The sequence below is a fragment of the Neobacillus terrae genome (assembly GCF_011393025.1).
Classification (GTDB): Bacteria; Bacillota; Bacilli; order Bacillales; family Cytobacillaceae; genus Neobacillus_A; species Neobacillus_A terrae.
The window spans coordinates 346028-403698 of record NZ_JAAOEO010000003.1 but is presented as its reverse complement, the minus strand read 5'-3'; the positions used below and the strand labels follow the sequence as shown (position 1 = coordinate 403698).

The following is a 57671-nucleotide window of genomic DNA, read 5'->3' as shown; positions in this document are numbered from 1 at the left end:
AAGGGAAGAGCTGCGGCTTCCACAAAACTTAAGGAAACAGGTTTGCGCCCAACGATTCGTTCATCGACCAGATGGTATTCACTGTTTCCGCCTTGTCGTGCAATACTGCCAGCATAAAAAACTTCATCTCCCGGACGAAACAATGAACAGTCCGGTCCTGTCTCTTCGACGACTCCTGCTACATCCCAACCTAGAATTTTAGGAACTTCCTCAACTCTTTCCTTAGGAGCTCGTACCTTTGTATCAACAGGGTTGACCGATATGGCCGCAACTTTGACCAAAATGTCACGACCCGTTGCTTTTGGTTTTTCTACAACTACGTCTACCAGGCTTTGGGGATTGTCAATTGGAAGGTAACGAGTTAACCCTACCGCCTTCATTGTATTCATGATGAACCACATCCTTTCCTTATTAGTATACCCTTTATTAGTAATGGCTTAAAATAATTACTATTAGCCTATAAGTTTCTAAGCATCAGTGAAATTTAGTGTTAATATAGATGTGAATGAGGTGTTAATAGTATGGAAGATATAATCTTAGATTCACTGCTGGACGTCATTGGTGAATTATTTTCGGATGAAATTTCAATTGCTGTTTCTAATACAAAAGAATATATCTACTATCGGCCAAGTAAACGAATTGATTTGAAAATTAGCGCCGGAGATCCTATAAAGGAAGGAACGATTGCCCATAAAGCAATGGTGACGAAGCAAAAGGTCTCAGAGTTTATTAACAGAGATATCTTTGGTATTCCTTATCTTGGAATGGCCGTACCATTTTTATATAATGAAAATCTTAAGGGTTGCTTGGTGGCAATTTATCCAGCTTTAACCGATGGAAAATCAGTCGTTACCTTAAAAACAACGGACGGCTGGATTCCGATTCCTTTTTCAAAGGTCGTTTATTTAGAAGCTAAAGATAAAAAAACGTTTATTAATTCAGAAGAGTTATCAGGAACCCATAAATACTCTCTGCAGGAATTCGAATACTTGCTTCCGAAGGATTCATTTATTAGATGCCACCGTTCATTTATTGTAAATATTAATCATATTAAAGCGATTTATCCTGATACCCATTCGACCTTTATACTTGCGATGGATAATGATGAAAGGGTACCAGTCAGCCAATCATATGCCAGTTATTTTCGGAAGCTTCTAGGATTCTAGGATTGTTCTGCTTTAGGACCTAAATTAGCTGTCTTATCTGAATTTTGGGTATTGTAAACAATAATCCTTATCTTGATGATGTTTATGGGTAAAATGATTATAACTATTCATTAAGTGAGGGATTGATTATGGAAAATAAGTTAGATCGAATCAGGGAACCTCATCTAAAGGAACGGGTGGTTACCTCTGAAAAGGCAGGTTCCTGGATTCAAAGTGGAATGACTTTAGGGTTAAGCGGGTTTACACGCGCAGGCGATGTGAAAGCGGTACCATTAGCGCTTGTTAACCGCGTTAAACATGATAAATCCTTTAAAGTAAATGTCTATACCGGAGCTTCCTTAGGCTCGGATGTGGATAAGTTATTTGCTGAAGCAGGAATTTTAGGAAAAAGATTGCCTTTCCAAGCAGATGCGACCATGCGAAAAGGAATCAATAATGGAGAATTTTTATACGTGGATCAGCACTTGTCCCATACAGCAGAGCTTCTTCGTGCTGACGTTATGGATATAGATGTTGCTATTCTGGAAGCGATTTCAATAACTGAGGACGGAATGATTATTCCAACTACATCAATTGGAAATTCCTTAGCATTTGCCCAAAATGCCAAATCGATTATTATTGAAATTAATATGGCTCAATCTGCACATCTTGAGGGGCTGCATGATTTATATGAACCTGGGAAACAAGGGTCAAGGCTTCCAATCCCTCTTGTTAAACCGGATGATCGAATTGGAACTATCGGCATTCCGATTGATGTTGAAAAAGTGAAGGGAATTGTGTTTACGGACCAGCTTGATTCGCCATCGACGATTGTTCCTCCAGATGACGAAACGGTTATCATGGCACAACATTTAATAGAATTCCTTCGAAAAGAAGTAAACTTAGGCCGGTTAACGGAAAATTTAGCGCCATTACAATCGGGGATTGGTTCAGTAGCGAATGCAGTGCTGCATGGAATGTTAGATTCAGAGTTTCACGATTTAGAAGTTTATTCCGAGGTGTTACAAGATGCGGTCTTTGATCTTATAGACGCTGGGAAAGTACGTTTTGCTTCCTGTTGCTCCATCACGCTTTCTGAAGAGAAAATGCATCAGGTATTTTCCAACTTTGAAAAATACCGCAACAAGTTAATGATGCGTCCGCAAGAGATTTCCAATCATCCTGAAATCATCCGCCGCCTTGGGTTAATCTCGATTAATACTGCTTTAGAATTAGATATATACGGAAATGTTAACTCGACTCATGTTTTAGGCACAAAAATGATGAACGGTATTGGTGGTTCTGGTGATTTTGCAAGAAATGCACGCCTTGCTATCTTTGTTACTAAATCCATTGCGAAAGGCGGTAACATTTCAAGCATCGTTCCTTTCGTCTCCCATGTAGACCATACCGAACACGATGTAGATGTTATTGTCACCGAACAGGGTTACGCTGACTTAAGAGGATTGGCTCCAAGGGAAAGAGTAGAACTGATTATTGACAATTGCGCACACCCGATGTACCGCAACCAGCTGCGTGCCTATTACCAAGAAGCACAAACAAGGGGCGGGCAAACTCCTCATGTTTTAGAAAAAGCTTTCTCTTGGCATACGAATTTTGCTAAAAACGGAACAATGCTTGAAGCGGCAGTAGAAATCGTATAGTTGTTTTCATGCGTAACAATTTTTATGATATATCTTTAAAGATTTACGTCAAGTTTTGGTGGTTTTTAATTAATAACAAAAATAAAGAAGAGCCTTTGTACTCTTCTTTTTTATTGTTTTCAGCCTTATATGATTTTCTGAGACGATTCCAGAGGAAAAAAATGATTAAACCGCCGCTTTATAGATACGGCGAATCTTACAATAAGTAATTGAGTTCAAAATATTTCTCTAACAATTAATGCCTCCTTTTCAACAACTTCTAACCTTGTTTTATTTTCATCTTTAATACTCTGTACACTCATATATCCTAATACTTGAACACCATTCTTTCCAGCTCTCGCTTGCTGTTTCATACCCATTTTTACGTTATCTACTATGTCTCTCTTTCAAACACCAATTGTTGCAAGAATGCCCATCATCATCCTTCCTTGAGCAGTTATGGTGTCAAAATGCTCAGAACAGCTTTTGAAGTGAACATGTATAGGGAGATTATAAAAAAACAGTTCAACTGTAAGAAGAAAAGAGTAAAGAATTTCAATTTTACGAGTTTATTAGAGAATATCATGAAAGAGATAACCGTCATAACCTTAATGCAAGTATAAGTGGTGAAGAGGATATTATAGCTATATTGGACGGTCAGCAACGTTTGACTTCAATGTATATTGGTTTAAAGGGTAGTTATGCATACAAACTTCCAAGAATGCGTAGAGAAAACCCTTTAGCATACCCTAAACAACATCTTTATGTTGATTTATAAGCACCTTCAGAAGAATTTGATACCGTATATGATTTTAGGTTCTTAACAGAAGAAGTAGCTGCTGATGATAATACAAATAACTTGCTTACTGGTATAAGGTTTCCGATATTCTAGATATTAAGGATCAATATGAATTTAATCAGTATCTAATAGAAAATGGGCTAAGTTCGATTGAAAAAGAACAATGCAGATAATTGAGCAAAATTGGGATAATGTAAAAAAAGCAATTCGGTACTTGGGATTCCCACGGTGACTGACCGGATTTACCAGCAGGGAGTCGTCCAAAAGCTCTCGTCTATATTAGAGAAGCAGTTCAGCCCCTATAGCTTTGGGTTTCGCAGAAATAAGAATGCCCATCAGGTAATTGAGTAGGCAAAAGAGTATATCCAGGAAGGATATAACTTTGTCGTAGATATTGACCTTGAGAAATTCTTTGACCGGGTTCAACACGACAAGCTAATGTCCCTTGTGGCAAAGTCCATCGATGACAAACCCACACTCAAGTTGATACGCAGATTCCTCCAATCAGGAATTATGAGAAAGGACTGGTCATGCCAAATAGAGAAGGCCTCTACTGAGCAACATTATCCTTAACGAATTGGACAAAGAGCTCGAGAAAAGAGGCTTAAAGTTTGTATGGTATGGACGATGCCAATATCTATGTAAAAAGTCTAAAGGCAGGGGAAAGAGTCAAAGAAGGCATTACTGCCTTCCTCGAAAAGAAACTCAAGTTAAAAGTGAACGAGGAGAAAAGCGCTGTGGGAAAGCCGAATCCACGTATATTCCTTGGAGTAGGTTTCTATAGAAACCGTAATAAAGCATGAGTGTACGTGCCAAAGAAAACCAAGAAAAGATTGGAAGCCAAACTAAAGTAACTGACAAACCGAAACTGGGGAGGAGTAAGTTTGGAGTATCGCATTCGAAAAGTAAATGAACTCGTGCAAGGCTGGGGAAATTACTTTCAAATCGGGGACATAAAGAAATACGCTCAAAGAACGGATTCGCACATTAGAAGAAGATTGAGAGCGTGCCGATGGAAAGAATGGAAGAAAGTGAAGACAAAATACCGAAACCTGATGAAGTTAGGTATCTCAAAAGAAGAGGCATGGAAAAACGCCAATTCCCGAAAGGGATACTGGCGCCTTATTAGAAACCCTGTAATCAATACTGTGTTAATAATCAATATTGGCAAGACTTAGGTTTGAAAAGTCTATCAAATGTGATTTCATAAACTTTCGAACCGCCGTATACCGAACGGTACGTAAGTTGGTATGAGGTGTCGGGGGTTAACCATCCCCCCTCCTACTCGATTTTAAGTTTTTTTCTTAAGAATTAGCTTAATTTATATACTCGCAACCGAACCGCCATCTACCCGAAGGTTTACACCATTAATAAAGGAAGCCTGTTCAGAAGCAAGATAAACAACAGCCGACGCTGCTTCATCAACTGTTCCAGGCCGTTTTACTTCGACATGTGGACGATTTTCCTTTAAAAATTGTTGAGTAGCTTCTTCATAGGTTATATTCAGCTGCTTCGCATTATCTTTTAATAGATTTTCCAACATTGGTGTCATGATAAATGCCGGAGACACAGTATTCACTAGAATTCCCTGTGCGGCATACGCCTTTGATAAGCTCTTTGAAAAATTGATAATTGCTGCCTTTGAAGCATTATAATGAGGCATAAACGAATCAGGCTGAATCCCTGATTCGGATGAAATATTAATGATGCGTCCAAATCCGGCTTTTTTCATAAAAGGGATAACTTCTTTGGTTACGCGGACAGTCCCAAATACATTCACATCAAATATATGCTGCCAGGCCTCTATATCCAATGTTTCAAAATCATCAAATCCACTGGCTATTCCTGCATTATTTACGAGTATATCGATCGATTTGAAGCGGTCGATTGCAGAGGAGACCAGATGTTCCACATCAGATTGTTTCGTTAAATCCGCCTGAACGGCAAGAACATTGCCTCCCAGCTTTTCAATTTCCGCTGCTGCTTCTTTTAATGCTTCTTCACCACGGCCACAAATTACAACATTGGTGCCTTCCTTGGCAAACGCGACGGCAATTGCTTTTCCAATACCTTTACTGCCGCCTGTCACAAGTGCCGTTTTATCTTTTAATCCCAGGTTCACTTTAGATCCAATCCTCCTTCTATGGTCGTCTATTGTTGATTAATATATTAACAATAACTTCTAGTCATAAACTATGGCAGATTTTCTGCTCTAATACTCAATAAAGGAGGGAAACCACTAAGATGGCTTCCCTTTAAAATGTTCTGTCTTGTTTAGTATAAGGTATATTCTTATACTTGCTGAGCAAGGACAATTATCATCACGATGGCCATTTTTTGTTGAACAATTCAAGGAAGTAGAGATGGAATGAGATAAGTGAACTCCTTATACAATAGGAAGCCAGCCAGGGATGCCAGTATAGTACTCCCACATTTTATCAGAAATAGCCAGTTCTTTTTGATCCTTTTTAGATAATGTTGTACGGATTTTGTCTTCTTCACCGGCTTGTACTTTTTGTACCCACTGAGGTTCCATTATCAATTCCCTCCCTAAAGCAATTAAAGGTACACCTGTTTCAAATGCTTTCATCACTTCATCGGGTGTCCGCAGCATCCCAACACCCATAACAGGAACACGATCCCCGACAGGTTCATGGATCATAACAACTCGGGATGTCTGATCGTTATCATCACGGATTGATCCGTTCCAAAAGCCGCCGACAGAAATATGGAGATAATCCAGGTCCTGGTCCGCTAACTTGTCCACTAATTGCAACGTTTCTTCCATGGTGATGCCAGGATTCTCTCTTTCTTCAGGCGATAACCGATAGCCGATGATAAAAGGTTTTGTTGCATGGTCTGAAACCGCTTTTTTAACAGCGTCAACTACAGCAAGCGGGAAGGACATACGTTTTTCCAGCGTTCCACCCCACTTGTCAGTTCTGCGATTTGAGTGTGGAGAAAAGAATTGCTGAATCAAATACGTATTGGCACCATGGATTTCAACTCCATCATACCCAGCTTCGATTGCTCTTCTGGTTGCTTCACCAAATGCTTTAATAATTTCATCGATTTCGTCTGCTGTCATTTCCCGAGGTACCACGGCATCGTCCCGTTCCGCTGCTACCGCACTCGGAGCAATTGGTTGACGATCGAGCAATTCTTCAGGCGGGCACATTCTGCCCCCGTGAAAAATTTGTAAAATCGCCTTTGAACCTTTTTCCTGTATAGCTGTAGCCACACGTCTTAAACTAGGGATTAGGGAATCGGAATCTGCACCAAATTCACCCGGGAATCCTTTTCCATTCCTGGTGACGTATGTGCATGCGGTGATTACAGCTCCTACACCATCGGCCCGTTCTTGATAATACGCAACTTCTTCATCTGATACTTCACCATTTTCATGTGCCGCCGTATTGGTCATGGGTGCCATTGTAATACGGTTCTTTATTTCAACTCCAGAACGGAAGGTAAATGGTTTAAAAGCAGCTTCATATTTTGGATTCATCTTTTTTCTCCTTTTGTTACATCAAGTTTATTAAAAGGTTTTCCTATTTAGCAAATAGATAACATAGACTACAAAAATTTCTTTAACAGGCATTTTTTTATATTCTATACAAAAAAATTTATAGAGATACATTAAAAGCTTGCCATAAGGATCGGCCAGTTTTGACCTATTTTAGCTGAGTAATTTCTGCCAATATTTCATAGGAATGGAGGCGGGCCTTATGATCGAAAACCTGGGCGATTGCCATGATTTCATCGGCTTGACTTTCATCCAGAAACTTTTCCAGCTTTTCTTTTACGATTTGAGGACTGCCGACAATCGAAGTTCCTAATTGATTCTCAAGGGCAGCTATTTCATAGTCACTCGCTATATCTTTAATATTATCCACTGGCGGCTGCAATGGGACTTCCTTCCCGCGCATTAAATTCAGGAACTGCTGCTGCAAAGTTGTAGCGAGCCGCTCAGCTTCTTGATCTGTGTCGGCCGCAATGATGTTTAGCCCTACCATTGCATGCGGCTTGTCCAGTACTTTAGAAGGCTTAAACGAACGGCGGTACAGCTGGATAGCCGGCAGTGTGTTATGCGGCGAGAAATGGCTCGCAAATGCAAACGGCAGTCCAAGCTCTCCTGCCAGCTGGGCACTGTATCCGCTTGAACCTAACAGCCAAATAGGTATGTTTAATCCCTCACCCGGGATTGCTTTAACATGGCTATATCCTTGTGCCAGGGAAGGGTCAAAGTAATTCCGGAGCTCAGCCAGCTGCTCAGGGAAATCTTCTCCTGAACTTCTCAAGTCACGTCTTAATGCACGTGCGGTAAGCTGATCAGTGCCTGGTGCACGGCCCAAGCCAAGATCAATACGTCCTGGATATAATGATTCCAGAGTACCAAATTGCTCAGCAATAACAAGAGGTGCATGATTCGGCAGCATAATGCCGCCTGAACCTACCCGGATTTTTGATGTACCTGCTGCAACATGGGAAATGACTACCGATGTTGCAGAGCTGGCGATAAATGGCATATTATGATGCTCAGCGAGCCAATATCGGTTATACCCCAGCTTTTCAGCGAGCCGGGCCAGCTCCAAAGTATTGCGAAAAGAATCAGCCGGCGTACTTCCATCTCCAATTGGAGAGAGATCCAGCACCGAGAATGGAATATCCGTAATTTGTTTTGGCATATGCTCATCTTCTTTCCTTAAAAATTTCGTTTCAAACCTATAAAAGAATTTACAGGTTGTTCTCTTTTACTGCTTCAATCTAAATCACATTAATCTAACTGATTTAATATCTGCAGAAAATACATCCTTTATTAGACTAGACACTGTTTAATTTACTGCCGCCTGAGCCAAAATTTCATAAGAGCGCAGCCGTGCCTTATGATCAAAAATCTCTGTATGAGCCATAATTTCATCAGCTTTAGTCTTTTCTATTAACTCATGGAGCTGCTGCTTTACACCTGCAGGGTCCCCGATAATGGAAGTGAAAAGCTGTTCTTCAACCGCCCTGCGTTCATTATCGTTCCATAGCGCGTCCATATTATCAACAGGAGGCAAAATGGGCGAAGGCTGTCCGCGGGTTAACAAAAGAAATTTTTGATACATCGAAGTGGCAAGCCTTTGTGCCTCCTGTTTCTCATCAGCAGCCACCACTTGAACGGCTAACAGTACATAAGGATCCTCCAAAAATTGAGACGGACGAAAATAATCGCGGTACAGTTTTATGGCCTCCATCATGTTACCTGGAGCAAAGTGTCCCGCGAAAGAGAATGGTAACCCAAGTATTCCAGCCAATTGTGCACTATAAAACCCTGAACCTAACAGCCAAATTGGCACATTTGTTTTTTCGCCGGGAATGGCGTGAACGCTAAATGAACCATTCTTAGTGGCTGTTCCTGTACCATAAAGATATGCGATAAGCTCCTGAAGCCGGGCATCAAATTCAGGTTCACCAGCAACCCGCTGCCTCAATACATTTGCTGTATATTGGTCGGTGCCAGGTGCCCGCCCCAATCCAAGGTCGATCCGGCCAGGGAAGAAGGTTTCTAATGTTCCAAATTGCTCAGCCACGGAAAGAGGAGAATAATGGGAAAGAAGCATTGCGCCTGATCCAATACGCATTTTTTCCGTGACAGAGGCTACTCGTCCAATTACGATAGGGGATGCTGAACTCGCCATTCCTCCCCAATTATGATGTTCAGCAAGCCAAAAACGTTTATATCCCCACTGCTCTGTTTTCTTTGCTAGATCAAGCGTGTTTTGAAGGGATAGTTCGGCTGATCCTCCCTCGACAATTGGGGAGGGATCTAGTACTGAAAGTTCTATTTTCTTTGTCATAATTCTTCCTCCTTTTTTAATTTTTTAAAGCTGGCCTGAACCTTTATGGGTTGGAAAGTAGGGTAAAACAAATTCTCCAAGTTCCTGGATTACTTCCTCTGGAGGGCGCTTGGAAAAATACAGAACAAACGCCAAATGGTTGACACCAATCGCTTGAAATTGATGAAGTAGATCAACTAAACGGTTTCTTCCCACGGAATAGCCTAAGGGTATGGGGACAGGCATTTCATCGGGATTTTCCAATAAATTGATGAACAAGCTTTGAGAGAAGGGTTTAAAATCTCCTGGAGCATGAACTTCAGTTAAAGCACGATAATCCTGGATAAGCTGCGCCTGTTGAATAATGCTTCTTGGGTATTGAAGCCACCCATCCCCATTCCTGGCTATCCAATTGATAGACTGATTGCTAAATCCAGTCACCATGGTCGGAATCGAAGATACGGGCTTTGGGATTAACCTCATATCTGTACCATCGATCAGCCCGGCGTGGCTGTGGATTGTCGGCTGATCCTCTTTTAACAGCCGGTCGAGAATTTCGAAATTTTCTTTAAATAACGGACCGCTTTCTTGCTTAGATATCCCTAAAGCTGTAAAGTCTTTTTCCCTGTCCCCTGAAGCCACTCCCATAATCAATCGACCTGGAAACAATTGATCGATTGATGCAGCTTCCTTGGCTACCCTGACGGGGTGGCGCAAAGGGAGAACTACACTTCCTGTCACTAACGCAATTTGCTTCGTATAGGCAGCAAGATACGTCAAATAAATCCATAAATCGTACTTTTGGCCGTTATCATCAATATTCAAATTCTGCATCGTAATATCACGGAGCCATAATGAAGCAAAGCCATATTCCTCAATTTTACGGGCAAGCTCCAACTGATTCTCCATAATCGGATTTTTAGACATCCTGGCAGTCGGGAGGATAAATCCGAGTGTCATTTTGTCTTTCTGGTACATGCTGTTATAGGCACGATGATTTTGAAAACTCACTCTTGGTCCTCCTTAAAAGGTTATATTTTTAGGCCTATATACTTTTCAAACTGTTTAATGGTTTCCTCATTGCGTCGATAATAAGTCCATTGTCCAATTCGTTTCATTTCCACCAGCCCGCTCTGCAATAGGAGAGACAAATACTGGGAGGTAGTGGACTGTGATAGTCCTACTTTGCTGCGAATATCACTAACACAAACCCCGCCATCAAAGTCTTTTTCTTTGATGACATGGGCCTGCGGGGAAAAATTATTATCAGGTTCTTTCAACATTTGCAGAATATTTACTCGTATTTGATTTGATAGAGCCTTGAAAATTTCAACTGCCTGTTCGTCATTTATCATATTTGATTCCAGATTCAACGGTGCCCGCCCCTTTCTGATCTTATTAAAATCTATTTTGCTTGGAATGCGTATAAACTAATCGAACAAAAGGATATTGATAATTTGCGATATCTCTATATTATTTCCCTTTATACCCAAAATCAAATTTTATGCTTTAGACAGGGCTAGGAAACGGCTTTAAAGGAACTACACAAATTAGCTTAGAGAACAGGTGGCGGAGAGATGAGGATTATTTTGCCCATCTTTTAAATGGTTTGGGTTGGTATACTGCTTTGAAAAATCAAGACTTTAAAAGGATAAGTGAAGAAACTTCTGATGAAGATGATGTTATAGGTGACGATACAATGTCTATGGATTCTGTTGCTTCGTTTTGGGATCCTTCTAAACAATGTTTTGAAGCAGTCTTTATTGAGTCAAAGAGACGAGCTATTAAACCCTCTCAGGATGATATTGTAAAATGGATTAACAAGTGTTGAAGTGCACAGGAATTTTTAGAGGAAAGTGATGAGATTCAACATAAATTATATGATGAAACAGGGCAGGAAGACATGCAATGGATTGTGATGCCTGGAAAGATATTAGAACAGAAAGGCTAATTGACATATTATCACTGCAATAAAACTGTGGGTCCTCCTCGTCGTATTCAAATAGGTGACCATACTAGGGCACTTTGGATGCAACATATCTTGGATCAACTGAGGTTAATAAGAAGTCAGCTCGGAGGAGTAGTTGAAAAATATAGAATATATTATTGTTAACTACTTTATAAAGGTGAGGTTAGTGAGTTAGTAGATAATCTGAAATACTGAAAATTACAACAACATTTATGCAACACTAGTGAGTTATGATAGATAATTTTTTTGTTTACCGTTTGTATAGGTACGGTGAACCGTATCATAAGTAAATGAGGTTTTTATTCTATACAAAGAAATAAATGACACCTAGACTGCACTATGTCTAGGTGTCATTTATTTTGTCATGAGATGTATCCGAGGTATAAAGAAACGGTGTTAGGAAATTTTGTCCTTGAAAAGAGCTTCACTCAAGATAGGTTCATTGTTTTGGTCACTTGATTCGAATTTATAAAAATCTTGTTTATCCAAGAATACGGTGGCTAAGGTACCTCCAACCAGACCCCAGAATGGCGCTCCGATATGGAGAATAGAGATCCCAGAGATTGTGATTATAAAGGAAAAGAGGGCGCCTGATTTGAATGGACCAGAGAAACTCATTTTCAAAGAGTCAACCAGTACACTAATCATGGCGACGCCACCTAGTAATTGAATTAATGAGGCAGGAATGACATGTGGAATTTGCGAAGCTATTGGAGAGAATAGAGCTAATAGACAGGATAATACTCCTAATACAATAGCAGCGACATACCTATGTTCAAGTTTGCCTGATTCTTTGTTAACAAGTAAGCCCGTCATGGGACCTGCAATACAGGCTGGGTGGCCCCCAAAAAAAGCATTTATAATGGTACCGATTCCGCTCCAATTGGTCATGGCATTGATCGGTGGACGATAGCCATGGGTTTCTAACATAGCAATCCCTTGGGCATTTTGAATAGCAATAACCGTTAAGAGTAATGGAATGACAAGTTCCCCTACAACGGAAAAACTAAATGATGGGATGATAAAATGGGGAATGCCCATTGTTATATGGAGAGGCTGTACAGAAACGTTTGGCAAAAATTTAAGACAAAGAATTGCTGCAATGATCGCCCCTAATATAGGCGGAAACTTTTTTGAAAATCGTAAGAAAAAAGAAAGAGCAAGAAAGACAAGTAACGGGATTCCGTTGAGTAAAGGATTTTTTACAACCGAGCCGATCATTTCAGTTCCGAAAGGGAGTAAGACGCCTGACACCATCCCCATCATAACTGGCATAGGCAAAACCTTCATCAATTTTGTAACAAGGCCAGATAATCCTAAAAGAAAAATAAGGATCCCGGTTATAATATAGGCACCAACCACTTGGTTGAAAGAATAATGGGTTAAGCTTGAGCCCACAAGAATGGCTCCAGGTATTGAAAAGGCATAGCCTATGGGTTGCCCATAATATAAGGAGACGATGAGCGTTAGGAGTCCCCCCATTCCATAAATGGCGAAAATCCATGAGCTGGTTATGCTGCCAGACAAATGACCTTTTGCAGCAGCTTGTAAAACAATTAATAATGGTCCTGCTGAACCAAAAAGCCAGGCCACAAATCCATTCGATATATTCCCAACCGATAAAAGCTTTGGAAATTGTATGGTATTTTTTTTGAACAACAAAGTCACACTCCTTCAACTAATGAATTACACTACATCTTAGTGTATACTCAATTTATCAATACTTAAAATATCTGTTTTATCTTTTTACTATATCTTTTGGGTATGATGGAGGTTTCATCTTGGATATTCGACAGTTAAAATACTTTGTCACTATAGCAGAAGAAGGTAAGATCACGACCGCTGCAAAGAAATTAAATATTGCTCAACCCCCTTTGAGCAGACAACTCAAACAAATGGAAGAAGAGCTAGGCGTCATTTTATTTGATCGAGATAACAAAAGTCTTAATTTAACCTTGGAGGGGGAAAGATTACTTCTTCGAGCAAAAGAACTTTTAAATAAACTTGATGAAACAATGGTTGAAGTTCAAGAATTGAGGAAAGACGCCAGTGGGATTTTATCTGTTGGATCCAATCTTTATTGTGCATCTTTAATTCTTTCTAAGGTGGTAGATATTCGTGAGAAAAATCCTGGTCTTACTTTCAAAGTATGGGAAGGCGAAACGATTCATCTCATAAAAATGTTATCTAAACGTCAGATTGAGATTGCGATAACAAATAGTCCAATAACAGAAAAAAGTATCTCTCAAATGACATTGGAAAGTGACCCATATGTGCTTGTTTTGCCTGAAAAATGGACGTGGAGTGGATCAGAACAATGCAGGTTAGAGGAAATCATCGATTTGCCATTGATTCTTCTGCGACCAAACTATGGTTTAGGTGCGTATGGACAAATTGTCAATGAATTTCAACGGTTAGATTTAGAACCAAATATACTGTGCGAATGTCAGGATTTAATTATGTTACTTGGTCTCGTTTCATCGGGGTTTGGTGCAACGATCTTACCGCTCTCGTTATTATCCCTCCATTCATTGAGAGGATTGAGAGTCATTCAGTTAAAGGATCAGACCTTAATATCTGAACCCAAAGTTATTTGGAGGAAGAATAGTTACTTATCAAAAGCAGCAAAAGAATTTTTAAAACTTTTTTAGACACCAAAATTATTTACTCAAAAGTAAAAGACTTCAACGTTGAAAAATGGCAAATAAAATGAAACAGGTATTAGTTTAGACTGTGGTAAAGTAGATCTTTAAATGAAAAATAAAATATATTCATGGTTTTATAACCTCATTTAGATTCGTTACGGAGAACCGTACCATAAGTAAATGAAGGTTTTTGGTCATTAAATTCAAACAAAGAAACAAAGGGGGAAAGTCCTTTGTTTTTTTGTTTTCAAGCCTTTAATTATTACTTTCCTCTCTAGTGGAATTTTATTGAATATCAAAAGAGAAGCCGTGGTATTGAAAAGAATTGTTTCACCCTGATTAAAAACTTATCCCTAAAATTCATTTAAGGTAAAGAGGATAACAGCTGCAAATAATGAAGCAAAATCTGAAGGCGAAGCGATGGACCTTAACCATGGATTGCCGTTTGCGCCTTCACCAATAAACGTATGGAGCGGTTCTTATCAAGATTGCGGAAGTGCGGACTTAGTTGTCATCATTGCGGGGTTAACACAAAAGCTGGTGAAACTTGATTGGAATTAGTTGGAAAAAATATGAAAATATTTAAACAAATTGTAAAAAGCATTATGGAAAGTGGATTTAATGGAATATTCTTAGTGGCAACAAATCCAGTAGATATCTTAACGTATGTAACGTGGAAAGAATCAGGACTGCCAAAAGAACGTGTAATAGGGTTTAGGGACGGTATTAGACTCTGCACGGCTAAGGTTTGCACTAGGGAAGTATTTCAATGTTGATACAAGAAATGTTCATGCAGCTATTATTGGTGAACATGGAGATACAGAACTCCCTGTTTGGAGCCATGCAATGATTGGAATGAACATCTCGATACTGTTTTGGAAAGCAAGGGAGATTTTAAAAAAGAATGTTTAGAAGAAATGTTCGTAAACGTCCGTGATGCTGCCTATCAGATCATTGAGCGAAAAGGGGCAACGTACTATGGAATAGGAATGTCCCTTGTTCGGATTACAAAAGCAATCCTTAATAATGAAAACAGCATCCTAACAGTATCTGCCTATCTAAATGGAGAATATGGACAAAAGGATGTGTATATTGGAGGACCAGCTGTAATTAACCGTGTCGGCATCCGGGAAGTAATCGAAATTGAGTTGAATGAAAAGGAAAAAGAACAATTTAACCATTCCGTATCAGTGCTAAAAGAAACAATGAACCCGGTAATTTAAAAATTTGTACTGGCGGCTTCACTCAATTTAATATAAATGCTAATTTGAAAATGAGGTTAGAAATAACCTCATTTTCAGATTGGCCGGGATAACCGTACCATAATTAAATGTGTCTTTTTAACATTGACTAGGTAACAATTATAAGGTAAATACTACGTATTATGGTAACATAACAGTATATAAGGAAAGAGGAAGTGAACGTAATTGATAAATATAACGATTCCACAACCAAGTGTTACAATTACAAAACAGAATAATCCTGAGCTCAGTGATATTTATGGGTTTACTGATTTTCATCTTATCCCTAGGGATAAGGGAGGGATTTTTATGTTTTATAACAATAACAAGGAGCTCTTGTTTGTCGGTAAAGCTAGGAAGTTAAGACAAAGAATCAAAAAACACTTTGAGGATAATGTGTCTCCAATGAAAATGCACAGAGATGAGGTTGCTAAAATTTCTGTTTGTATAATTGAAGATCCTGTACATAGAGAAATTTATGAAACGTATATTATTAATGAACTAAAAGCAAAGTACAATATAGATAAAGTGTTTTTTAAGTAAACATAATCAATTAAAAGCAATAAGTGCAGTCAGTCCAGACTTCACTTATTGCTTTTTTCTTTTTAGAGTATTCGACTTAAGGTTTATAGCTTTTTAAAACCCGTAATAACTTTGAAGTAAATAGGAAGTCCATTTACAATGTGGATGATTTTGAATATTTTCTATTAATCCTTTCACAATAGCAGGACTTAAAGTCGGTTCAAGCAGCTGCTGCTTTAGAAGTTGTAAGGATTCTTTTTCAATTGACTCTTCCATTTCTTCTATCTTTTTTTGAATGTTTTCGAGAATCTTCTCCTTAGAGTCTTCTTCAGTCATCGGCTGCTTTATTACTTGAATCAGTTCCTCTGAAATAAACGGCAGTTTTGTGTGGCGCGCTAATAGATTTGTTTTTTCCACAAGTGATTCTGACAAGAGATTGAGATTTAACGGAACATTATAGAATAGAAACAAATGGGAATATGTATTTATAAAGCCTTTAATACAGTACATCAAATCATATTTAGTCTGTTTGATCTCTTCCCCATAAAAGCGTTCAATCATCGATAAGATAATTTTCTCTGTCTGCCGGTCGTAGTAATGCATTTTTTTTATTAGTTCTTCATTAAAAGTTTGCGTTTGCTCTTTCATAAGAATTTTCGCAAAATCAGAATGCTGGTGAAAGGAATGAAAGGCTGCATAATAAAATTCATATAAAAGATTTTCATTGTTTGTTTTTCTGACTATGTAGTCAATATCGGAAGTGAATTGCATCATGTGATGATCAATCAATGCTAAAATCAATTCGTCCTTGGACTTGAAAGATAAGTAAAAAGCACCTTTGGATATACCGCAGTATTCTGTTATTTGTTGAACGGTTGTAGCTTCGAACCCTTGTTTGGCGAAAAGTTCTAAAGCTTTTTCCATAATTAATTGTTTTTTTATCATTCTATTTTTTCGCTCCTAAGGTAATTTGTTGACAATTGACCATTTGGTCACTATTATAAGTAAATGAGCTTGATAAGTCAATTTAGGGTAGGTGTAGTAGTGAAAGGTTTAGTCAATTTTGTCCTAAGGAATAAACTAGCCGTATGGCTGCTGACCATTATCATTACAGTGTCTGGTATTTATTCTGGTACACGTATGAACATGGAGACAATTCCAAATATATCTATACCATACTTAATGGTCATGGATGTATATCCTGGTGCCACTCCTGAAAAAGTAATGAAAGATGTGTCCATGCCGATTGAGAAAGCGGTAGAAGGACTTGAAGATGTAAAAGCTGTTTACTCAAATTCATATTCTAACATGTCCAGTCTGCAAGTTGAATATGAGTACGGTATTGATATGGCTGAGGCAAAGAGAGCCTTAGAATCGGCGTTAGATTCAGTAAAGTTACCCGAAGGAACACAAGAGCCGAAGGTGACAGCGATTAACATGAATATGATGCCGGTTGTGGCTCTCAGTGTAAGTAGTGCAAAGGAAGATATTGTTGGATTAACCTCAACAGTTGAGGACACCCTTCTTCCAAAAATCGAAAAAATTGACGGTGTGGCGTCTGCCAAGACTACTGGCCAGCATATTGAAGAAGTAGACCTTACGTATAACAAAGCAAAGTTAACTGAGTTTGGATTAACCGAAGATAAAGTGAAGCAAATGATTCAGGCAAGTAATATGGCTGTTTCATTAGGACTTTATCAGTTTAAACAAGGTGAACAAGCTGCCGCTGTTGACGGCAAGTTCATGACAGCAGAGGAATTAAAGAATATGTTAATTCCTGTTACTCCATCAATAGCCCATCCATCCCCATTTGTAAAGCTAAGTGATATTGCGGCGATTGATGTAGTGGGTAAAGTTAAATCGTTATCACGCACAAATGGTAAAGAGGCTATTGCTATTCAAATTGTTAAAGAGCAGCAAGCCAACACAGTTGATGTGGTCAATAATGTAAAAAAGGTAATCAAGGAACAAAAGACAAAAATAGATGGACTGACCATTGATGTAACACTTGACCAGGGTAAACCAATTGAAGAATCCGTTAGAACTATGGTGGAAAAAGCTTTATTCGGTGGCTTGATTGCAGTGTTAATCATTTTGCTATTTCTTCGTGATTTTAAATCTACGATTATTTCGATTGTGTCTATTCCAGTTTCCATTTTCATGGCCTTACTGATATTAAACTGGATGGATATTACGCTTAATATTATGACCCTTGGTGCTATTACGGTGGCAATTGGCCGTGTTATCGATGACTCGATAGTCGTCGTAGAGAACATTTACCGTCGTCTTCATTTAAGGGAAGAAAAGCTAAATGGACGTGCCCTTGTTCGCGAAGCGACGATTGAAATGTTCAAACCAATCCTTTCATCGACGTTAGTAACGGTGGCAGTATTTGCACCACTTATTTTCGTTGGCGGCATGGTCGGGGAGCTGTTTACCCCGTTCGCCTTAACAATGACCTTTGCGCTCGGCGCTTCATTACTGGTGGCAATAACGGTTGTTCCGGCTCTTTCTCACTTCTTATTTAAGAAAAAGTTATATGGTGAAAAAACAGAAAAAAGTCATAAAGAGGCAGGAAAGCTAGCTAACTGGTACAAAGGGGTTCTGAATAAGGCATTAAATCATAAAGTAATCACATCCATCATTGCTATCGTTTTATTAGCAGGAAGTTTGGCGTTAACACCATTAATTGGTTTTAGCTTTATGGGCAGCGAAGAAGATAAAGTGATGTATTTAACGTATACGCCAAAAGCAGGCGAGCTGCCTAAAGAAACAATGGCAAACGTTAAAGAGGTCGAGGAGAAGATGCTCAAACGGGATGATATTGACATCGTTCAAATGTCACTCACCGAAAAGGGCGATGAGATGGCTGCGATGATGGGTGGCGGAGGTGGAGGTGCCTTAATGTACCTCATCTTTGACCCTGACATGGAAGATTTCCCTAAAGTTCGTGATAGAATTGAAGACTATGTTAAAAATCTTGGCCAGTCAGGAGAGTGGAAGTCGCAGAACTTCTCTCCAACTTCGATGAATTCAAACGAAGTCAGCTATACCTTCTACAGTGATAACCTAGATAAACTAAATAAGTCGGTTAAGATGGTAGAAAACGTGTTGAATAAGAGAAAAGATTTAAAAGACGTTACTTCTAGTGCTGAAGATGCTTATGTAGAGTATACCTTTAATGTGGCACAGAACGACTTAATCAAGTATGGGTTAACGACAGGCCAGATTGTCATGATGTTAAACCCTAATAAAACACAGGACGTTCTAACCACAATTCAAAAGGATGGAGACACATTAGATGTCATTGTGCAGCAGGAACAATCTAAAAGACCGGAATCAATTAAGGATATTCTGGCTAGACCCGTTCCAACCGCGCTTGGTACAACAAAGCCTCTTTCTGAACTTGTAACCGTGAAGAAAGGTACAACACTAAATACGCTGGCCCGTAGTAAAGGTGAATACTACGCCAGTGTTTCAGGAACGATCCTTGGTAAGGATGTTTCAAAAGTAACTTCAAAAGTCGATAAAGAAGTTAATAAGTTGGATTTACCGAAAGGAGTTACTGTAGGAACGGCCGGTGTACAGGCGGATATGACAGAAACCTTTACACAACTTGGGATGGCAATGCTTGCGGCCATTGCAATCGTGTACTTCATCCTTGTTGTAACCTTCCGTGAAGGTGTTGCACCATTTGCAATTCTATTCTCGCTGCCATTTGCGGTAATTGGTTCATTTGTTGGTTTATTAATAGCAAATGAAACAATTTCTGTATCTGTCATGATGGGTCTATTAATGTTAATCGGAATAGTTGTAACGAATGCCATTGTATTGGTAGACCGTATTATCCATATGGAACGTGATGGTATGGCTATGCGTGAGGCGGTACTGGAAGCTGGTGCAACGCGTTTACGCCCCATACTGATGACAGCAATCGCAACAATCGGTGCGTTAATCCCATTAGCACTTGGCTCAGGCGGTGGGGGATTAATCTCGAAAGGTCTTGGTATTACTGTCATCGGTGGTTTAACAAGCTCTACGTTATTAACGTTAATTGTTGTACCGATAGTTTTTGAAGTATTATCTAAGCTATTCAAGAAAAATCGCAGAGAAGAAGAAGAAAATTAATTCATTGGCCCTGCAAGTTGATTCGTCAGCTTGTAGGGCTTTTTTTGGCTAATCAGATTTTATACCCATAACTTCTGAACGTACAACGGACAGAAAAAGGAAGGCTTCGGCAGCAACATCATCTCACGAAGGAAAAGCACCTGCTTTTCCGAGGAAGTCCTAGTCAGGCGAAAGGCACAGGACAAGGAAAGCTGCGTCAGCTTTGCCTCGCACGAAGAAAAAGCATAGCTTTTTCGAGGATGTGCCGTTTTGAGCGTGATAAGCAAAACTAAGGCATCCGCAAAGGACTTCGCGAATGCTAAGTTTTTTTAATTTATGAAAGTACCGCATTATTAATTAAAGAAAAAGGAATAGGGGGGTGGGTTAATTGAATAATGAGAAGCAGGCAATAAGGACAGTATGCTAACGTGGTAGGGTGAATAATACCGAAAACAAACAAAGGGGGATTAGGCCCCCTTTGTTTTTCTGATTAAAGTTTCACATTAGCTGTTACCTTTTTTCTTAAACGTGGTAAAAAAGGTTTTCTCGGTGGCCGAATAGAAATTAATCCTCTTTGTTTTCTTAAATGATAGTCTAATATACCCTCGCCCAAACAAACGAAAGAAAACATGGATAAGGTAATAAATAAAGAGCTAAATAAAGGTATCCATGGAAATGCATCAAAGTCGATTAAAACATCGAATAAAAACATTGGCCAAACAAGTGCTGTATTATCGATTGAATATGAAGGATGTTCTCCTTGGGCCAAAGACTGAGATATAAAAATTCCGAAGATCCCTAATTGTCCGAGTAAAAATAACATACTGCCTAAATGCTGAACAAAATAGGCGACCCACTGAGGATAGCAGCCCGGCCAATAATATCTTTTCCACAGTCCATATGGCTTAGAGCCTGATATAATTCCTGCCTCGTAATAGGTTGTTTTTTGAATAAGGCTGACACCTTTGTAAACAACGTCACCAACTTTTCCAAGTTCAAATATTATTAAAAAACTAACCATCCAAATTGCCCGATGAGGGGAAAATATAAAAAAGGGAATGGTAGAAACGATAATGATGTAAAAAAATACAGGTATTCTTGAAAATAAATAATTCCATGCCTGTAATAACAGCCTGAAAAAGGTCAAATGTGCTGCCGCAATTCCAAGAGGAACGGCTAATAAGAAGGTAGAAAGAGAAATGGCGAAAACGGTTGTTAATGTCCCGCGGGTTCCCATGATTAAGGCACTGTATATATCTCTTCCATGTTTGTCTGAACCTAGCAGAAAGTCTTTATTTGGTGTATAGGGAGGGAGAATAAAATCAAGATTGCTCTCTGGCCCTACAACATAACTATGGGGAGTAACGTTCTTATCAACATGTGGCAAATAAGGGCCAAAAACAAAAAAGATGGCGAGCATACTGCACCCTATTATACCAATCCATAAAGAAGGTATCTTTTGCATTAAAAATCCCCTCCTCTTTTTGGATCCAGGACATAATTTAGAATTTGGTTTATCCATTGTGCAAGAAGCAATAGAACCATTAATAATAGGCTAAAGCCTATAACGGCAGGTGCATCAATCGGCAAAGGTTCGCCTGCCATGATTGAATATCTAATGTGTATAGCAGTGATTAAACGCCATCCAATGCCGTGATATAAGGTTAAAAATTCCACAACAAACATACCGGAAAATAACATTAATATAATAGGCATAAAATGCTGAAGTAATTTGGGATAGCAGTTTCCAAGAATATGTTTCCAAAGTACTACTCGTTCAGGAACACCTTTTGCTTTTGCTGTTTTAATATAATCCATTTCCTCTTCCTCTTCTAATGCCTGGAAGGTGTATCTTGCGATAACAAATGCAGGATACATGGATAAAAAAATGATTGGAAAAAAGAAACTATACCAAACATCATTACCGTACATATGTATTTTTGGAAAGCCATGGTTCATTGCCATAGATAAAAAAGTCTGACATAGAAAAATCAGAAAAAAGTCTGGTACTGCCTGGCCCATCCAAGTAGTACCTCTTCCAAAAAATTGTCCTAACTTATAGGCTTGAAACCGGTAGTCAAAAACACCTTTACATATCCCGAAAAATATACTGAGAACCATTGCAGGAAGCAAAACGATAATACTTCTCTTAAAGTAAAATAACAGCTCAGATTCCACAGGCTGTTCAAAATTAGTGGTCCCAAGGCTTTTTTTCGTTTTAACCTCCTCAAAATAATCATCAATATTTTTTTTATAGTTTTCCCAGGTGAAATGATAGGACATAATATCCTTCACACCAACCCGGTGTGATACTGTATCCCGTGGCAGTAAAACGATTAATATAACAATTGTTGCCATACAAACCCAAAGTAACAGACTGCTTAATAAACGTAAAAAAAGATTCAATTCATTTTCCTCCCCTATGAAAGCAAGGCGGAGTTCCTTATATTAATAATATTACAAATTATTCAATTATTTCAATATATTTTCAAATATATATGGATGTATACTAGGATATGATCTTACACATTATTAGGTCGATTGTGTAAAATAGTAATTTGTTGATTAAAAAATCAAATGTAGTTCCATTCATTTTGGCAATGTAAACCTTTGAGGGGAAGAACAATATGAATAAAACAATAGTAGAAAACTAAATTTAAAAAAATATAAAAAAGCTGCTGTTTTAAATTTACCGGAAGGCAAAGATTACTTTGCTAATCTAAAAGATTATGATACTAATCTAAACTTAATCAGTTCATACGATTTAATCTTTGTCTTTGTTTTAGATATGGATTCTTTAAAGAAAATCATATTTAATGTTATCAATAATAATCTTCTAAATAAGAACGGCTATATCTATGCCGCTTATCCTAAGAAAGGAAACAAAGAATATTCATCCTATATTCACCGTGATGATTTATTAAAGGGTTAGAGGCTGAAGAAACCGGTTATGTTGGGACAAGCAATATCAAGTTTGTCCGTATGGTCGGGTTAAATGAAACATTTACTATTGTTGGTTTAAAAGAGGATTCTCAAAATAGAAATAAGACTGTTAACAAGGCAAGTCAATGTGTGGATGAGTATATTGAGCTAATTCCTGAGGTAGAAAAGGACTTGCAGGATACACCTGAATTACTTAATTTCTATCAATCACTTACTCAGGGGTATCGTAAAGATTGGGCTCGTTATATCTATAGTGCGAAACAAGACTCGACAAAGGCAAATAGGCGCGAGAAAATGAAAATGATACTTGGAGCGGGATATAAAAGCCGAGATTTATATAACAAAGACAAATAATTTAATTTCTATAGAGGCCTATTTTACCTTCTATATTATAGGCCTCTAATTAATTATATAAGAAAACCTTCAGGTTATCTTTTTCGTCAAGAGTGGCAAGCAGAACGTTTTTTACCTCAGTATGATATAAACTTTCTAACCTGGATATAACCCAGCTTTCGTCTTTCTTAATTTGTTTTAATTCCTTAGAGTTAATTTTACCTTCCTTAATAACAATACACGGCAAATTGAAGGGTTCTGTCTCCATATTGAAGGATGCAGGTGTTAGTGGCTGGTATTTTGGATTTAAAAAAAATGAAATTTTACCATCCGCTTCCCAAATTGCCAGGGATACTTTCTTTACATCATCAACTTTTTCTTCCCGCAGTTCTTCTAAAAGAACATCAATTGATATTCTTGCTTTTTTTAATCCTTTATAAATAATTTCTCCATCCTTCACAATGGTGATCGGCGCAGGGTTAATTAGTTTTCTAAACCATGGCCATTTAAGGATCATAAAAGTGCCCCCAAGATACAACACCACCAATACAATGGTTGATATAACGGAACCTTTAAGTCCAATATGTTGATCTGATAATGGATGGGCAATAATATTTCCTATTACCAGGGCAATAACAAAATCGAGAAGTCTTAATTGGGAGATAGCCCGCTGCCCCAAAATTTTTGCAACTAATATTAAAAATAGAAAAGCTACTAAAGCCCGAAGAACCCACTCAAATGCGGTAAGCGTATCCTGGCTTTGAAAAAAATCCATATAGGACACATCCTTTAACCCAATAAGCTATCAATTAGTTTAACACCAATGTTATTTTTATAACCCTCAATCGCCGGAAAGCAGTCCTTTGAGCTAATAAAAAAACGAGACATATTGTGCCTCGTTTAAAAAGTTATGTTTAATAATTACGGAAGGATATTGCCTGCCGCACGATAAATACTATACCACTCTTCTCTTGTAAGGCGTACTTCACTTGCTTTTACGCAGTCCTTAAGCCTGTCAATATTCATTGTGCCAATCACGGGCTGCATTTGAGCAGGGTGGCGTAAAAGCCAGGCAATGGCGATAGTAGTGTTGCTGACGTCATATTTTGCTGCAATTTCATCGATCTGTTTATTCAATTCAGGAAACTTCTCATTACCAAGGAATACACCTTCAAAGAATCCATATTGGAAAGGGGACCATGGCTGAATAGTGATATCGTTTAGCCTGCAAAAATCAAGGATACTGCCATCCCGGTTTATGGCTGAATCATTTTCCATATTTACATTGATTCCATTAGAAATCATATTGGCATTAGTAATACTTAATTGCAGCTGGTTTGCAACCATAGGCTGCTTTACAAATTTCTTTAGCAGCTGAATTTGCATTGGATTTTGATTAGAAACTCCAAAATGACGTACTTTACCTGAAGTTTCAAGGATATCAAAGGCTTCAGCAACTTCTTCGGGTTCCACAAGAGTATCCGGACGGTGCAAAAGCAAAACATCAAGATAATCAGTTTTCAAACGCTGAAGAATTCCATCTACAGACTCTAAGATATGTTCTTTTGAAAAGTCAAACATTCCCTTGCGAATGCCACATTTTGATTGGAGAATAATTTTCTCGCGAATGTCTGCGTTCATATGGATGGCATCTGCGAAAATCCCCTCACATTCTCCTCCACCATAAATATCCGCATGGTCGAAGAAGTTAGCACCTTCTTCTAAAGCTGTTTGGACGAAGCGCTCAGCCTGTGGTTTGTCCAGCGAGTTAATTCGCATACAGCCAACAGCTACTACTGGAACCTCTAAAGAACTACTTCCCAGTTTCATTTTTCTCATGGACCATTTCCTCCAATGTTTAGAATGGGTTGACTTAGTGGAATGGTAAAAAGATTTATTGATTCTTTCACATCCAGCTAAATACCTGAATCATTGAAACACTTAGATATCGTACCTATTTTGACACACTAGTATGATAACTATCAATATTTATGCTAGGAGGTAAATCTTACAGTGAGAACATGATGAAAAAACGTTAATATCTACCCAGTTATATCCTCAAGGAGCCACTTATAAGTTGTGATAAAAATAGGTCATAGAGTTCGGAAAAATCTTTACTATTATTTTAGATAAATAAAAACATATATTTAGGAGTGAGAAAGTGTTTTCCTTTTTAAAACAAAAAGCTGTAAATCTTTCTCCAGGATATTTTGCACTCGTGATGGCAACGGGGGCATTATCAATAGGAACCTTTCAGCTTGGGATGGAATCATTTCCAAAGATATTATTGTATATTAATTTAATTGCCTATCTTTCATTATGGATACTTACTCTTATTCGTCTTTTTGGCTATTTTCCCAGGGTATTAGAGGATCTAACAAGCCATACAAAGGGACCAGGTTTTTTTACGTTAGTAGCAGGGACCTGTGTGCTTGGCAGCCAACTAATTATTGTTGATAGGAACTATTCTGCAGCGATTTATTTATTGGTCCTCGCTGTGCTTTTATGGCAAATTGTTATGTATACTTTTTTTGCGGCCGTTACTGTAAGAAAGGATAAGCCGGCCATTGCAGAAGGAATTAATGGGACATGGCTGATTGCGGTGGTGGCAACACAGTCCATTTCGGTACTTGGCACGCTCATATCATCCCATGTGGAAGCAGGACGGGGAGTAATCCTGTTTGTTACTTTATGTATGTACTTTCTTGGATGTATGTTATATATCAACATGATTACTCTTATCTTTTATCGTTTTATTTTTTTAAAACTTGAATACTCTGAGCTTACGCCACCTTATTGGATTAATATGGGGGCAGTGGCCATTACCACACTGGCTGGTTCAACACTCATCTTAAATTCGCGGCTTTGGCCCTTACTTGTAGAAGTTACGCCATTTTTAAAAGGGTTTACTTTATTCTTCTGGATAATGGGTACATGGTGGATCCCATTATTATTTATACTTATGATTTGGCGTTATCTTTATCATCGTTATCCGCTTTCTTACGATTCGCAGCTTTGGGGAATGGTTTTCCCACTTTCGATGTACACAGCCGGCACCTTTCAGCTATCGAAAGCCTTAAAGGTTTCTTTTTTAATAGTAATTCCCCATATTATGGTTTATATCGCGATGGCAGCATGGATATGGGTATTCCTTGGATTGATCAAACATTTATTTGATAGTTTAAGAAAGTATTCAAAATCAATGGCTAAAGAGAAGTCATAAAAAGGAGACCCTTAAAAGGTCTCCTTTGTTGCTATGCTTTTACCTCACTTAATAAGGCAATCTAGATATAAAAGAAGCTTGCAGAGTTACTTTTTCTGCAAGCAGTATACTTATTATTATCTAATTAACAGAATGTGTCTTTAGAAGAGGGAACTTTCAATCCAAATAATGGGCGTATAAATAAAGCTGCGAATGTTCCAAGCATCGCCATAATGGCCCAAACCCATCCGTGAAGACTAAAGGAAGAGATTCCGCTGAAATAGGCTCCTATGTTACAGCCGAATGCAAGTCGGGATCCATATCCCATCAATAATCCTCCAAGAATGGCCGCTCCAGCTACACCTAGCTTAATTTTTTTAGGTTTAAAAGTGCCCTGGAAGGAAGCTGAAATAAAGGCTCCCAAGATGATTCCAAAGTTCATGACACTTGTAGAATCAGCTAAGACTGTATTTTTAAGAGCCTGTCCATTAGGTCCAGCAAAATAACCCCAGCTGGAAACATCGACACCTGCTGCATTAAGGAACTTTCCACCCCATAGAGCAAAGGCTGAAGTTATTCCCCATGGATTTCCGCGAACAGTAAGAACTAAAGCATTGAGTACTGCCAATACAATCGCAGCAGTAAATAATGGCCATGAACCACGTAAAACCTTTTTCCATCCTGTTGTTGTCGGAAGTGGTTTCATCATTGGCGGATTTTTCTTTTTAGCAATTTTAACAGTAACCCAGTAAATGGCGATAAACACTACCATTTGAAGGAGCCAGGCACCAAAATATCCAAGACCTGTTGTTTCAGCTAAAGAAATAGCTGGGAGAGTCGGAGTGTTATTCCAAAACGGAAGGTGATAAGCTCCAAGGGTTGAACCTGCAATAAAGGCGATAAGAGTTAAAATCATGGAAGATGAACCTCCGCCCAAGCTATACAAGGTTCCTGAGGCGCATCCATTACCAAGCTGCATGCCTATTCCAAAAAGAAAGGCACCGAATATTACGCTGACACCAACAGGGGAAACGTAGCCTTTTGGAGCAATTCCGGTAAAGCTAAAGCCGGTACTTAATATAATTGCAAATAATGTAGTTGAGACAGCAAACATAAGCATATGTGCCTGAAGCCCTTGAACATTCCCAACGGAAACAAGTCTGCGGAAAGCTGATGTAAAACCAAAGCGGGCATAAAGCAATGTTGCTCCCAAAAGTAAACCTATAAGGAATAGGCTGCCTTGTGTCCAATTGGATGAATGGACAATAGCAAATAATAGAATAAGAGATATAATAATCCCGACAACAACCAATCCCTTTTGCATTGGGCTTAAGTTAGATACAATAGTGGTCGATTGGGATTTGTGATGTAATGGTTTAGTAGTGCTAACTACTGTTTGTGCCAATTTATTTACCCCCATAACCGATAGATTTAGTATGAATTTATGACTTAACAATAGTAATACAATTTTAATTGAAAGTAAAGGAGTAAGATCCTTCCAAATCTTAGGTTGCAAAAACGGGGTAAAAAGTTCGAATGCTTTTTCCATCAGGGCTTTTAATTAGTTCAAGCGTGTAAGTGACACCGTTAATTAATGAGTTAACAGGTGCATTAGGCATAGCTCGAACAGTTCCCATTGCTAAAAGTCCCTCAGGGCTCAGGCCAACAAAGAATGCACATTTTTTCTTGAAGATTTTAATAAAACGTCTTTTGGCAAAATCGTAAGCCTTTAAATGGAAGCTAATTGTCACTACTATTGGTGCGACAGGATTTTGTTCCTGTTGATTGGCACAGCTTATATCAAGTTGGTCTTTATGATGTATAACATTACTAACTTCAAGCCAGTATTTATACCAAAAATGATGACCTACCAGCTTTCTTCCTTTTTGTTCCCCAATAAAGACATGCTCGAAGCCGGATAAATCCTTGCCGCTTTCCCAATCAAATTGCCGAAACCATAGTTCGTATAGATATGTATACCACTCGGAGGGGGTTAATTCAATTTGGTTATTCTCCTCAATAAACTTTTTAGCAATTACCATTGGAGGGGAGCTTATAGCCATTGATAAAAAGTCTTCAATTTCATTAGCTTCACTCTCTGTATTCTTTTCTTTACTTGTTTGATTCAGTGAAAAGTTATCCAGGAGCTTTTCGAACAAAAGATAGCTGCTTCTTTTTTTATCCGGTATATGTATATCCCTTAAAATAAAATGTTGAGAATTACCGCTTTCCATATCTACAACAACGAATCCTTGTGAAATATCACCTTTTTCATTAGGTAAGATTGGCCGAATACCATTGCCTCTCATATCTGCGTCCCAAATAGCCTGGTAGATATTCATATCAGATTCTCCTAAACCATGCGCTGAACGTAATAAAAATCAAGCCGATTTACTTTATGTAATTGCTAAAAACAATTAGTCTAACGGTAATCCTTTTTATTGTGGCTGATATGAACCCTTTCATTCAGGCGAGTAATAATGTTATAGATTGTCCTGTATTTAATTTGGAGTTAAATTGAATGGTGATAATCTATAGCAAGCCTAAACAGTATTATAAGCTCCTAATTCGGGTAGTATATCTTCGAGTATTATGTTTAAGGGACTAATCGGCGTTATTCATATAAATGAACTGCAGTCATGCCTGGGATCAATATAAATTGGAAGTAGGAAGGGAGTTTTGTTAGTAATGAAGTATGTACAATCACAAATGCAAAAGCTTGTTAAGGATAATAAAGAATTACAAAAGAGACTAAAAGAGATAATGAAAGAACATGATCTGGAGAAAAGCTTTGCTCTAAAAGCGCTGTATCATGCAGAGGTGGCTGCAGGCGGAAAATTTCAGTCAGCCTATCAAGGACTTGACTTGCCTAAAGGGTAAGTCATTTTTTTTAGTTATTTTTTGTGTTAGCTAACTTATAGTTCACGCACCTTTCAATGAACTTTAGCATCCCTAATTATGGATGAGGCAGAATCATTAGATTTCGGTGTATTTGCAACTAAATTCCATCAGAAGGTATAATTACGAGGAGTTATTGGAGTAGATATTGCCCAGTGCTATTAGGTTTTAATATAAACATTTAGGTTTTTTCGTTATGATCGGTGTCTTCGAGAAGGGATGACAAGATGAAAAGAGAAGTTACTTTAAAGGTAAAAGGTAAGTTTGTAAATAAATATAAAAATGGTTATCCGCTTATTATGAAGGAAGCAATTATAAACATAAATGATGCTTCTGAAGAGGGGAACATTGTCCGGCTTGTGGATGAAATGAATCATTTTATAGCAAAGGGATACTATGGTAAACAAAATAAAGGTTATGGATGGGTTCTCAGCAGAAAAGAAAAGGAACAAATCGACCAAAGTTTTTTTACTAATAAAATTAAAGATGCGATTAAGATTAGGGAGCCGTTTTTTCAAAGCGAGGATACCAATGCGTTCCGAATTGTGAATGGCGAAGGTGATGGTTTGGGTGGGTTAACCATTGAATATTTTGATGGCTACTATTTAATCAACTGGTACAGCAAAGGTATTTACGAGTTCCGAGACTATATTGTAAATGCGTTAAAAGAGTTAACTGAATTTAAAGCGATATATCAAAAGAAGAGATTCGATGTCAGTGGAAAGTATATCGAAGATGATGATTTTGTAACAGGAGAAAGAGGAGCTTTCCCGATTATTGTAAAAGAAAATGGTGTGAATTTTGCTGTTTATTTAAATGAAAGTGCCATGGTCGGTGTATTTTTAGATCAAAGGGATGTAAGAAAAAGAATCCGGGATGCTTATGCAAACGGAAAGAATGTTCTAAATACCTTTTCGTATACTGGTGCTTTTTCGGTGTTTGCTGCCTTGGGGGGCGCTGCAAAAACAACAAGCGTGGACTTAGCAAACCGAAGTCTAAGCAAAACCATAGAGCAGTTTAGCTTGAATGGGATCGATTATGAATCACAGGATATAAAAGTCCAGGATGTCTTCCATTACTTTAAATATGCCGTAAAACATCAGCTGAAATTTGATATGGTCATACTTGATCCGCCAAGCTTTGCCAGGTCTAAAAAGATGGTATTTAGCGCGGAAAAGGACTATAAGAATCTTTTAATGGAAGCCATTGCTATTACTGAAGATCAAGGGATTATAGTAGCTTCCACCAATTCAAGTGCTTTTAACATGAGTAAATTTAAAAGCTTTATTGACCAGGCATTTAAGGAAACTAATAAAAGTTATAAGATAATAGAAGAATTTTCTCTGCCGAAAGATTTTAAAACCATTAAAGAATTTCCGGAAGGCAGCTATCTGAAGGTTGTTTTTATAAAGAAAATGCAATAAGGGAAAAGTTACCCACAATTGAATAGAGTTCCTCCCTTGGAAATAAAGAAAAAAAGAAAGTCTTACTAGGGTGCAAGTGATAAATCTAAGAGTGTAACAGGACAAGCTTTTGCAATCGATGGCGGTTACACAACACAATAATCTTAAACTCGATCTATAATTTATGGTAAATCGCCACATTTAAAAACCCCGGCATAGTTTTATGCCGGGGTTTTTGTTTACTAAGTAATAAATTTAGCTTCCTGCACGCAAATTTGGATTAGTTACATAAGCAGCAAGTGTTTCTGCGCTTTCCTGCAGTCTTTCTTCAGTTAATGTCATCATTCCTTGTAAAAGGAATGAGGGCAGGAAATGCATACCGCATAGGTTTGCTGTTGCTTGGAATGGCCGGGTTAACTCACTCATGGAATAATGGTTGTAACCGCCTGCCTGGTAAGCCTCAGCTGGACCACCAGAAGAAATAGCAAGCATAAACTCTTTTCCTTGCAGTCTGGTTCCTTTTGATCCGTAAGCAAAACCGTATGTTAAAACTACATCCTGCCACTGCTTTAATAAAGCAGGGGAGCTGTACCAATAGAAGGGGAATTGCAGAACAATACGATCATTTTCCAATAATAGCTGCTGCTCTTTTTCTGCATCGATTTCAAATGTTGGGTAATGTGCATATAGATTATGGACTGTTACATCTTCTTCTTGTTGAAGACGGTTCAGCCACGTTTTATTTACTTTTGAGCGCTCCAGGTTTGGATGAGCAACGATGACTAAGGTTTTCATAAAAAATCACCTTTCTGGTTGATTTGAGTTATAATTTGTTTGTACATACAATTAAATATGATTTTAAATAAAACATTTGTTTCAAATATGCATTTTTGAGAAAGAAATAGCTCTCTTTTGTATTTTTAAAATTAAGCTTCCATCAAGGAAGGCTGAAGAACGTAATCAACATATCCTTTAGCATTTTCTGCAAGTTCTGTATCTGAGATATGCATAACACCATTCAGCACGAATAATGGCATAAATTGAGTACCAATAAGATTGCTAGTTTGCTGTAAAGGAGTGGTTAAGGTCTCCATGGTAAAATGATTGTACCCAGTTGACTGGTAAGAATCTTGTGGGCCAAAGGTAGAAATCGCAAGGCCTAGTTCCTTCCCGTGAAGCTTGTCACCGCCTTCTCCATATGCCCATCCGTAGGAAAGAACTTCATCCTGCCATTGTTTCAGCAAAGGCGGTGTGCTGTACCAGTAGAATGGGAATTGAAGAATAATACGGTCATGTGATGCTAACAGGCTTTGTTCGTGTTCTACGTTAATTTTTCCATCTGGATATGCTTGATAAAGAGTATGAAGTGTAATCTCTTCATGCTTTTGCAATTCCTCCATCCAGGCACGATTAATTCGCGATTGATCAAGATTAGGGTGAGTGATGATGACGAGTGTTTTCATAGTTAAGTCTCCTTTTGAATTTCTTTAATAGTTTTCGATTCGTTTTCTGTTCCATACATCTAATTTCTGGCCAAAGTTATTAGTTATCCAATTTTTACTTTTCTTCAAAGATAATTTCTGGTTCTGTTTGATTTTCATACATGCTAAAAAACGTATTTGCAATATTTTCAGGGGAGAAATAGGTACCTGCATTAACAAATCCTTGAATTGTTAATGTGCCAACATAAATACCTTGCGGATTCAACTCCTGATGCAAGCTGTATGCTAGACTGCGTAATCCTGCTTTTCCAATAGATAATGAAGAAAAATTAGCATATGGATAAAGTGCCAGCCCGCCGCCTGTTAAAAGGATAGTTCCATTTTCCATATGAGGGACAACTTTTTTAACACTTGTTAGTGCTCCAGCAACGTTAATGTTAAAATCATTAATTAAAGCATCTGCACTTAATTCTGTTGGTTTGCCTGGCTTTCCTGAAAACGCATTGTATAAGAGAACATCAACTTTTCCATAAGTTTCAAAAACAGCATCCATTGCTGCCTTTAAGGACACTGCTGAGGATACATCTCCAACAAATCCTTTTGCCTCAATTCCATCACTCTGCAGTTCTTCTTCATATTGCTGCAATGCTGTTAAACGACGGGCAATGAGAGCTACTTTAAAACCTTCCTTGCCAAATTTCCTGGCAGTGCTCAGGCTAATGCCTGATCCTGCACCCACAATAAGCATTACTTTTTCTGACATGAATAGTTCCTCCTGCTTTCAACGTTTGTATATACAAATGAAAAAACAAAAAAAATCAAATTAATTTTAAAGATTATTGCCCTCCCAATATTATTGTTTGTACAAGCAACTATAAAGGGGAAATCCTTTTAATGAATACATTTTTAATATTCATTAAAGGATAACGTACTACTGTTTTTCAAGTTTAGAGCCTGCCTCATTGACTAATTTATTTAGTGCTTTTCCTTCTTCTTCACCTAAAACATCCGAGTAAGCCCGATATAGAATTTTCCAGCCATCCTTTATATCTTTAAGGATAGCTTCTCCATTTTCAGTTGGAAAATTTAAAGACCTCTTACCCTCTGTTTTACGCTCAATCAAACCTTTTTCGACGAGCTTATCAACAAATCGAGTAATAGTAGAAGGCTTCAAATGCAGAGCGTCTGCTAACTCTGACTGTGAGATGCCTGGCTTATCAATAACCAGCATCATTAAAAATGCATGAGTAGGAGATAAACCTGTTTTTTTAAAGGAATCTTCAGCCATTTTTGTAATGGCACGAGAAAGTTTATTGACTGTGAAATACAGGCAATTGTCAAAAAAGTCATCTATCATAATTAAAACCCCTTACGTTTTGCTTGTACATACAAATTACATCAATCCATACTTTTTGTCAAACAGGCATTAACATTAACTTACAAAACAATCTTATCTAAAAAGGCATAAAAAGGCACGAATCGGTTTTGAAGAAAAAAGTAATTCTAATTATTAATTGATTTTTCTAAAATATCGCTATAATATGATTGTATGTACAAACAACAAACAAAATGAAAGGATGAATTAACTATAAAGATAAAATAAACAGAACTATCATAAAAGGAGGAAGCAAAAATCACGGAACATGAAGCCGAATCATAGAGTTGAAAAATGAGCAGGGTAGGTTAAAAGAAGGATGGTGATTAAAATAAGTTCTATTCCGTTTAACAAATTAATGTATTTGTATATGGGAACTTCAAATCTCGAATCTGATTTTTATTACTATAAATCTGTGCTTGGGGGCAAATTGCATTGGGCATTCGACCGATTTGGTGCAAAGGTCGCAGCATTTGAAATAGGAGAAGGACCACTAATATTAATCGCAGATCACCTTACTCCACCGACATGCATGCCAATTTATGAAGTTAAGGATCTAGATGCAACAGTAAAGGAATTAAGAAATAGAGGCTGGAAGGAAGAAAGTGGACCAATTGGTATACCGAATGGACCTTGTTACACATTTAAGGACATAACTGGTAATTCCTTTGGTATATTCGAAAACAGAAGGCCTACCGTTGCAGAGGATTCTTACAGGGATAAAGATAATGAATATCGGATTATTAATTAACCGCGAATTTTCATAAAAAAGTTTTTTTATAATAAATTGTATGTACAAGCAATTGAAAAGGAGAAGGACATAGTGTCTCAATTTAGAAAAATTGCCCTCATTACCGGTGGAAACAAAGGTATTGGGTTTGAATTAAGCAAGCAATTAGCAGAGAAAAACTTTCAAGTATTATTGGGCAGCAGAGACCGAGATAAAGGACAAAAAACTGTTTCATCCTTGCAGAAACAGGGATATGAGGTTAGCTTTGTTGAGCTTGATGTCGACAATACCGAAAGCATTCAGAAAGCGGTGGAGTGCGTTCAACAAACATACGGCCGCCTGGATGTGTTAATTAATAATGCTGGTGTCTATTTGGATGAGGGCATAAAGCTAATAGAAGAAGACCCTGCTATTTTAGAAAAAACAATGAGAACGAACCTCTTGGGACCTTATCATCTCATACGATCTTTTCTTCCACTAATGAAGAAAAATAATTACGGAAGGATTGTCAATATTTCTTCGGGCTATGGGCAAATGGATGAAATGGATTACACAGGAGCAGGATCCTATAAATTATCAAAGCTTGCCCTAAATGGTCTTACTCGAATAATAGCTTCTGAGGTTTCTGGAAATATCAAGGTCAACGCTGTCTGCCCAGGATGGGTACGTACGGATATGGGTGGACCTAATGCTCCAAGAAGTGCTGAAGAGTCATCCCGTTCCATATTATGGCTTGCGGAATTGGAGGAAGATGGTCCAAGCGGCGGGTTTTTTCGAAATGGACAGCGAATCAGTTGGTAACACAACATTTCACGAAAAAAGGACGAAATGGAAAGGAGAAGTAGGCTGTGGAGAATATGGAAGGAAAAGTATGTTTAGTTACTGGAGCCAGTCAAGGTATAGGAAAAGCAACGGCCATTGCTTTAGCAAGGATGGGGGCGACTGTAGTCATGGTCTCTTTAGATCAAGTACGCGGAGAAGCCGCATTAAAAGAAATTAAATCAATATCTGGAAACGAGAACATTGATTTAATGCTTGCAGATTTATCATCCCAACAATCAATTCGTCAATTAGCGGATAGTTTTAAACAAAAATACTCTCGTTTACATGTTCTTGTAAATAACGCAGGGGTCATGAAGTGGAAGCAGGAATTCACTACAGATAGAATTGAAAGCACATTTGCTATTAATCATCTTGCTTCTTTTTTGCTGACCAATTTACTTCTTGATCTGCTGAAGGCAAGTACTCCGGCACGAATCGTAAACGTTAGTTCAAGTGCCCAGGGTATGGGGAAAATTGAATTTGATGATTTAGATGGCCGGAAGAAATACAGCGGCATAAAAGCCTATAATCAGTCAAAACTGGCCAATGTATTGTTTACTTATGAACTGGATCGAATCCTGCAAGGTACGGGGGTGACCGTAAACTGTTTACATCCCGGTGTGGTCAGGACGAATTTTGGAAATACTGGATCATTATTTTTTAAAATTTCAGGGGCTTTAATGAAACCTTTCATGCTGCCACCTGACAAAGGAGCGGAAACCTCTATATTTTTAGCTTCATCGCCACAAATGGATGGTATAAGTGGAAAATATTTTGTTAAGAAAAAAGCGGCAAATTCTTCTCCTATTTCGTACGACGAGATAACCGCAAAGAAGCTTTGGGAAGTAAGTACAAAAATGACCAAACTGGCTTAAAAGAAATGATTTTAGAAACAGCTTAAAAAACGATTGAATCTAAGGAGGAGAAATATGAGATACAAATTACTTGGAAACAGCGGTTTAAGAGTTTCAGAACTTGCTTTAGGAACCATGACTTTTGGGGAAGACTGGGGTCCTTATGGTGCATCTAAAGAAGAAAGCAGAAAAGTATTTGAAGCTTATGTTGAAGCTGGAGGAAATTTCATTGATACAGCAAATATTTACTTGAACGGAACAAGCGAGAAATTTGTAGGTGAATTTATCGCATCCCGTCGGGAAGAAATGGTCCTTGCTACAAAATACTCTTTAAATTTCCTAAATCCTAAGGACCCTAATGCGGGTGGAGCCCATCGGAAGAATCTTGTCCAATCCGTGGAAGCGAGCTTAAAACGGCTGAATACAGATTATATAGATGTTCTATGGCTCCATTTTTGGGATATCTTGACTCCTGTTGAGGAAGTAATGAGGGCAATGGATGACCTAGTACGTTCGGGTAAGGTTTTATATGTTGGGATATCAGATGCACCTGCATGGGTTGTGTCAGAAGCAAATGCCATTGCAAAGCTTCGTGGCTGGTCGCCGTTTATTGGTTTGCAGATACAGTACAGCTTGATTGAACGGACGGTTGAAAGAGAATTGCTTCCAATGGCTAAGCAATCTGATATTGGAGTTACGGTTTGGTCACCTTTAGGACAGGGACTCCTTTCTGGAAAATACACGAAAAATAGCAATGATCAAAAACGATTGCATATTCCAAACCCTATGCACAACCAATTCCTTAATGAAAGAAACCTTCAAATTGCAAGAGAAGTCGACAAGATTGCAGAGGAGATGGGTCGAAGCTCTGCACAGGTTGCCCTAAACTGGGTTAGACAACAGCAGGACCGCGGTGTGATTATTCCAATTATTGGGGCTAGAACAGAGACTCAATTAAAAGATAATCTGGGCTGCCTGGAATTTGAACTTAGTCAGGACCATATTCAAAGGCTAAACGACATTAGTAAGGTTCCGTTAGGATTTCCACATGATTTCTTGGCTGCCGGACAACAACAAATGTATGCAAATATTGATAATCACAGAAAATAATAGCTAAGGGGAAAAATATGAAGAATAAAATTTGTTTAATTACTGGGGGAAATTCAGGAATTGGGAAAGCGACCGCTCTTGAATTAGCAAAAATGGGTGCAACTGTTGTGATCCTGTGCCGCAGCAACGAGAAAGGACAGGAGGCCCGGCAAGATATTATTGCACAAAGCGGAAACCACAATGTACATTTACTGATTGCAGACCTGTCCTCCCAACGGATAGTTCGTCAGGCTGCAGATCAGTTTAAGGAAAAGTTTGATAAACTGGATGTTTTAATCAATAACGCAGCAGTATTTCTTCCTAAAAGATCGGAGACAGAAGACGGCATTGAAACCACTTTTGCGACAAACTATTTATCTCACTTTTTATTAACCCATCTTTTGCTTGATTCATTAGAAGCGAGTGGAGACGGCCGAATCATTAATGTGGCATCCAAACATAATGGAATTAAAATGAATTTTGATGATTTAATGACAGAAAATAATTATACGTTTTTTAAAGCTGTTGGTCCTACTAAGCTGGCCCTGGTCCTTTTTACAAAAGAATTGGCCAAAAAGCTAGAAGGCAGACCAATTACTGTAAACAGTCTCCATCCTGGCATTATTAAGACGAACATTATGCATCAATTGCCGTGGATTTTAAGGAGCATTTTTAAATTAACGTCTGCAAGTACGGAAAAAGGAGCAAAAACTCCGGTTTATCTTGCTTCATCTCCTGAAGTAAAAGGGTTAGCGGTAAGTTCTTCTCTAATTGTAAACCAGCAAAAACAATGGCAGAAGCTGATGATGAGAGCTCTGCAAAAAAATTATGGGGTATAAGCGCCTGTTAAGGCCAGACGTATTACAATAACTAAATTCTTAGGTGTACAAACAATTATAAAAGGAGAAAGATATGAGATACAAATTACTCGGAAAAAGTGGTTTAAGAGTGTCTGAATTAGCTTTGGGAACGATGACATTTGGAGAAGATTGGGGATTTGGTGCTTCTAAGGAAGAAAGTCAAAAGATTTTCAATGCCTTTACGGAAGCAGGCGGGAACTTTATTGATACGGCGGTTAACTACACAAATGGTACAAGTGAAGCCTATTTAGGAGAATTTATTCAATCGAAACGAGAACAGTATGTTGTGGCAACGAAATATTCTTTAAACACTCGCCGGCATGATCCAAACGGCGGTGGGAATCATAGAAAAAACCTGGTTCAATCGGTTGAAGCAAGCTTGAAAAGACTTCGAACGGATTATATTGACCTTTTATGGCTCCATGCATGGGACTTTCTTACGCCTGTTGAAGAAGTAATGCGTGCCTTAGATGATTTGGTCCGTGCGGGAAAAGCATTATATGTAGGAATTTCAGATACACCAGCTTGGATTGTATCTCAAGCAAATACGCTGGCTTCATTAAGAGGATGGACTCCATTTATTGGGCTTCAGGTTGAATACAACTTGATGCAGCGGGCGCCAGAACGGGATCTTTTGCCAATGGCAAATGCCTTTGATATCGGTGTAACTGCCTGGGCGCCGATGGCAGGTGGAGCTTTAACCGGTAAATACAAAAATAATAACTCAGATCCGAAAAGACTTTCACCTAATAGTGCAAGGCTAAAAGATAAAAATATTTTAATAGCGGAAGCAGTTGTAGAAATTGCAAACGAAATTGGGCATAGTCCTGCCCAGGTGGCAATCAACTGGGTCCGTCAGCAAAGTGGCGTTATGATTCCCATTGTTGGCGCGCGTAAAGAATCTCAGATGAAGGATAATTTGGAAAGTGTTCAGTTTAATTTGGAACAAGAACATCTTGAACAATTAAATGAAGTAAGCAAAATCGAATTGGGTTTTCCACATGAGTTCCTAGCATCTGAGCCTGTGCTAAAAGCACTGCATGGGGAAACACTTTCATTAATTGATAACCATAGAAGATAAGTATAAAAGGTCACGAGGATATGGAAAACTCTCGTGGCTTTATTTTTTTAATAGAATGCCATGTAAAGGTATTCAAAGGATGATCCGAATGGAGATTTAATCCCTAATTCCCTTATCATACGCAGCACTAGCTTATTAAATTTTAATGAATGATTAAAATGGATTACATAATAATAAAGAGACCAGTCTGACAAGTCCATCCAAAAGAATTCAAATTATATAAATTAATTATGTCTATGATATCCTTATATATGGAAATTACCAAGTCCGATAGTATCCAAAAGTAGTTTTTATCTTAAAAGTACATGATAAATCTGACAGGTTAAAAAGGGAGTGAGCTAATGATCCGATTTGAAAAAGTATCCAAACAATATCAAGAAGGTACTACCGCGATTAAGTCCCTAAACATGGTTATCAAGGAGGGGGAATTTTTTGTCATTATTGGGCCCAGCGGCTGTGGGAAAACGACGTTACTTAAAATGATCAACCGTTTAATCGAATTGTCTGACGGTACAATTTTTGTCTATGACAAAAAAATTAGTGAGTACGACATACACGAGTTGCGCTGGAACATGGGATATGTCCTCCAGCAAATTGCTCTTTTTCCCCATATGACCATAGAAGAAAATATTGCGATCGTTCCTGAGTTGCGAAAGTGGGATGATCAGAAGATTCGGCTCCGAATCGATGAATTGATGGAAATGGTGGGTTTACCACCAGCAAAATATCGAGGCCGGAAACCAAAAGAACTATCTGGCGGCCAACAGCAGAGAATCGGCGTGATACGTGCACTTGCCGCCGACCCAGATATTCTGTTAATGGACGAACCATTTAGTGCACTTGATCCCATTAGCAGGGAAAAATTACAGGATGACATTATTGATCTGCAGCGAAGAATTAACAAAACGATTGTTTTTGTTACACATGATATGCAGGAGGCCATCAAGCTTGGTGATCGAATATGTATCATGAACGATGGAGAAATCGTTCAAGTGGGAACACCAAAAGAAATCATCGAGAGCCCTATCAATGATTTTGTACGAGATTTTGTGGGAATGCATGCAGTGTCTGCAAAGGAGGATGTTCAACTTGAAAACATTATCGATCAAATCCGGACCAGCCATACAACGTCTTCACCTTCCTTTACTATTCCTGCATCTTCCTTTTTAAGGGAGGCGCTTATGATGCTAACAGAGCATGAGCAATTGTCAGTGGAAAAAGAAGGTCAAATCATCGGTACAATAACAAGAAAAACAGCTTTAAAGTATATGGCAGATTCCTTGCAAGAAAGAGGTCCTAATAATGGATAATTTTGCAAATGTTTTTAAGGGAAGACAATCACAATTGTTGAGTGCTTTGCTAGAGCATATTCAAATATCACTCATTGCCCTCTTTTTTTCTATACTCATCGCCATTCCACTTGGAATTTATTTGACAAAAAAACAAAAGATTGCAGAAGGAATCATTGGAATTACTGCAATCCTTCAAACGATTCCTTCACTAGCCCTTTTAGGTCTATTAATCCCGTTGTTTGGCATTGGAAAAGTTCCCGCCATCATCGCCCTTGTGATTTATGCGCTGCTGCCGATTCTTAGAAATACATATACTGGAATAAAAGGAGTAGATACCTCACTCATTGAGGCTGCAAGAGCGATGGGGATGAACAAAAGACAAAGGCTTTTAAAAGTAGAGCTTCCCCTTGCTACCCCTGTAATCATGGCTGGAATACGAACGGCAATGGTTTTAATAGTAGGAACAGCGACATTGGCAGCACTAATTGGGGCAGGAGGGTTAGGAGATATAATTCTTCTTGGAATTGACCGAAATAATTCATCCCTCATTATTCTTGGCGCCATTCCGGCAGCCATTCTTGCCATTCTTTTTGATTTTTTCCTTCGACAATTTGAACGAATATCATTCAAAAAATCATTGACTACTTTTGTAGTACTTGCAGCGGCAACGATACTGATCATGGCCATTCCGTCCATCACAAGCCCAGAGCAGAAAAAAATCGTGATTGGGGGAAAACTCGGCTCTGAGCCAGAAATCTTGATTAATATGTATAAACTGTTGATCGAAAAAGATACGAACTTTCAGGTTGAACTTAAGCCTGGACTTGGAAAAACTTCGTTTGTTTTTAATGCATTAAAGTCAGGCAGTATTGATGTGTACCCTGAATTTACTGGAACAGCCATTTCCGAATTTTTAAAAGAAACCGCAGTTAGCACGGACAGGGGAGAGGTATACGACCAAGCGCGAACTGGTATGCTCAAAAAGTATGATATGGAAATGCTGAAACCGATGATTTACAACAATACGTACGCACTGGCCGTACCAAAACAACTAGCTGAAAAGGAACATTTAAAAACGATTTCCGATTTGAAAAAAATTCAGGAAAATACGAAGGCGGGTTTTACCTTGGAGTTTGCCGATCGTGAGGATGGTTATCGTGGGATTCAAAAACTTTATGATATAAAATTCGCTAATGTAAAAACGATGGAACCGAAACTTCGCTATAATGCAATTAAAACCGGGGATATCAACTTAGTCGATGCTTATTCAACAGACAGTGAGTTAAGGCAATATAACCTCTTTGTTTTAGAGGATGACAAGCATCTATTTCCTCCCTATCAAGGGGCACCATTATTAAGAAAGGAAACCGTTCAAAAAAATCCAGAGGTCAAATCAGCTTTAAATAAGCTTTCTGGAAAAATAACGGACGATCAAATGAGAGAGATGAATTATGAAGTAAATGTAAACGGAAAGAGTGCTGAAGAAGTTGCTAAGCAATTTTTACAAAAAGAAGGATTGATTAAATAAAAAGAGTTTCTGATCCCTAAATTAACAAAATGAGCTAGTGCAGAAAAATGAATATTAAAAAAGACCCTGAGTTATTTACGATGTATACAACACTCTCTGAAGAATCTGTAGATGTAATAAATGCCCATATTAGTGAATTAATCGGACGAATAATACCGATTATTGAAGAGGGAATAACAAATCAAGAATTTAATATGACAGATGCCGCAGCGACTGCAAATGGGATTTTTATGGCAACGGCTCGATTCCATCATCCAGCTCATGCAATAGAATGGTCATCGCCCTCCATTAATCAGGAATTTGATATTGTCTGGAACTTAATTCTTTCAGGAATCTTGGATAAATAACATTAAAGCCGTTCTTCCTAACAAGAAGACCGGCTTTTGATCCTTATAACTAAAGCAGCCTCATAGGAGATGAAAAAATGAAAGCATTGTTATTGCATGATAAAGGTCAATGGAAAGAAATGAAGGTTGAAGATATACAAACACCCAGCCCTGAAAATGGGGAGATATTAGTTGAGGTTCATGCTGTGGGTCTAAATCCTGTAGATTATAAAACGGCAACTGGTGGAAATCCAAATTGGTCCTATCCGCATATTATCGGCTTAGACGTTGCTGGAACTGTTGCAGAAACAGGTGAAGGCGTTACGCAATGGAAAAAGGGAGACAGAGTGGTGTATCACGGAGATCTTACTAAAAAAGGCGGTTTTGCTGAATATACCTTGACTACTGCACATACAGTTTCACGTATTCCGGAAAATGTTTCGTTTGACGATGCGGCTGCTATTCCTACAGCAGGGTATACCGCTTACCAGTCCTTATTCTGTAAGCTGCCGTTTGAACAAATTGAAACAATATTAATTCACGGCGGAGCTGGTGGTGTTGGAGGATTTGGCGTTCAATTAGCGAAACTTGCGGGTAAAACTGTCATCTCTACAGCATCTCGCCATAATCATGAGTATGTAAAATCTCTTGGTGCAGATTATGTGATTGATTACCATGAGGAGGACGTTACATCAAGAGTTATGGATATTACTAATGGGCGCGGTGTAAATGCAGTGGTTGATGCGGTGAGCAGAGAAAGTGCAACAGAATCTTTAGACATGTTAGCTTTTATGGGTCACATTGTTTTTATTTCGGGTGCACCTGATTTTACAAAAGTAAAGCCTTTTACAAAATCAGTATCTTACCATGAAATTGCTCTTGGGGCAGCACACCAGTCTGGAGATGTAAAAGCACAAAAGGATCTCGCATTAATAGGAGATCAAATGCTAACACTTATGTCTGAGGGCAAACTCTCTTCCATGCTAAAAGAGACCATTACACTAAATGAAGTTCCAGAAGCATTAACTCGCCTCTCTGAGCGCCATGTAAAAGGTAAAATTGTGGCCAAGATAAAATAAAGTCTGGCACAAGTACTTAGAACTTATTTTTAAGAGAGTTTTTTTAATACTTTAATGGGCAATTTATTTTTTTGTTCAGTGGACTTTTCTATATAAGTTTAAGTAAGAAAGACCAGTAAGCCTGGTCTTTCTTCTTAAACATAAGTAATCCGTTTCTTATTAATGCCTCTTTTTCAAAGCATACTTCCACATAGCCAAGTCGTGGCTAACTTCCGCATACCCTATTCAAATGAAAATGTCATTTTGTATTAAGCTTTTCCCCCAAAATAGGAGCCCTAAAATAATGTGCCAGGAAAATTCTAATTGACTTTAAGGGAGACTTTAATTATTATATGTTTAAACATTTAAACATATAAACATTAATTATCATATAATTGGAGGATATAGTATGAAAAAGACAGCATTAATAACAGGAGCTACAAGCGGTTTAGGATATGAGTTTGTAAAGCTATTCGCTAATGATGGTTACAACCTTGTTTTGGTTGCGAGAAACGAAAACAAATTAGAGGAAATCAAGCAGACTTTCACAAATTTAGAGGTAACCGTCATTGCTAAAGATTTAAGCGTGCCAAGAGCAGCTAATGAGGTATTTCGAGAGATTGAAGAAAAGGGTCTGGATATAGATGTTTTAGTTAATAATGCGGGGTTCGGATTATTGGGTAAGTTCGATGAACTAGACATCTATAAACAATTAGAGATGATTCAACTTAATATTACCTCATTAACAGAATTAACCTATTATATTCTTCCGAAGATGAAGGAAAGGAACAGCGGGAAAATACTAAATGTAGCAAGTACTGCGGCATTCCAGCCAGGCCCTTTAATGGCAGTATACTATGCTACAAAGGCTTTTGTCCTTTCCCTTTCAGAAGCACTTGTTGAAGAGCTGAATGACAGCAAGGTCACTGTTACAACCCTATGCCCGGGTGCAACAAAAACTAATTTTGGTTCTGTTGCCAATGTTGAGGGGACGAAAATGTTCAGCAAGGCGATGGAATCGGATAAAGTAGCTAAAAAAGGTTATGAGGCTATGATGAGCGGAAAACGTGTGATTGTAACAGGAGGATTAAATAAGGCAGGTGCTCTTGGAGCAAAGTTTTTACCAAGAAATTTGTCCGCTAAACTTGCTAAGTATGTTGCAGGGGAAAAATAATATTTTGAACAAAAGGGGATAAATGAATTATGGAACAAAAAGCAATTGATGTATTCAGAGCGTGTATTCCGTTATTTAACGCTTTAAGTGACCCTGCTAGGCAGGACATTATTCTTTTATTGGCAGAACAAGAGCCATTAAGCGTAAATGAAATTGCTGAGCAATCTAACCTGTCCCGTCCGGCAATCTCTCATCATTTAAAAATAATGCGGGAAATCCAACTCCTACAAATCGAACAAAAAGGGACACAGCGGTATTATTCGCTTTCTTTAAACCAAAGTGTAGAGCAATTGAAGCAGCTGATAGATATCGTGGAGAGTGAGTGTATTTTTTAATTCACTCTCTTTTTTTAAATTTTTCCTATGAGACCTGGACCTTCTACTTAGTGACTTACCTTTTGGTAAAGTCTTTTTTATTAATTGGATTTGGTATCTTTCTATTAGGTTCGATAGTATACTTCAAAACTAATTTTTAACATTTTTTAATTTGTAAGAAAAAGTAAAGGAAGTAGCAACCCTCCAAATTCCAACAATGCTCTATCGGTGAAAAAAGAAAAAAACCCTTGTTTACATAATTGTATACACGTTTACAAAATGTAAACTTAATGTATACAATTATGTTTACGTGTAGACAAATGCGTAAACATGCTGTGGATACGATATGTATACGGATGTGTATTCGAAGTTTACAAAGTTGTATACCACAGCAACTTTTAGTTTACAAGGTGTTTACAGGTTTACATTTTCATTTCTTTTCACATAAGTTTATTGAAGTAACTAGTAATCTCCTATAACATTAAAGAAGAACACATATACATAACCGCCAATAAACATAAATCTATTAATTGAAAAGGAAGGATGTATTTTTATGTCAAATACTAGAATTGCTGCAGTAGATGTCGGAAACGACTCAATTAAAGCTTTATTTGGAGAATTAGAGTACGAATTAAACATTCCTAACATTGTTGCGAGAGATACAGAAGACCGACCGGTTATTGGAATAGAAGAATTAGATAGTAAGAATCCGCTGGATGGAATTCATATCAAGGTTCACTCCCCTGCCTTGAAAGAGAATAATGCGATTTATCGTGTGGGTAATTTGGCAACCAAAAGCAGCAATGCTACAGAATTAGATCCAGGCAGTGCGAAATCAGAAGAGGATCAGACATTGGTTATGCTTTTTGCGACATTGGCATTAGACGCAGTCAAAGAGGAAACCGCTGAAATTTTTCCGCGTGCAAAAAATGTCATTGATGCAAACTATACTCTTGGAACAGGTCTTCCGCTTCGAGAAGTAAAAGAAGGCAAGGATGCAGGATATCGCTCTAAATTAGTTGGTTCTGTACATCAGGTAGAATTCCTTGTAACTCCAAAATATCAGGGATTAAAAGTAAATATTAAATTCAATGAAGTAAAGATATATCCTGAAGGATTTGCTGCGTATATAAATCTTGTGATGGATAATCAACTGAAGATTATAAATAAGGATTTAATTGATAAAAGAATTTTAATCCAGGATATTGGCGGATTATCAACTGATATAGCAGTTATTAAAAACAGAAATGTGGATGATGATAAGGCACAAGGATTTAATCTCGGAGTTTCTGAATCGTTAGAGGCTATTAGAGAAGAAATCAGAACAAAACATGGGGTTGAATTAGACAGCCGCCGTGATGTGGTTGAAATTATAACACGTAAGAATGACCGCAATCATATTATGGTTAAAGGCAGCAGGACAAGCGTTCATGATATTACAGATCGTATTTTGCTTGAACTTGCTAAAAAAGAATATCGTTTATTACGCAATGTTTGGCAGAAAAATTCTCAAACCGAAATCTGCTACTTTGTTGGCGGCGGGGCGAATGTTCTAAAGGAATATCTTAAAACATTAAACAATAATTTAGATGGCTATAATATCGAATTCTTTGAAGATGAAAAAGAGAGTATTTGGATGATGGCTAACGCTTATTATAAGCTTATCACTGACTTTGTCAGGAAAACAGAAAAGCCAAAGGCAGTCAAAGAACCAGTAAAGAATTAATATAAGGTGATTATATGAAAAAGTCTGCCTCAATTGAGAGGGGCCAAGCCATTTCATTTCGGGTTCCTTCTGATACGCCTGATCATTTATTAAAGCATTTGCAAAAGCTAAAGGAAATAGAAAGAAGGAACTTTTCCAGTAAAATTGCTGAGTTTGTGATGCAGGGAGTTGGCCATTCTTCTAAAAGGGAACGGGAAACCATTACGATTCCCTTGCCCCATAAATTAAGCAAGTCACAGCGGGATTGGTTAAAGCATGAGCATTCTGAAGCCTTGCTTGGGAGTATTATTTATCAGCTATTAACGGACCCGGTTCGGGCTACTTCATTACTAGCCTCATTAAATAGCAGCTCTTTGGATATAGACGAGGCCTTGTACCTGCAAGAAGAAATACCAAACGAAGAGATTCCTGTTATCCAGTCAAACAATACAGGTCAGGTTATTTCGGTAGAAGAAACTACCCCATCGCATGATTTAAATGACTTTGACGATGATTTGGATTCATTTGATTGGGAAAAAGCAAAACAAAACGAACCAGAAATGGTGGAAGAAGAAAATGAAGAGGAGGAAAATGACCTGGACAGTCTTTTAGGGGATTTTCTTTCTAAAATGAATAAATAAAAAGAAGCCAGGGTTATCACTGGCTTCTTATTTTATTATGCTTCGGGATCTATGGATTTAACGATTCTTTCACAAATTTCATGAGTGATATAAGAATCATCAATTGATGGATTAGGGGTCTTGTTATTTTGTACACAATCAATAAAATGGTCAGTGATTTGGTAGAAGCCGCGTTTATAAAGTGTCGGCTCCCAGTCACCAAATTTAGTAAAACTTATTTCTTTATTATGATAATGAGTGGTTTCAACCAGACTATTAACAACATATTTGTCATGTCCAGCCATGTATTCAATGATTTCCTCGGTAACACCGCCGTTTCTGTTCATTACTCCTATAGCGATACAGCCATCACCAATAAGCTGGATAACCAGATTATCAAGCATTTCACCTTTCCTAAGGTACTCTACTTTTAAATCCTTGACCTCTGTATCCATCAGGAATCGAAGAGTATCGACTACATGAATGAAGTCCTCTACAACAAATCTTCTTACATAGTCAGGAGCTGCGAATCGGTTTTTTTGCATGATAATCAGGCTGGCTTTACCATGTTCCTTCAGTTCTTTCACTCTTGGTATAAATCTTCTGTTGAAGCCTACCATTGCTATTACACCTTTGTCTTTTGCAAGCTGAACAATTCTTTCAGTTTCCTGGAAACTCACTGATACCGGTTTGTCTATGTAAACGTTTATGCCATTTTCAATTAACTTTTCAGCCATTTTAAAATGCGCCTCTGTTGCAGAACTCACAAAAGCTGCATCAATGTCCTTTGTTAACAGTTCATCAACCGTCTGGACCTTTTCCTGAATTCTATATTTCTCGGCCAATCTGTTCAGAGTATCCTCATTTCTTGTACAAAGCACAAGCTCTATACCTTCTTTTTCAGATAGTACAGGTAAATAGGCCTTTTTAGCGATATCGCCCAATCCTATGATTCCGATTTTCAAATCAATCACCCCATGCAATCATTGGTATACGTACTGTAAATTATACAATCAGGATATTTAATATCAACTTTAAAGGCCTTCCTTTATGGATGGGAATGAGAGATGAAGCGAAGAGGTTTCAGCCAATTATTTCTAACTGCAGGTGCAGGCCATGACTTTGCCATCAGCCCAATTTTTAAAGTCTAATCGGAACAAAGCTCTTTTAAGCTATGATCCAGATAAAAAGGAAGTCAGTTTGGAAAGAACTGTTTAAAAACAGGCTTAAAAGAAACAAGTACTATACAATACTCGTCTCTATCAAGAATTCATATTTTTTATGGACCATTCATCACGTTCGGGCAGAGCAAAGTATATTGAAAGCTTTTTTAAAGCCTAAATAACGAGAAGTTTTACTAAAGGGTATCCTATTCGGAAGGATACTCTTTTTGTTGATTCTTGTTCTAGAACAAGTCAGTTCAGACTTATAACCTACAGAGATTTCATATGAATTATGTAAAAATACCTAAAAATTTTACAGATAATTAAGATAATTGTTGAAATAAGTATATTTACATTGTATATTTATGGTAGAAAATAAAATAATATCCAAGGGCAACCTATCTGAAAGGATAAGGGCGCAAAGCTATAGGGGCTACAGTAATTATTTACTATGCCAGCCAGTTGCAAATAATGAAAGGGCCCTTTTGTATATTCAAAGGGCTTTTTTTGTTGTAAAAATAAGTCTATTTTTGAGAGGAGAAAGAGCATGAAAAAGTTTTTATCTATCCTATTTTCTGCAAGCCTGATTTTAGCTGTAGCTACACCAGTATTTGCGGCAGATGACAACAATGATATTGCAAAAGTCCTTCAATTAATAGAAAAGACTAACAGGGATATTGACCAGAAAATTGAAAAAGCGATGGAAAGGGCAGATGATCTCCAGGAGAATTATCTTACTGATATCCGCAAGATTGAAGAAGGAGATACGCTCGTCAAATTAAATTCCGAAAGAGATAAGACATTAGCAGATTTGGAAGCTGCCAGGAATGACCCGACCAAAGCAGAAAAACTAAACGAAAAGCTAACACAAATTTCAGCAAAAATCTGTGGAGAACAAGCTAGAGTTAATAGTAAAATTGCTGAAATTCAGCAAGATATTGATGCTGCAACAGAACAGCTTACCTTAACAGATGGCAAGAATGCAGATATGCTTCAAGAAAAAATAGATAAATTAAATAGTAGACTGGATGAAAGGTCCCAAAAATCCCTGGATAAAACAAATAGATTCACACATGAACTTGAAAAAGTTATTCAAGAGACTTACAATGACACACTTAAAATGTCTAGTGAAACGATTAAAAAGGCAGCAGAAAAAGGAGTTATTGCTGAGCAGGAATGGAAACTTGTGCGTTTTGCGGACAAGTGGGTATGGATTGATCCTATTCGAGTTGTAAAATTCTAAATATTTTAAGATTATGATTGAGTAACCAGCTCAAATTTTATATGATTAAAAAAGATAGTGAGTCTTTTATTTAATAAGACTCGCTATTTTTTAAGTAGAATTAGAGGTGGTTCAGTGGCTTTTACTATAGGAAAAAAAGGGTTTAATCTGGAACAGGTTACCTTCGACCATTATGATATTAGCCTTCTCGCTCGGGGCGATGGATCAGAAATTATGATTCAGTCTATAACAAAAGATAACTTGTTTTATATGTATCCAGCCGACAATCCAAATGTAATGGAATTTGTCTATATACTTCAGGGTGAAGTGATTTGCGAATTGGATGGCGAAAAAGTTTGTCTTGGGCCACATGACTATTTCACCTCCACTAATATAAAAGAACCCATTCATTTTACAGTATTAGAAGATGTAGTTTATCTATGGGTAATTACGGAGCCTACTTTTTATCAGTTAAGTGACAGTATAACTAGATTGAAAGAGATAGTTGATAAAGTAGAAGAAAAAGACCGATATACTTTTAAGCATAGCGAAAGAGTCTCCGAGTATGCAGTAAAAATTGCAAAAAAGCTAATGCTGTCAAAAGAAAAACTGGAAAATTTATATATTGCTTCCCTTCTTCATGATATCGGAAAAATAAATACGCCAGAAGAGATTCTAACCAAGCCTGGTAAATTAACAGATGACGAATTTGCGGTAATAAAACTTCATCCATCGGATGGGGCAGAAATGGTTAAAGGTCTTTATTATGAGGGCGTTGCAGGCATAATAGAGCAGCACCATGAGAGATTAAATGGAAGTGGCTATCCGCATGGGTTAAAAGGGGACGAAATCCTTCTGGAAGCCCGTATAATAGCTGTAAGTGATACGTTTGATGCAATGACAGAGGATCGGGCTTACCGTAAGGCCTTTAATATGCAGTTTGCAGTGGACGAGTTAACAAGGCTTGTGAATACTCACTATGATAAAGAGGTTGTCGAAGCTTTTGTTGAGGTGTTAAAAGAAGAAGGGCGCATTTAGCAGAATGGAGCAGGTTAGAAAACCTGCTCTTATTTTTTTTCTAGCATATTAATAAAGTTCTCAACACTTCGTTTATGTTTCATTATGGGAGAAAATACGTAAGAAAGTGTGCGGGTAAAGGATTTGTCCTTTAACGGAATAACAGAAAGATCCCCATTTTTCACTTCCCTCTCGATAACACTATGGGACAGCAAGGACAGTCCCATCCCCTGTATGACACTTTCTTTAATTCCCTGGTTGCTGCTTATTGTAATTAAGGATTTTACGGTTAAACCATTAGAACGGATAACATGATTTAAATATTCTCTAGTTCCTGAGCCCTGTTCCCTGGAAACCCAAGCTTGATTCTGAAGGTCCGCTATGCTTAATGTTCCCTTAGATACAAGCGGATGGTCATTTGATGAGATGATAAATAACTGATCCTCCATAAATGGATGTACGGACACTTCCGTATCGTTTGTCTGGCCTTCTATTAATCCTATATCTACATGCAAGGACCGCACGCTTTCAACAATTTCATGAGTATTCCCAATAATGACCTGAAGTTCAAGGGCGGGGAAATCCTTCTGCAATTTTGCGAGTAAAGAAGGCAAAATATATTCGCCAATGGTAAAGCTTGCCCCTATAATCAATTCTCCCTGTACCGAGTTATGGTGCTCGAGAATGTCTTCCTTAGCCTGTTCGTAAATGGCGATTATTTGCTTTGCACGCTTATATAAAATCTCACCGGTTGGTGTTATTTGCACCAGCTTAGGAGAACGGACAAATAACTCTGTTTGAAATTCTTTTTCTAAATTCTTAATGTGTAAGCTTACACTTGGCTGAGAAATATGAAGCATCTCTGATGTCTTTGTAAAGTTTCCCACTTCGCAAAGGGTTACAAATGTTTTTAAAGAATCATATTGCATCTAAATTCACCCAATCATTAGGATTATTAATAGAAATTATTGTTGATATATATATTACTAATAATATTCCTTTTTATATGCTCTGTTAAGCTTGATTGTTGATTTTCGATCACGTCGCTCGCTTTCCGCGGGTAATCCGCGAGCCTCCTGGGCCGCTAACGACCTACGGGGTCTCGCCTGACTTGCTATTCCCCCTGGAGTCTCGCACCTTCCGCTCCGATCAACATAGTGAAAAATCTACATTATGATTTAACACAGCCTTTCTATAAAGAAATACCCACTTAGCATTAGCGCAGTGGGTTTGTTGATTAGCTTTGCTTTGGATAACGCCAGGCATAACCAAATTCCAGGGTAGTGATTCCATTAACATCTATAAAGCTTACTAGTCCGTATTCTTTTGTTAAGAACTGGTTTCCTTTGATTGCCTGACCAATCAGTTCTTTATTTGTTTGATGATCCTTAATAATTAGGGTGTCCTCATGAACGGAAACATCGTATGAATCTCTTCCATCACTGTATATCCCGGTCCAATTTTCCCATTCTAAATGATTGGGAATGTAATCCTGAATAAATTCCGGACATGCATTGCTGTTAACCATAACACATTTGATGGTTTGTCCTTCGGCTGGAACCGGAAAACCAACTGTATAAATGATATTGCCTTCATCATTTTTGGCAAAACAAGTGTCATTGCTATATGGTGATAATTCGAATTGCTGACCATTATGTTTTATATACATTTTGCTATTAAGCGAGTAGATATCGATTAATCCGTAATAGCTGTGTAAATAGGAACCTTCGAAAGCCTTCCAATCGGGATGATAAACGATTTCAGGCTTCTCACGATTAATACTTGCCTTAGATTCTTCTTTTAGAAGCTCATCCACGATTTCATATCCCGCCTGGAAGATATCTTCTCCATTTGCTAAAGCAATGACCGCGATGCCTTTTTCAGGAACAAGGATAAACTGACTGGAATATTGATTGCTGTACTGACCGTAATGCCAGAAACGTTCCACTCCGTCTTTTGTTTCCCGGAAAAAATTAATCCCACAGCCGGCCTCTGTTAAGGTATACCAATTGTTTTGTTCTTTTCTCATCTCATTTATGGAAGACGGAGAGAGAACTTGTTTATTTTCATAAACCCCGTTCTGGAGATGCATCATGGCAAACTTGCAAAGATCATCAATAGCTGAAAAGGCATAGTAGGAAGGATAGCTTGCTGCGTTATCAAGAAACTGGTGTGAAATAGTCGGGTTGCCAGCGTTGCCCCTGTGATGTGGCAATGCCAGAGGATATGTCATTGCTTTTAAAGGATTGTAGGTTGTTTGGTTCATTTCCAACGGATCAAAAAGGAATTCCTGCATAAGTACATCAAATTTCTTCTTGGTCACTTGCTCTGCTACGAATCCTGCAATATTTGGCCCATGGTTGCCATAGGAATAAGCAGTTCCGGGATGAAAAAGGATTGGCAGGGTTGGGACAATTTCCTTCATGTAACGAAAAAGACCTTCTTCGTCATGATGGAAGCTTAAACCGCCTCCAGTTGGAAGACCAGAGGAATGAGTTAACAGCATACGGATTGTAATGAGCTTTGAGAGTTCTGGGTCAGTGGCTGTAAACCAGTGAACATAGTACTGTACTGGTTTATCCAAGTCTATGAGACCTTTTTCTACTAATCTCATCATAAGGGTCCCCGTAAAAAGTTTACTTACGGATGCGATGCGAAAAAGTGTATTGGAACTAATGGGTGTTCCCCAATCCTCCACGTTCGTTCTTCCAAATCCTTGAGATAATATAACTTTATTCTCTTTAATAACAGCCACGGCGGCACCCGGGATGCCATTATTTTTCATAGAATCATGAATAATTCGATTGATATTTTCCAATAAAACAGACATAACAAAATACTCCTTTTACAAACTTTCTTTTAAACTTCAATTAATTCCATGAAAGACCGAAGAATTCCTGCTTAATATGATTGGCCTTTCCCATATTTTTACCTGTCATAAATAAAAACTAAATACTGGTTAATTGGCATAGATTTTGCAAGAATTATAGAGTGTGAAAAAATAATCACAAAATCAGGGAGGAAAAAATGATGACTAAAAATATTGCAGTTATTGGTTCAGGTGTTATGGGAAGCAACATTGCCCTTTCTTTTGCAGTGGGTGGTTATAATGTAACCGTAAATGATATAAAAGAAGAGTTCTTAACAAAGGCTAAGTCCCGAATTGAGGAAAATCTCTCTTTGCTCGTGGAAGAGGATAGTCTGAGTGAGGAGGGAAAGGAAGCTGCTTTAAAGAAGATTACCTGTACAACGGATTTAAAAGAAGCTGCTGGCGAAGCTGATTTTATTATTGAGGCGATACCTGAAGTGATTGAGCTGAAGTGGGATCTTTTTTCAAGGCTGGCGGAGATCATTAAGCCGGATACTATCGTGGCTTCTAATACATCCACTTTTCCTATTTCCCGGTTAGCAGAAAATTCCTCATTTCCGGAACAAATGGTGATTACTCATTTCTTTAATCCTGCCCATTTGGTTCCTTTGGTTGAAATTGTTGAGCATCCGAAAACCAGATATGAGGTTGCGGATTCTGCTATTGATTTAATTCGAAGCATTGGGAAGTCACCGATTCTTCTTAAAAAGGAAGTAACAGGCTTTATTGCAAACCGTCTGCAAACAGCATTAATGCGTGAGGCATTTTACTTATTAAAAGAAGGCGTAGCGAGTGCGCGGGATATTGATACTGCTATTACCGCAGGTCCTGGATTCCGCTGGGCATTTACAGGGCCAATTGAAATTGCTGACTTTGGCGGCTTAGATACCTGGCAGCGTGTATTTAATAATATTGCTCCCGAACTGGATGAAAGCAAGGAAGCACCTGCACTTATCCAGGAGCTGGAAGAGGCAGGAAAGCTTGGTACTAAAACTGGAGAGGGCATTTATTCCTATTCAGAGGAAACAGTATCTGAAAAACTTAATCAGCAAAGCAGAAACTTTATTAAGCTTGGTAAAATAAAAGCTAATTATGGGAAAAACGATTGAAAAAAGAATTTTTTTAATATAAATCTTTAAACTTGGCACGCATCTTGCATTATGAAAAGGGTGTAAGGGTTTACATTTCCCCTTTGATTAATTAGGAGGTGCTGTAAGTGGATAAAATCATTTCTAAAGAAGAAGTTTCATCTATTTTCAAGGATGGAATGACTATTATGGCTGGGGGATTTATGGGAGTAGGAACTCCGCAGGGTCTTGTATCTGCCATGCTAGAAGCTGAAGTGAAAGATATTACTTTAATTGTAAATGATACCGCTTTCATTGAATCGGGCGTTGGACCGCTAATTTCTAACGGACGTGTGAAAAAGGTCATTGCTTCACATATAGGGACAAATCCGGAAACAGGAAGACAAATGATTGCTGGTGAATTGGATGTAGAATTGGTTCCCCAGGGCACACTGGCTGAACGTGTACGGGCTGGCGGATCAGGTCTAGGCGGCGTGCTGACACCAACAGGAGTAGGCACGGTAGTAGAAGAGGGTAAAGAGAAGATTACTGTGGACGGAAGAGAGTTTTTGTTGGAAAAACCACTACGTGCAGAAGTAGCACTTCTTAAAGCATACAAGGCGGATAAAGCAGGAAACCTGATCTATCATCGCTCCGCAAGAAACTTCAATCCGTTAATGGCCCTAGCTGCAGACTTGGTTATTGTACAGGTAGAGCAAGTAGTTGAAATCGGGGAAATTGACCCTGATGAAGTCATGACGCCGGGAATCTTGGTCGATAAAATTTTTGTTCAGGGAGGTTGCTGTTAATGGTAAGCACTCAATTAAACTCAAAACAAATTATTGCGGCCCGCGTTGCAAAGGAAATGAAGGACGGGGATGTCGTAAACCTGGGTATTGGTCTTCCAACAATGGTACCAAGCTTCCTCCCGCCAAATGTTAATGTTATTCTTCAGTCTGAGAACGGTTATATTGGGCTTGGCCCACTTGATGGTGAAGTGGATCCAGACCTTGTTAATGCAGGTGGACAGCCGGCAAGTATTCTTCCTGGGGGGGCTTTCTTCGACAGCCTCTTCTCCTTCGAGCTTATCCGTGGCGGACATGTAGATGTTACGGTTCTTGGCGGCCTTGAAGTAGATGCAGAAGGAAACCTAGCCAACTGGATGGTTCCGGGAAAAATGATTCCTGGCATGGGCGGTGCAATGGACCTTGTAACTGGTGCTAAGAAGGTAATTGTAGCAATGGAACATACAGCAAAAAATGGTTCATCTAAAATTTTAGAGGAATGCAGACTGCCTTTGACTGGTAAAGGTGTCGTTGACCTTATCGTAACTGAACTGGCTGTATTCAGAGTAACCGATGAAGGGCTTGTTCTTGAAGAGTTGCAGGATGGGATTGACCTAAAAACTGTGGAAGAAAAGACAGAAGCTTCTTTTAAGATCAGCCAGGCTATTTTGGAAAACTAAAAATACTATATTCATAGAAAATGTCTTGAAGACATATCAAACCAACAGGGGGATCATCTATTATGCGTGATGTAGTAATTGTAAGTGCTGTTCGTACAGCAATCGGCAGCTTCATGGGAACTTTAAGCAGCACTCCTGCAACAGAGCTGGGAGCAATTGTTATTAAGGAAGCTGTTACCCGTGCCGGAATTACAGGTGAACAGGTCGACGAGGTCATTATGGGTAATGTACTTCAAGCCGGGCTTGGCCAGGGACCAGCCCGTCAGGCAGCTCTTAAAGCAGGATTGCCAATTGAAACAACATCAATGGCAGTAAATAAGCTTTGCGGATCGGGCTTAAAAGCAGTCCATCTCGGAATGCAGGCAATCCAAACAGGAGATGCAGAGATTGTGGTAGCTGGCGGAATGGAGAATATGAGTCTCGCACCACATCTCTTAAAGGGCGCACGTGATGGTTTGCGTATGGGAGACGGAAAACTAATTGACAGCATGCTTGAGGACGGCCTTTTATGTGCAGTGAATTCCTATCATATGGGTGTAACAGCAGAAAATATTGCCGAACAATACAGCTTAACGCGTGAAGAGCAAGATGAATTTTCTGCCTGGAGCCAGCAAAAGGCAGAATGTGCTATAAATGAAGGCAGATTTGCAGATGAAATTGTGCCAGTCGTGATTCCTCAGCGTAAAGGTAACCCAATTGTTTTTGATACAGATGAGTTCCCTCGTGCAGGTGTAACAGTAGAAAAGCTTGCTAAATTAAAGCCAGCTTTTAAAAAGGATGGAACAGTAACTGCAGGTAATGCTTCTGGTATTAATGATGGAGCCGCCGCACTGGTTCTTATGAGCCGTGAAAAAGCAGAAGAACTTGGAATTAAGCCAATGGCATTTATTCGTGGAAATGGAGCAGCTGGTGTCGATCCAAGAATCATGGGTATTGGCCCTGTTCCTGCTACTAAAAAGGCACTCAAAAAAGCAGGTTTGTCCATGGAGGATATCGACTTGGTTGAAGCAAATGAAGCTTTTGCTGCACAATCTCTTGCGGTTGGCCGCGACTTGGAGATTCCACGTGAAAAACTGAATGTTAATGGCGGTGCGGTTGCACTGGGTCATCCTATTGGAGCAAGCGGCGCTCGTGTACTTGTGACCCTTCTCCATGAAATGAAGCGAAGAGGTTCACAATATGGCCTGGCTACACTTTGTATTGGCGGCGGTCAGGGAGTTGCCACAATTGTGGAGATGGAGAAGTAATAGATAGCCATTATTCCGCAAAAGAGGAAAATTCCTTTTTTGCGGAATATATAAATTCCCAAAAACGGGAATACAAATATTAATTTAAGCTTTATTCTTAAGCTTAAAGATAAACATCTTAGATTTTCAGCTTGGCACGAAAATTGCTAGAAATAAAAGAGGAAAGATTTTTAAAAGGGAGGCAAGAATATTTTGAAAACGCTTACCTTGGGAGGGGTATAGCGTGCTGTCCAATTATCTAGAGGGGGATTTATATGGAATTATTTGTTATTATTTTATCGCTGGGTCTATTAATGTTTGTAGCCTACCGCGGTTTTTCGGTTATTTTGTTCGCACCAATTTGTGCGCTCCTAGCTGTAGTATTAATTGATCCAAGCCATGTATTGCCGTTCTTTTCCGGTGTATTTATGGAAAAGATGGTCGGTTTTATTAAATCATATTTCCCGGTCTTCTTATTAGGTGCAATCTTTGGCAAGGTTGTAGAAATGTCCGGAATTGCTGAATCCATTGCAAAAACAATTGTTCGTTGGCTTGGCGCAAAACGTGCAATGCTAACGATCGTTTTATTGGGAGCTATTTTAACATACAGCGGCGTAAGCTTGTTCGTAGCTGTTTTTGCTATCTATCCATTTGCAGCACAAATGTTTAGGCAAGCTGACATTCCCAAAAGACTTATTCC

56 protein-coding genes, 1 pseudogene and 1 riboswitch (2 of these 58 running past the window's edge) are annotated in these 57671 nt (G+C 38.4%); of the genes and pseudogenes, 34 read left to right on the top strand and 23 right to left on the bottom strand.

The window, feature by feature from the left end:
* A protein-coding gene (locus tag G8761_RS06500; protein ID WP_166024810.1) for a zinc-binding alcohol dehydrogenase family protein crosses the window boundary here: on the bottom strand, positions 1-389 show its start. 640 nt of this gene lie to the left of the window's left edge; only the first 389 of its 1029 coding nucleotides appear in the window; its start codon is at positions 387-389; its stop codon lies off the left edge, out of view.
* Between the two features lie 132 nt (positions 390-521).
* Here G8761_RS06500 and G8761_RS06495 point away from each other — a divergent pair, with 132 nt between their 5' ends.
* Together G8761_RS06495 and G8761_RS06490 are read left to right on the top strand one after the other, a co-directional pair.
* Positions 522-1166 (top strand): LytTR family DNA-binding domain-containing protein, encoded by a 645-nt coding sequence (locus G8761_RS06495; RefSeq protein ID WP_166024808.1) that lies wholly within the window; start codon positions 522-524, stop codon positions 1164-1166.
* A 128-nt stretch (positions 1167-1294) separates the two neighbouring features.
* Positions 1295-2809, top strand: coding sequence for an acetyl-CoA hydrolase/transferase family protein (locus tag G8761_RS06490; RefSeq protein ID WP_166024806.1), 1515 nt, complete (start codon positions 1295-1297; stop codon positions 2807-2809).
* Between the two features lie 215 nt (positions 2810-3024).
* Here G8761_RS06490 and G8761_RS06485 read toward each other — a convergent pair whose 3' ends face one another.
* On the bottom strand, positions 3025-3168 hold the full coding sequence (locus G8761_RS06485; protein WP_166024804.1) for a hypothetical protein: 144 nt from the start codon (positions 3166-3168) through the stop codon (positions 3025-3027).
* Positions 3169-4198: 1030 nt separating this feature from the next.
* Between G8761_RS06485 and G8761_RS27035 the strand changes: the two genes are divergently transcribed.
* Together G8761_RS27035 and G8761_RS27030 are read left to right on the top strand one after the other, a co-directional pair.
* Positions 4199-4390 carry an RNA-dependent RNA polymerase family protein gene (locus G8761_RS27035; protein WP_243449912.1) on the top strand — a complete coding sequence of 64 codons (192 nt, stop codon included), beginning with the start codon at positions 4199-4201 and terminating at the stop codon, positions 4388-4390.
* A gap of 81 nt (positions 4391-4471) precedes the next feature.
* Positions 4472-4765 (top strand): group II intron maturase-specific domain-containing protein, encoded by a 294-nt coding sequence (locus G8761_RS27030; RefSeq protein ID WP_243449911.1) that lies wholly within the window; start codon positions 4472-4474, stop codon positions 4763-4765.
* A 143-nt stretch (positions 4766-4908) separates the two neighbouring features.
* On the opposite strand, the gene G8761_RS06475 is transcribed toward G8761_RS27030, so the two are convergent.
* From G8761_RS06475 to G8761_RS06450, 6 genes are all read right to left on the bottom strand, one after another.
* Positions 4909-5709, bottom strand: coding sequence for a glucose 1-dehydrogenase (locus G8761_RS06475; RefSeq protein ID WP_166024802.1), 801 nt, complete (start codon positions 5707-5709; stop codon positions 4909-4911).
* Between the two features lie 264 nt (positions 5710-5973).
* The gene (locus tag G8761_RS06470) at positions 5974-7095 is read right to left on the bottom strand and encodes an NADH-dependent flavin oxidoreductase (RefSeq protein WP_166024800.1); all 1122 of its coding nucleotides are present in this window, start codon (positions 7093-7095) and stop codon (positions 5974-5976) included.
* A gap of 166 nt (positions 7096-7261) precedes the next feature.
* Complete coding sequence (locus G8761_RS06465) at positions 7262-8275, bottom strand: LLM class flavin-dependent oxidoreductase (RefSeq protein ID WP_166024798.1); 1014 nt, start codon at positions 8273-8275, stop codon at positions 7262-7264.
* A gap of 147 nt (positions 8276-8422) precedes the next feature.
* The gene (locus G8761_RS06460) at positions 8423-9430 is read right to left on the bottom strand and encodes an LLM class flavin-dependent oxidoreductase (protein WP_166024796.1); all 1008 of its coding nucleotides are present in this window, start codon (positions 9428-9430) and stop codon (positions 8423-8425) included.
* A 24-nt stretch (positions 9431-9454) separates the two neighbouring features.
* Entirely contained in the window at positions 9455-10420 is a 966-nt protein-coding gene (locus tag G8761_RS06455; protein WP_338000918.1) for a TIGR03571 family LLM class oxidoreductase, read from the bottom strand.
* A 20-nt stretch (positions 10421-10440) separates the two neighbouring features.
* On the bottom strand, positions 10441-10764 hold the full coding sequence (locus G8761_RS06450) for an ArsR/SmtB family transcription factor (RefSeq protein WP_166024892.1): 324 nt from the start codon (positions 10762-10764) through the stop codon (positions 10441-10443).
* A 272-nt stretch (positions 10765-11036) separates the two neighbouring features.
* On the opposite strand from G8761_RS06450, the gene G8761_RS06445 reads away from it, so the two are divergent.
* Positions 11037-11240: a hypothetical protein gene (locus tag G8761_RS06445; RefSeq protein ID WP_166024794.1), complete on the top strand. Its 204-nt coding sequence runs from the start codon at positions 11037-11039 to the stop codon at positions 11238-11240.
* Positions 11241-11774: 534 nt separating this feature from the next.
* On the opposite strand, the gene G8761_RS06440 is transcribed toward G8761_RS06445, so the two are convergent.
* The gene (locus G8761_RS06440; protein WP_166024792.1) at positions 11775-13037 is read right to left on the bottom strand and encodes a benzoate/H(+) symporter BenE family transporter; all 1263 of its coding nucleotides are present in this window, start codon (positions 13035-13037) and stop codon (positions 11775-11777) included.
* 122 nt (positions 13038-13159) lie between these two features.
* Here G8761_RS06440 and G8761_RS06435 point away from each other — a divergent pair, with 122 nt between their 5' ends.
* The 3 genes and pseudogenes from G8761_RS06435 to G8761_RS06425 all read left to right on the top strand — a co-directional run bounded on the left by G8761_RS06435 (position 13160) and on the right by G8761_RS06425 (position 15807).
* Positions 13160-14029 carry a LysR family transcriptional regulator gene (locus G8761_RS06435; RefSeq protein WP_166024790.1) on the top strand — a complete coding sequence of 290 codons (870 nt, stop codon included), beginning with the start codon at positions 13160-13162 and terminating at the stop codon, positions 14027-14029.
* 387 nt (positions 14030-14416) lie between these two features.
* Positions 14417-15246: pseudogene (locus G8761_RS06430) on the top strand (L-lactate dehydrogenase); the annotation flags it as partial.
* A 204-nt stretch (positions 15247-15450) separates the two neighbouring features.
* On the top strand, positions 15451-15807 hold the full coding sequence (locus tag G8761_RS06425) for a nucleotide excision repair endonuclease (protein ID WP_166024788.1): 357 nt from the start codon (positions 15451-15453) through the stop codon (positions 15805-15807).
* A 93-nt stretch (positions 15808-15900) separates the two neighbouring features.
* Here the strand turns inward: G8761_RS06425 and G8761_RS06420 are convergent, their stop codons facing one another.
* Entirely contained in the window at positions 15901-16731 is an 831-nt protein-coding gene (locus G8761_RS06420) for a TetR/AcrR family transcriptional regulator (protein ID WP_166024786.1), read from the bottom strand.
* 99 nt (positions 16732-16830) lie between these two features.
* Between G8761_RS06420 and G8761_RS06415 the strand changes: the two genes are divergently transcribed.
* The gene (locus G8761_RS06415; RefSeq protein ID WP_166024784.1) at positions 16831-19914 is read left to right on the top strand and encodes an efflux RND transporter permease subunit; all 3084 of its coding nucleotides are present in this window, start codon (positions 16831-16833) and stop codon (positions 19912-19914) included.
* Between the two features lie 469 nt (positions 19915-20383).
* On the opposite strand, the gene G8761_RS06410 is transcribed toward G8761_RS06415, so the two are convergent.
* On the bottom strand, positions 20384-21358 hold the full coding sequence (locus G8761_RS06410; RefSeq protein ID WP_166024782.1) for a hypothetical protein: 975 nt from the start codon (positions 21356-21358) through the stop codon (positions 20384-20386).
* Positions 21358-22299 carry an ABC transporter permease subunit gene (locus tag G8761_RS06405; protein WP_166024780.1) on the bottom strand — a complete coding sequence of 314 codons (942 nt, stop codon included), beginning with the start codon at positions 22297-22299 and terminating at the stop codon, positions 21358-21360. Before G8761_RS06405 ends, G8761_RS06410 begins: the two co-directional genes overlap by 1 nt.
* A gap of 576 nt (positions 22300-22875) precedes the next feature.
* Here G8761_RS06405 and G8761_RS27025 point away from each other — a divergent pair.
* Positions 22876-23190, top strand: coding sequence for a YdeI/OmpD-associated family protein (locus G8761_RS27025; protein ID WP_243449910.1), 315 nt, complete (start codon positions 22876-22878; stop codon positions 23188-23190).
* Positions 23191-23239: 49 nt separating this feature from the next.
* Here G8761_RS27025 and G8761_RS06395 read toward each other — a convergent pair whose 3' ends face one another.
* Together G8761_RS06395 and G8761_RS06390 are read right to left on the bottom strand one after the other, a co-directional pair.
* Entirely contained in the window at positions 23240-23944 is a 705-nt protein-coding gene (locus G8761_RS06395) for a DUF421 domain-containing protein (RefSeq protein WP_166024778.1), read from the bottom strand.
* Between the two features lie 146 nt (positions 23945-24090).
* A complete protein-coding gene (locus G8761_RS06390; protein ID WP_166024776.1) occupies positions 24091-25008 on the bottom strand; it encodes an aldo/keto reductase in 918 nt (305 codons plus the stop codon).
* Between the two features lie 322 nt (positions 25009-25330).
* On the opposite strand from G8761_RS06390, the gene G8761_RS06385 reads away from it, so the two are divergent.
* Positions 25331-26392 (top strand): tellurite resistance/C4-dicarboxylate transporter family protein, encoded by a 1062-nt coding sequence (locus tag G8761_RS06385; RefSeq protein ID WP_338000917.1) that lies wholly within the window; start codon positions 25331-25333, stop codon positions 26390-26392.
* A 124-nt stretch (positions 26393-26516) separates the two neighbouring features.
* Here the strand turns inward: G8761_RS06385 and G8761_RS06380 are convergent, their stop codons facing one another.
* Positions 26517-27776, bottom strand: a complete 1260-nt coding sequence (locus G8761_RS06380; RefSeq protein ID WP_243449909.1) for a YeeE/YedE family protein — start codon at positions 27774-27776, stop codon at positions 26517-26519.
* A gap of 100 nt (positions 27777-27876) precedes the next feature.
* Positions 27877-28713, bottom strand: a complete 837-nt coding sequence (locus G8761_RS06375) for a hypothetical protein (RefSeq protein WP_166024775.1) — start codon at positions 28711-28713, stop codon at positions 27877-27879.
* 346 nt (positions 28714-29059) lie between these two features.
* On the opposite strand from G8761_RS06375, the gene G8761_RS06370 reads away from it, so the two are divergent.
* Positions 29060-29251 carry a hypothetical protein gene (locus G8761_RS06370; protein ID WP_166024773.1) on the top strand — a complete coding sequence of 64 codons (192 nt, stop codon included), beginning with the start codon at positions 29060-29062 and terminating at the stop codon, positions 29249-29251.
* Between the two features lie 245 nt (positions 29252-29496).
* Positions 29497-30693, top strand: coding sequence for a class I SAM-dependent rRNA methyltransferase (locus G8761_RS06365; RefSeq protein WP_166024771.1), 1197 nt, complete (start codon positions 29497-29499; stop codon positions 30691-30693).
* A 234-nt stretch (positions 30694-30927) separates the two neighbouring features.
* Here G8761_RS06365 and G8761_RS06360 read toward each other — a convergent pair whose 3' ends face one another.
* From G8761_RS06360 to G8761_RS06345, 4 genes are all read right to left on the bottom strand, one after another.
* Positions 30928-31467 (bottom strand): NAD(P)H-dependent oxidoreductase, encoded by a 540-nt coding sequence (locus G8761_RS06360; protein WP_166024769.1) that lies wholly within the window; start codon positions 31465-31467, stop codon positions 30928-30930.
* Between the two features lie 131 nt (positions 31468-31598).
* Entirely contained in the window at positions 31599-32135 is a 537-nt protein-coding gene (locus tag G8761_RS06355) for an NAD(P)H-dependent oxidoreductase (protein ID WP_166024767.1), read from the bottom strand.
* 94 nt (positions 32136-32229) lie between these two features.
* Positions 32230-32877, bottom strand: a complete 648-nt coding sequence (locus G8761_RS06350; protein ID WP_166024765.1) for an SDR family NAD(P)-dependent oxidoreductase — start codon at positions 32875-32877, stop codon at positions 32230-32232.
* A 168-nt stretch (positions 32878-33045) separates the two neighbouring features.
* The gene (locus G8761_RS06345) at positions 33046-33471 is read right to left on the bottom strand and encodes a MarR family winged helix-turn-helix transcriptional regulator (protein WP_166024763.1); all 426 of its coding nucleotides are present in this window, start codon (positions 33469-33471) and stop codon (positions 33046-33048) included.
* Positions 33472-33808: 337 nt separating this feature from the next.
* Between G8761_RS06345 and G8761_RS06340 the strand changes: the two genes are divergently transcribed.
* The 14 genes from G8761_RS06340 to G8761_RS06275 all read left to right on the top strand — a co-directional run bounded on the left by G8761_RS06340 (position 33809) and on the right by G8761_RS06275 (position 46963).
* On the top strand, positions 33809-34240 hold the full coding sequence (locus G8761_RS06340; protein ID WP_166024761.1) for a VOC family protein: 432 nt from the start codon (positions 33809-33811) through the stop codon (positions 34238-34240).
* 72 nt (positions 34241-34312) lie between these two features.
* Positions 34313-35020 (top strand): SDR family NAD(P)-dependent oxidoreductase, encoded by a 708-nt coding sequence (locus G8761_RS06335; protein ID WP_166024759.1) that lies wholly within the window; start codon positions 34313-34315, stop codon positions 35018-35020.
* 56 nt (positions 35021-35076) lie between these two features.
* Positions 35077-35916, top strand: a complete 840-nt coding sequence (locus G8761_RS06330; protein WP_166024885.1) for an SDR family oxidoreductase — start codon at positions 35077-35079, stop codon at positions 35914-35916.
* Positions 35917-35970: 54 nt separating this feature from the next.
* Entirely contained in the window at positions 35971-37005 is a 1035-nt protein-coding gene (locus G8761_RS06325) for an aldo/keto reductase (protein WP_166024757.1), read from the top strand.
* Positions 37006-37022: 17 nt separating this feature from the next.
* A complete protein-coding gene (locus G8761_RS06320) occupies positions 37023-37823 on the top strand; it encodes an SDR family oxidoreductase (RefSeq protein ID WP_166024755.1) in 801 nt (266 codons plus the stop codon).
* 73 nt (positions 37824-37896) lie between these two features.
* Complete coding sequence (locus tag G8761_RS06315; protein WP_166024753.1) at positions 37897-38925, top strand: aldo/keto reductase; 1029 nt, start codon at positions 37897-37899, stop codon at positions 38923-38925.
* A gap of 341 nt (positions 38926-39266) precedes the next feature.
* Complete coding sequence (locus tag G8761_RS06310; RefSeq protein WP_166024751.1) at positions 39267-40235, top strand: ABC transporter ATP-binding protein; 969 nt, start codon at positions 39267-39269, stop codon at positions 40233-40235.
* Positions 40228-41745: an osmoprotectant update ABC transporter permease/substrate-binding subunit OpuFB gene (gene opuFB / locus G8761_RS06305; RefSeq protein WP_166024749.1), complete on the top strand. Its 1518-nt coding sequence runs from the start codon at positions 40228-40230 to the stop codon at positions 41743-41745. The genes G8761_RS06310 and opuFB overlap by 8 nt, the downstream gene beginning before the upstream one ends.
* Before the next feature lie 47 nt (positions 41746-41792).
* Positions 41793-42092: a hypothetical protein gene (locus tag G8761_RS06300; RefSeq protein ID WP_275940682.1), complete on the top strand. Its 300-nt coding sequence runs from the start codon at positions 41793-41795 to the stop codon at positions 42090-42092.
* A gap of 77 nt (positions 42093-42169) precedes the next feature.
* Positions 42170-43150, top strand: coding sequence for a zinc-binding dehydrogenase (locus G8761_RS06295; RefSeq protein ID WP_166024745.1), 981 nt, complete (start codon positions 42170-42172; stop codon positions 43148-43150).
* A 388-nt stretch (positions 43151-43538) separates the two neighbouring features.
* On the top strand, positions 43539-44303 hold the full coding sequence (locus G8761_RS06290) for an SDR family NAD(P)-dependent oxidoreductase (protein ID WP_166024743.1): 765 nt from the start codon (positions 43539-43541) through the stop codon (positions 44301-44303).
* Between the two features lie 29 nt (positions 44304-44332).
* Positions 44333-44638 (top strand): ArsR/SmtB family transcription factor, encoded by a 306-nt coding sequence (locus G8761_RS06285; RefSeq protein ID WP_166024741.1) that lies wholly within the window; start codon positions 44333-44335, stop codon positions 44636-44638.
* 532 nt (positions 44639-45170) lie between these two features.
* Positions 45171-46343: a ParM/StbA family protein gene (locus G8761_RS06280; RefSeq protein WP_166024739.1), complete on the top strand. Its 1173-nt coding sequence runs from the start codon at positions 45171-45173 to the stop codon at positions 46341-46343.
* Between the two features lie 14 nt (positions 46344-46357).
* Positions 46358-46963, top strand: a complete 606-nt coding sequence (locus G8761_RS06275) for a hypothetical protein (protein WP_166024737.1) — start codon at positions 46358-46360, stop codon at positions 46961-46963.
* A 35-nt stretch (positions 46964-46998) separates the two neighbouring features.
* On the opposite strand, the gene G8761_RS06270 is transcribed toward G8761_RS06275, so the two are convergent.
* Positions 46999-47916 (bottom strand): Gfo/Idh/MocA family protein, encoded by a 918-nt coding sequence (locus tag G8761_RS06270; protein WP_338000916.1) that lies wholly within the window; start codon positions 47914-47916, stop codon positions 46999-47001.
* Between the two features lie 571 nt (positions 47917-48487).
* A riboswitch (cyclic di-GMP riboswitch) is annotated at positions 48488-48575 on the top strand.
* Between the two features lie 77 nt (positions 48576-48652).
* On the opposite strand from G8761_RS06270, the gene G8761_RS06265 reads away from it, so the two are divergent.
* Both G8761_RS06265 and G8761_RS06260 read left to right on the top strand, forming a co-directional pair.
* The gene (locus G8761_RS06265) at positions 48653-49348 is read left to right on the top strand and encodes a hypothetical protein (RefSeq protein WP_166024733.1); all 696 of its coding nucleotides are present in this window, start codon (positions 48653-48655) and stop codon (positions 49346-49348) included.
* A gap of 114 nt (positions 49349-49462) precedes the next feature.
* Positions 49463-50365 carry an HD domain-containing phosphohydrolase gene (locus G8761_RS06260; RefSeq protein WP_166024731.1) on the top strand — a complete coding sequence of 301 codons (903 nt, stop codon included), beginning with the start codon at positions 49463-49465 and terminating at the stop codon, positions 50363-50365.
* A gap of 29 nt (positions 50366-50394) precedes the next feature.
* On the opposite strand, the gene G8761_RS06255 is transcribed toward G8761_RS06260, so the two are convergent.
* Positions 50395-51273 carry a LysR family transcriptional regulator gene (locus tag G8761_RS06255; protein WP_166024729.1) on the bottom strand — a complete coding sequence of 293 codons (879 nt, stop codon included), beginning with the start codon at positions 51271-51273 and terminating at the stop codon, positions 50395-50397.
* 308 nt (positions 51274-51581) lie between these two features.
* Entirely contained in the window at positions 51582-53174 is a 1593-nt protein-coding gene (locus G8761_RS06250; protein ID WP_166024727.1) for a serine hydrolase domain-containing protein, read from the bottom strand.
* Between the two features lie 197 nt (positions 53175-53371).
* Here G8761_RS06250 and G8761_RS06245 point away from each other — a divergent pair, with 197 nt between their 5' ends.
* The 5 genes from G8761_RS06245 to G8761_RS06225 form a co-directional block, all read left to right on the top strand.
* Complete coding sequence (locus G8761_RS06245) at positions 53372-54322, top strand: 3-hydroxyacyl-CoA dehydrogenase family protein (protein WP_243449908.1); 951 nt, start codon at positions 53372-53374, stop codon at positions 54320-54322.
* Positions 54323-54429: 107 nt separating this feature from the next.
* Positions 54430-55089, top strand: coding sequence for an acetate CoA-transferase subunit alpha (atoD, locus tag G8761_RS06240; RefSeq protein ID WP_166024725.1), 660 nt, complete (start codon positions 54430-54432; stop codon positions 55087-55089).
* Positions 55089-55745: a 3-oxoacid CoA-transferase subunit B gene (locus G8761_RS06235; RefSeq protein ID WP_166024723.1), complete on the top strand. Its 657-nt coding sequence runs from the start codon at positions 55089-55091 to the stop codon at positions 55743-55745. The genes atoD and G8761_RS06235 overlap by 1 nt, the downstream gene beginning before the upstream one ends.
* Positions 55746-55807: 62 nt before the next feature.
* The gene (locus tag G8761_RS06230) at positions 55808-56992 is read left to right on the top strand and encodes an acetyl-CoA C-acetyltransferase (protein WP_166024721.1); all 1185 of its coding nucleotides are present in this window, start codon (positions 55808-55810) and stop codon (positions 56990-56992) included.
* 254 nt (positions 56993-57246) lie between these two features.
* On the top strand, positions 57247-57671 hold the beginning of the coding sequence (locus G8761_RS06225) for a GntP family permease (RefSeq protein ID WP_166024719.1). Its footprint extends 1009 nt past the window's final position; only the first 425 of its 1434 coding nucleotides appear in the window; its start codon is at positions 57247-57249; its stop codon lies beyond the right edge, outside the window.

Bases quoted from the DNA above. Each gene is read 5' to 3' on its own strand.
- G8761_RS06495 (WP_166024808.1), top strand. From the start codon at position 522: ATGGAAGATATAATCTTAGATTCACTGCTGGACGTCATTGGTGAATTA.
- G8761_RS06490 (WP_166024806.1), top strand. From the start codon at position 1,295: ATGGAAAATAAGTTAGATCGAATCAGGGAACCTCATCTAAAGGAACGG.
- G8761_RS06485 (WP_166024804.1), bottom strand. From the start codon at position 3,168: ATGGGTATGAAACAGCAAGCGAGAGCTGGAAAGAATGGTGTTCAAGTA.
- G8761_RS06470 (WP_166024800.1), bottom strand. From the start codon at position 7,095: ATGAATCCAAAATATGAAGCTGCTTTTAAACCATTTACCTTCCGTTCT.
- G8761_RS06465 (WP_166024798.1), bottom strand. From the start codon at position 8,275: ATGCCAAAACAAATTACGGATATTCCATTCTCGGTGCTGGATCTCTCT.
- G8761_RS06460 (WP_166024796.1), bottom strand. From the start codon at position 9,430: ATGACAAAGAAAATAGAACTTTCAGTACTAGATCCCTCCCCAATTGTC.
- G8761_RS06450 (WP_166024892.1), bottom strand. From the start codon at position 10,764: ATGATAAATGACGAACAGGCAGTTGAAATTTTCAAGGCTCTATCAAAT.
- G8761_RS06420 (WP_166024786.1), bottom strand. From the start codon at position 16,731: ATGATAAAAAAACAATTAATTATGGAAAAAGCTTTAGAACTTTTCGCC.
- G8761_RS06410 (WP_166024782.1), bottom strand. From the start codon at position 21,358: ATGCAAAAGATACCTTCTTTATGGATTGGTATAATAGGGTGCAGTATG.
- G8761_RS27025 (WP_243449910.1), top strand. From the start codon at position 22,876: ATGGTCGGGTTAAATGAAACATTTACTATTGTTGGTTTAAAAGAGGAT.
- G8761_RS06395 (WP_166024778.1), bottom strand. From the start codon at position 23,944: ATGGATTTTTTTCAAAGCCAGGATACGCTTACCGCATTTGAGTGGGTT.
- G8761_RS06390 (WP_166024776.1), bottom strand. From the start codon at position 25,008: ATGAGAAAAATGAAACTGGGAAGTAGTTCTTTAGAGGTTCCAGTAGTA.
- G8761_RS06375 (WP_166024775.1), bottom strand. From the start codon at position 28,713: ATGAATATCTACCAGGCTATTTGGGACGCAGATATGAGAGGCAATGGT.
- G8761_RS06370 (WP_166024773.1), top strand. From the start codon at position 29,060: ATGAAGTATGTACAATCACAAATGCAAAAGCTTGTTAAGGATAATAAA.
- G8761_RS06365 (WP_166024771.1), top strand. From the start codon at position 29,497: ATGAAAAGAGAAGTTACTTTAAAGGTAAAAGGTAAGTTTGTAAATAAA.
- G8761_RS06360 (WP_166024769.1), bottom strand. From the start codon at position 31,467: ATGAAAACCTTAGTCATCGTTGCTCATCCAAACCTGGAGCGCTCAAAA.
- G8761_RS06355 (WP_166024767.1), bottom strand. From the start codon at position 32,135: ATGAAAACACTCGTCATCATCACTCACCCTAATCTTGATCAATCGCGA.
- G8761_RS06350 (WP_166024765.1), bottom strand. From the start codon at position 32,877: ATGTCAGAAAAAGTAATGCTTATTGTGGGTGCAGGATCAGGCATTAGC.
- G8761_RS06345 (WP_166024763.1), bottom strand. From the start codon at position 33,471: ATGATAGATGACTTTTTTGACAATTGCCTGTATTTCACAGTCAATAAA.
- G8761_RS06340 (WP_166024761.1), top strand. From the start codon at position 33,809: ATGGTGATTAAAATAAGTTCTATTCCGTTTAACAAATTAATGTATTTG.
- G8761_RS06330 (WP_166024885.1), top strand. From the start codon at position 35,077: ATGGAAGGAAAAGTATGTTTAGTTACTGGAGCCAGTCAAGGTATAGGA.
- G8761_RS06325 (WP_166024757.1), top strand. From the start codon at position 35,971: ATGAGATACAAATTACTTGGAAACAGCGGTTTAAGAGTTTCAGAACTT.
- G8761_RS06320 (WP_166024755.1), top strand. From the start codon at position 37,023: ATGAAGAATAAAATTTGTTTAATTACTGGGGGAAATTCAGGAATTGGG.
- G8761_RS06315 (WP_166024753.1), top strand. From the start codon at position 37,897: ATGAGATACAAATTACTCGGAAAAAGTGGTTTAAGAGTGTCTGAATTA.
- G8761_RS06310 (WP_166024751.1), top strand. From the start codon at position 39,267: ATGATCCGATTTGAAAAAGTATCCAAACAATATCAAGAAGGTACTACC.
- opuFB (WP_166024749.1), top strand. From the start codon at position 40,228: ATGGATAATTTTGCAAATGTTTTTAAGGGAAGACAATCACAATTGTTG.
- G8761_RS06300 (WP_275940682.1), top strand. From the start codon at position 41,793: ATGAATATTAAAAAAGACCCTGAGTTATTTACGATGTATACAACACTC.
- G8761_RS06295 (WP_166024745.1), top strand. From the start codon at position 42,170: ATGAAAGCATTGTTATTGCATGATAAAGGTCAATGGAAAGAAATGAAG.
- G8761_RS06290 (WP_166024743.1), top strand. From the start codon at position 43,539: ATGAAAAAGACAGCATTAATAACAGGAGCTACAAGCGGTTTAGGATAT.
- G8761_RS06285 (WP_166024741.1), top strand. From the start codon at position 44,333: ATGGAACAAAAAGCAATTGATGTATTCAGAGCGTGTATTCCGTTATTT.
- G8761_RS06280 (WP_166024739.1), top strand. From the start codon at position 45,171: ATGTCAAATACTAGAATTGCTGCAGTAGATGTCGGAAACGACTCAATT.
- G8761_RS06275 (WP_166024737.1), top strand. From the start codon at position 46,358: ATGAAAAAGTCTGCCTCAATTGAGAGGGGCCAAGCCATTTCATTTCGG.
- G8761_RS06265 (WP_166024733.1), top strand. From the start codon at position 48,653: ATGAAAAAGTTTTTATCTATCCTATTTTCTGCAAGCCTGATTTTAGCT.
- G8761_RS06255 (WP_166024729.1), bottom strand. From the start codon at position 51,273: ATGCAATATGATTCTTTAAAAACATTTGTAACCCTTTGCGAAGTGGGA.
- G8761_RS06250 (WP_166024727.1), bottom strand. From the start codon at position 53,174: ATGTCTGTTTTATTGGAAAATATCAATCGAATTATTCATGATTCTATG.
- G8761_RS06245 (WP_243449908.1), top strand. From the start codon at position 53,372: ATGATGACTAAAAATATTGCAGTTATTGGTTCAGGTGTTATGGGAAGC.
- G8761_RS06235 (WP_166024723.1), top strand. From the start codon at position 55,089: ATGGTAAGCACTCAATTAAACTCAAAACAAATTATTGCGGCCCGCGTT.
- G8761_RS06230 (WP_166024721.1), top strand. From the start codon at position 55,808: ATGCGTGATGTAGTAATTGTAAGTGCTGTTCGTACAGCAATCGGCAGC.